This window comes from Rouxiella sp. WC2420 (assembly GCF_041200025.1).
GTDB lineage: Bacteria > Pseudomonadota > Gammaproteobacteria > Enterobacterales > Enterobacteriaceae > Rouxiella.
In genome coordinates this window covers 2760920-2818590 of record NZ_CP165628.1, presented here as the reverse complement: position 1 = coordinate 2818590, position 57671 = coordinate 2760920, and the positions used below count along the sequence as shown (strand labels likewise).

48 protein-coding genes (2 of these 48 running past the window's edge) are annotated in these 57671 nt (G+C 50.0%); 24 read left to right on the top strand and 24 right to left on the bottom strand.

What is annotated here, in order from left to right; genetic code table 11:
- The 3 genes in view from AB3G37_RS12805 to AB3G37_RS12795 are tightly spaced (at most 19 nt apart) and all read left to right on the top strand, a layout consistent with a single transcriptional unit that may run on beyond the window.
- Nucleotides 1–381 carry the 3' end of an ABC transporter permease gene (locus AB3G37_RS12805; protein WP_009638008.1) on the top strand. It extends 609 nt beyond the left edge of the window, so the window shows 381 of its 990 coding nt (coding positions 610–990); its start codon lies off the left edge, out of view; it ends in the stop codon at nucleotides 379–381.
- Nucleotides 382–400: 19 nt separating this feature from the next.
- Nucleotides 401–1219, top strand: a complete 819-nt coding sequence (locus tag AB3G37_RS12800) for an ABC transporter permease (protein ID WP_369788006.1) — start codon at nucleotides 401–403, stop codon at nucleotides 1217–1219.
- Nucleotides 1212–2819 (top strand): ABC transporter ATP-binding protein, encoded by a 1608-nt coding sequence (locus AB3G37_RS12795; RefSeq protein WP_369788005.1) that lies wholly within the window; start codon nucleotides 1212–1214, stop codon nucleotides 2817–2819. The genes AB3G37_RS12800 and AB3G37_RS12795 overlap by 8 nt, the downstream gene beginning before the upstream one ends.
- Before the next feature lie 96 nt (nucleotides 2820–2915).
- On the opposite strand, the gene ttcA is transcribed toward AB3G37_RS12795, so the two are convergent.
- Nucleotides 2916–3842: a tRNA 2-thiocytidine(32) synthetase TtcA gene (gene ttcA / locus AB3G37_RS12790; protein ID WP_369788004.1), complete on the bottom strand. Its 927-nt coding sequence runs from the start codon at nucleotides 3840–3842 to the stop codon at nucleotides 2916–2918.
- 310 nt (nucleotides 3843–4152) lie between these two features.
- The gene (locus AB3G37_RS12785) at nucleotides 4153–4752 is read right to left on the bottom strand and encodes a hypothetical protein (protein WP_369788003.1); all 600 of its coding nucleotides are present in this window, start codon (nucleotides 4750–4752) and stop codon (nucleotides 4153–4155) included.
- Nucleotides 4753–5149: 397 nt separating this feature from the next.
- Here AB3G37_RS12785 and AB3G37_RS12780 point away from each other — a divergent pair, with 397 nt between their 5' ends.
- On the top strand, nucleotides 5150–5473 hold the full coding sequence (locus AB3G37_RS12780) for a hypothetical protein (protein ID WP_369788002.1): 324 nt from the start codon (nucleotides 5150–5152) through the stop codon (nucleotides 5471–5473).
- A gap of 116 nt (nucleotides 5474–5589) precedes the next feature.
- A complete protein-coding gene (locus tag AB3G37_RS12775) occupies nucleotides 5590–6894 on the top strand; it encodes an alginate lyase family protein (RefSeq protein WP_369788001.1) in 1305 nt (434 codons plus the stop codon).
- Here the strand turns inward: AB3G37_RS12775 and AB3G37_RS12770 are convergent.
- Nucleotides 6891–7547, bottom strand: coding sequence for an MgtC/SapB family protein (locus tag AB3G37_RS12770; protein WP_009639404.1), 657 nt, complete (start codon nucleotides 7545–7547; stop codon nucleotides 6891–6893). The genes AB3G37_RS12775 and AB3G37_RS12770 overlap by 4 nt on opposite strands.
- 248 nt (nucleotides 7548–7795) lie before the next feature.
- Between AB3G37_RS12770 and AB3G37_RS12765 the strand changes: the two genes are divergently transcribed.
- Nucleotides 7796–8068 carry a DUF333 domain-containing protein gene (locus AB3G37_RS12765; RefSeq protein WP_009639405.1) on the top strand — a complete coding sequence of 91 codons (273 nt, stop codon included), beginning with the start codon at nucleotides 7796–7798 and terminating at the stop codon, nucleotides 8066–8068.
- Nucleotides 8069–8579: 511 nt separating this feature from the next.
- Here AB3G37_RS12765 and AB3G37_RS12760 read toward each other — a convergent pair.
- A complete protein-coding gene (locus tag AB3G37_RS12760; protein WP_369788000.1) occupies nucleotides 8580–9572 on the bottom strand; it encodes a 2-hydroxyacid dehydrogenase in 993 nt (330 codons plus the stop codon).
- A gap of 146 nt (nucleotides 9573–9718) precedes the next feature.
- Here AB3G37_RS12760 and AB3G37_RS12755 point away from each other — a divergent pair, with 146 nt between their 5' ends.
- From AB3G37_RS12755 to AB3G37_RS12745, 3 genes are read left to right on the top strand one after another with little or no spacing between them, the layout of a single operon-like run.
- On the top strand, nucleotides 9719–12409 hold the full coding sequence (locus AB3G37_RS12755; protein ID WP_369787999.1) for a YdbH family protein: 2691 nt from the start codon (nucleotides 9719–9721) through the stop codon (nucleotides 12407–12409).
- Nucleotides 12406–12600: a YnbE family lipoprotein gene (locus AB3G37_RS12750; protein WP_009636018.1), complete on the top strand. Its 195-nt coding sequence runs from the start codon at nucleotides 12406–12408 to the stop codon at nucleotides 12598–12600. Before AB3G37_RS12755 ends, AB3G37_RS12750 begins: the two co-directional genes overlap by 4 nt.
- 11 nt (nucleotides 12601–12611) lie before the next feature.
- Nucleotides 12612–12950 (top strand): YdbL family protein, encoded by a 339-nt coding sequence (locus AB3G37_RS12745; RefSeq protein WP_369787998.1) that lies wholly within the window; start codon nucleotides 12612–12614, stop codon nucleotides 12948–12950.
- A 45-nt stretch (nucleotides 12951–12995) separates the two neighbouring features.
- On the opposite strand, the gene AB3G37_RS12740 is transcribed toward AB3G37_RS12745, so the two are convergent.
- Both AB3G37_RS12740 and AB3G37_RS12735 read right to left on the bottom strand, forming a co-directional pair.
- A complete protein-coding gene (locus AB3G37_RS12740) occupies nucleotides 12996–14417 on the bottom strand; it encodes a hypothetical protein (RefSeq protein ID WP_369787997.1) in 1422 nt (473 codons plus the stop codon).
- Nucleotides 14418–14853: 436 nt separating this feature from the next.
- Nucleotides 14854–15471 carry an FMN-dependent NADH-azoreductase gene (locus AB3G37_RS12735; RefSeq protein WP_369787996.1) on the bottom strand — a complete coding sequence of 206 codons (618 nt, stop codon included), beginning with the start codon at nucleotides 15469–15471 and terminating at the stop codon, nucleotides 14854–14856.
- Between the two features lie 358 nt (nucleotides 15472–15829).
- Here AB3G37_RS12735 and hrpA point away from each other — a divergent pair, with 358 nt between their 5' ends.
- Nucleotides 15830–19705 carry an ATP-dependent RNA helicase HrpA gene (gene hrpA, locus AB3G37_RS12730; RefSeq protein ID WP_369787995.1) on the top strand — a complete coding sequence of 1292 codons (3876 nt, stop codon included), beginning with the start codon at nucleotides 15830–15832 and terminating at the stop codon, nucleotides 19703–19705.
- A 35-nt stretch (nucleotides 19706–19740) separates the two neighbouring features.
- On the opposite strand, the gene AB3G37_RS12725 is transcribed toward hrpA, so the two are convergent.
- The 6 genes from AB3G37_RS12725 to rstA all read right to left on the bottom strand — a co-directional run bounded on the left by AB3G37_RS12725 (nucleotide 19741) and on the right by rstA (nucleotide 26740).
- Nucleotides 19741–20622, bottom strand: coding sequence for a hypothetical protein (locus AB3G37_RS12725; RefSeq protein WP_369787994.1), 882 nt, complete (start codon nucleotides 20620–20622; stop codon nucleotides 19741–19743).
- Nucleotides 20623–20897: 275 nt separating this feature from the next.
- Nucleotides 20898–21749: a serine protease gene (locus AB3G37_RS12720; RefSeq protein ID WP_369787993.1), complete on the bottom strand. Its 852-nt coding sequence runs from the start codon at nucleotides 21747–21749 to the stop codon at nucleotides 20898–20900.
- Nucleotides 21750–22127: 378 nt separating this feature from the next.
- Nucleotides 22128–22781, bottom strand: a complete 654-nt coding sequence (gene asr / locus AB3G37_RS12715; protein ID WP_369787992.1) for an acid resistance repetitive basic protein Asr — start codon at nucleotides 22779–22781, stop codon at nucleotides 22128–22130.
- A gap of 380 nt (nucleotides 22782–23161) precedes the next feature.
- A complete protein-coding gene (locus AB3G37_RS12710; RefSeq protein WP_369787991.1) occupies nucleotides 23162–24643 on the bottom strand; it encodes a carboxypeptidase M32 in 1482 nt (493 codons plus the stop codon).
- Nucleotides 24644–24707: 64 nt separating this feature from the next.
- Entirely contained in the window at nucleotides 24708–26012 is a 1305-nt protein-coding gene (gene rstB, locus AB3G37_RS12705; protein WP_009636028.1) for a two-component system sensor histidine kinase RstB, read from the bottom strand.
- The gene (rstA, locus tag AB3G37_RS12700; protein WP_369787990.1) at nucleotides 26009–26740 is read right to left on the bottom strand and encodes a two-component system response regulator RstA; all 732 of its coding nucleotides are present in this window, start codon (nucleotides 26738–26740) and stop codon (nucleotides 26009–26011) included. Before rstA ends, rstB begins: the two co-directional genes overlap by 4 nt.
- 273 nt (nucleotides 26741–27013) lie before the next feature.
- Between rstA and AB3G37_RS12695 the strand changes: the two genes are divergently transcribed.
- On the top strand, nucleotides 27014–27433 hold the full coding sequence (locus tag AB3G37_RS12695; RefSeq protein WP_009636030.1) for a hypothetical protein: 420 nt from the start codon (nucleotides 27014–27016) through the stop codon (nucleotides 27431–27433).
- A 135-nt stretch (nucleotides 27434–27568) separates the two neighbouring features.
- Here AB3G37_RS12695 and ydgH read toward each other — a convergent pair whose 3' ends face one another.
- Nucleotides 27569–28543 carry a DUF1471 family protein YdgH gene (ydgH, locus tag AB3G37_RS12690; protein ID WP_369787989.1) on the bottom strand — a complete coding sequence of 325 codons (975 nt, stop codon included), beginning with the start codon at nucleotides 28541–28543 and terminating at the stop codon, nucleotides 27569–27571.
- Between the two features lie 537 nt (nucleotides 28544–29080).
- On the opposite strand from ydgH, the gene pntA reads away from it, so the two are divergent.
- Nucleotides 29081–30610 (top strand): Re/Si-specific NAD(P)(+) transhydrogenase subunit alpha, encoded by a 1530-nt coding sequence (gene pntA, locus AB3G37_RS12685; protein WP_369787988.1) that lies wholly within the window; start codon nucleotides 29081–29083, stop codon nucleotides 30608–30610.
- Nucleotides 30611–30620: 10 nt separating this feature from the next.
- Nucleotides 30621–32012 carry a Re/Si-specific NAD(P)(+) transhydrogenase subunit beta gene (pntB, locus tag AB3G37_RS12680; RefSeq protein ID WP_369787987.1) on the top strand — a complete coding sequence of 464 codons (1392 nt, stop codon included), beginning with the start codon at nucleotides 30621–30623 and terminating at the stop codon, nucleotides 32010–32012.
- An 84-nt stretch (nucleotides 32013–32096) separates the two neighbouring features.
- On the opposite strand, the gene uspE is transcribed toward pntB, so the two are convergent.
- The 4 genes from uspE to AB3G37_RS12660 all read right to left on the bottom strand — a co-directional run bounded on the left by uspE (nucleotide 32097) and on the right by AB3G37_RS12660 (nucleotide 36664).
- The gene (gene uspE / locus AB3G37_RS12675; RefSeq protein WP_009636034.1) at nucleotides 32097–33068 is read right to left on the bottom strand and encodes a universal stress protein UspE; all 972 of its coding nucleotides are present in this window, start codon (nucleotides 33066–33068) and stop codon (nucleotides 32097–32099) included.
- 155 nt (nucleotides 33069–33223) lie between these two features.
- Complete coding sequence (locus tag AB3G37_RS12670) at nucleotides 33224–33979, bottom strand: FNR family transcription factor (RefSeq protein WP_009636035.1); 756 nt, start codon at nucleotides 33977–33979, stop codon at nucleotides 33224–33226.
- A gap of 578 nt (nucleotides 33980–34557) precedes the next feature.
- A complete protein-coding gene (locus AB3G37_RS12665; RefSeq protein ID WP_009636036.1) occupies nucleotides 34558–35778 on the bottom strand; it encodes a glycosyl transferase in 1221 nt (406 codons plus the stop codon).
- 58 nt (nucleotides 35779–35836) lie between these two features.
- A complete protein-coding gene (locus AB3G37_RS12660) occupies nucleotides 35837–36664 on the bottom strand; it encodes a mannosyl-3-phosphoglycerate phosphatase-related protein (protein WP_369787986.1) in 828 nt (275 codons plus the stop codon).
- 291 nt (nucleotides 36665–36955) lie between these two features.
- On the opposite strand from AB3G37_RS12660, the gene smrA reads away from it, so the two are divergent.
- The 3 genes from smrA (at nucleotide 36956) to AB3G37_RS12645 (ending at nucleotide 39887) form a co-directional block, all read left to right on the top strand.
- Nucleotides 36956–37531 carry a DNA endonuclease SmrA gene (smrA, locus tag AB3G37_RS12655; protein ID WP_369787985.1) on the top strand — a complete coding sequence of 192 codons (576 nt, stop codon included), beginning with the start codon at nucleotides 36956–36958 and terminating at the stop codon, nucleotides 37529–37531.
- A gap of 210 nt (nucleotides 37532–37741) precedes the next feature.
- Nucleotides 37742–38797, top strand: coding sequence for an FAD:protein FMN transferase ApbE (gene apbE, locus AB3G37_RS12650; protein WP_369787984.1), 1056 nt, complete (start codon nucleotides 37742–37744; stop codon nucleotides 38795–38797).
- 244 nt (nucleotides 38798–39041) lie between these two features.
- Nucleotides 39042–39887 (top strand): serine hydrolase, encoded by an 846-nt coding sequence (locus AB3G37_RS12645; protein ID WP_369787983.1) that lies wholly within the window; start codon nucleotides 39042–39044, stop codon nucleotides 39885–39887.
- Nucleotides 39888–39950: 63 nt separating this feature from the next.
- Here the strand turns inward: AB3G37_RS12645 and glgX are convergent, their stop codons facing one another.
- Nucleotides 39951–42224, bottom strand: a complete 2274-nt coding sequence (gene glgX, locus AB3G37_RS12640; RefSeq protein ID WP_369787982.1) for a glycogen debranching protein GlgX — start codon at nucleotides 42222–42224, stop codon at nucleotides 39951–39953.
- 243 nt (nucleotides 42225–42467) lie between these two features.
- Between glgX and AB3G37_RS12635 the strand changes: the two genes are divergently transcribed.
- Nucleotides 42468–43415 carry a 2-hydroxyacid dehydrogenase gene (locus tag AB3G37_RS12635; RefSeq protein WP_369787981.1) on the top strand — a complete coding sequence of 316 codons (948 nt, stop codon included), beginning with the start codon at nucleotides 42468–42470 and terminating at the stop codon, nucleotides 43413–43415.
- Nucleotides 43416–43602: 187 nt separating this feature from the next.
- Nucleotides 43603–44565 (top strand): HTH-type transcriptional regulator Cbl, encoded by a 963-nt coding sequence (gene cbl / locus AB3G37_RS12630; RefSeq protein WP_369787980.1) that lies wholly within the window; start codon nucleotides 43603–43605, stop codon nucleotides 44563–44565.
- Nucleotides 44566–44722: 157 nt separating this feature from the next.
- Here cbl and AB3G37_RS12625 read toward each other — a convergent pair whose 3' ends face one another.
- The 3 genes from AB3G37_RS12625 to AB3G37_RS12615 all read right to left on the bottom strand — a co-directional run bounded on the left by AB3G37_RS12625 (nucleotide 44723) and on the right by AB3G37_RS12615 (nucleotide 47693).
- Nucleotides 44723–44995 (bottom strand): DUF3811 domain-containing protein, encoded by a 273-nt coding sequence (locus AB3G37_RS12625; RefSeq protein WP_009636044.1) that lies wholly within the window; start codon nucleotides 44993–44995, stop codon nucleotides 44723–44725.
- A gap of 77 nt (nucleotides 44996–45072) precedes the next feature.
- Entirely contained in the window at nucleotides 45073–46638 is a 1566-nt protein-coding gene (locus AB3G37_RS12620; protein WP_369787979.1) for an MFS transporter, read from the bottom strand.
- A 119-nt stretch (nucleotides 46639–46757) separates the two neighbouring features.
- Nucleotides 46758–47693 (bottom strand): LysR family transcriptional regulator, encoded by a 936-nt coding sequence (locus AB3G37_RS12615; RefSeq protein ID WP_369787978.1) that lies wholly within the window; start codon nucleotides 47691–47693, stop codon nucleotides 46758–46760.
- A gap of 101 nt (nucleotides 47694–47794) precedes the next feature.
- On the opposite strand from AB3G37_RS12615, the gene AB3G37_RS12610 reads away from it, so the two are divergent.
- Together AB3G37_RS12610 and AB3G37_RS12605 are read left to right on the top strand one after the other, a co-directional pair.
- Nucleotides 47795–48355 carry an N-acetyltransferase family protein gene (locus AB3G37_RS12610; RefSeq protein WP_369787977.1) on the top strand — a complete coding sequence of 187 codons (561 nt, stop codon included), beginning with the start codon at nucleotides 47795–47797 and terminating at the stop codon, nucleotides 48353–48355.
- Nucleotides 48356–48402: 47 nt separating this feature from the next.
- Nucleotides 48403–49527, top strand: a complete 1125-nt coding sequence (locus AB3G37_RS12605) for an ABC transporter substrate-binding protein (protein WP_369787976.1) — start codon at nucleotides 48403–48405, stop codon at nucleotides 49525–49527.
- A 63-nt stretch (nucleotides 49528–49590) separates the two neighbouring features.
- Here the strand turns inward: AB3G37_RS12605 and AB3G37_RS12600 are convergent, their stop codons facing one another.
- The 3 genes from AB3G37_RS12600 to AB3G37_RS12590 form a co-directional block, all read right to left on the bottom strand.
- Nucleotides 49591–51603 carry a TonB-dependent siderophore receptor gene (locus AB3G37_RS12600; protein WP_369790953.1) on the bottom strand — a complete coding sequence of 671 codons (2013 nt, stop codon included), beginning with the start codon at nucleotides 51601–51603 and terminating at the stop codon, nucleotides 49591–49593.
- Nucleotides 51604–51846: 243 nt separating this feature from the next.
- On the bottom strand, nucleotides 51847–52530 hold the full coding sequence (locus tag AB3G37_RS12595) for an NAD-dependent epimerase/dehydratase family protein (RefSeq protein WP_369790952.1): 684 nt from the start codon (nucleotides 52528–52530) through the stop codon (nucleotides 51847–51849).
- Nucleotides 52531–52587: 57 nt separating this feature from the next.
- Nucleotides 52588–52971, bottom strand: a complete 384-nt coding sequence (locus AB3G37_RS12590) for a YebF family protein (RefSeq protein WP_369787975.1) — start codon at nucleotides 52969–52971, stop codon at nucleotides 52588–52590.
- A 213-nt stretch (nucleotides 52972–53184) separates the two neighbouring features.
- Between AB3G37_RS12590 and AB3G37_RS12585 the strand changes: the two genes are divergently transcribed.
- From AB3G37_RS12585 to AB3G37_RS12570, 4 genes are all read left to right on the top strand, one after another.
- Complete coding sequence (locus tag AB3G37_RS12585) at nucleotides 53185–54066, top strand: NAD(P)-dependent oxidoreductase (protein WP_369787974.1); 882 nt, start codon at nucleotides 53185–53187, stop codon at nucleotides 54064–54066.
- Between the two features lie 271 nt (nucleotides 54067–54337).
- Entirely contained in the window at nucleotides 54338–55405 is a 1068-nt protein-coding gene (locus AB3G37_RS12580; RefSeq protein ID WP_369787973.1) for an ABC transporter ATP-binding protein, read from the top strand.
- 50 nt (nucleotides 55406–55455) lie between these two features.
- Nucleotides 55456–56457, top strand: a complete 1002-nt coding sequence (locus AB3G37_RS12575) for an ABC transporter substrate-binding protein (protein WP_369787972.1) — start codon at nucleotides 55456–55458, stop codon at nucleotides 56455–56457.
- 63 nt (nucleotides 56458–56520) lie between these two features.
- On the top strand, nucleotides 56521–57671 hold the 5' portion of the coding sequence (locus AB3G37_RS12570; protein WP_369787971.1) for an ABC transporter permease. 601 nt of this gene lie beyond the right edge of the window; only the first 1151 of its 1752 coding nucleotides appear in the window; the start codon lies at nucleotides 56521–56523; its stop codon lies off the right edge, out of view.

Below are 57671 nucleotides of genomic sequence, written 5' to 3'. Positions count from 1 at the left end.
CTGGCCATTGTCGGCCATATGAGCAATATGACCCGCGCGGCGCTGATTGCCGCACAGAGCGCGGCTTACGTTGACACCGCACTTCTGAAAGGCCTGACTCCGGCGCGGATCCTTTGGCGGCACGTCTTGCCGAACGCGCTCGGCCCGATTATCAACGTGGTGGCGATTAACCTGGCTTACCTGATGGTCGGCGTGGTGATTGTCGAAAACGTGTTTGTCTATCCGGGTCTGGGTCAATATATGGTTGATAGCATTAGTAAAAGGGATATCCCGGTGATGCAGGACTGCGCGTTATTGCTGGCGGGGATTTATATCCTGTTAAACCTGCTGGCCGATGTGCTGGCGCTGGTTGCCAATCCGCGTTTGCGCCACCAACGTTAGAAGCAAAAGGAATTTTTAGATGCCTGCACTAAAACCCACTGCAATTCTGGGACTGACAGGGCTGACCCTGTTTGTGCTGATTGCCATTTTTGCGCCGTGGCTGGCGCCTTACGCGCCGGACAAAGTGATCGGCATGGCCTGGCAGGCACCGGACGCAACGCTGCGTTTGGGGACTGATAATCTGGGGCGCGATCTGCTGTCGCGAATGATTTGGGGCACCCGTGTGTCGCTGGGGGTAACGGCGTTGGCCGCCGCGCTGGCCTTTGTGGTTGGCTGCACTCTTGGTTTTATCGCTGGGATACGCGGTGGCTGGCTGGACCAGACCATCTCTCGCATCAACGATATGATCATGGCGATCCCAACCTTGATTTTTGCCCTGATTGTGTTGGCAGTGTTGCCTAAAACTATCCTCACCCTGACCTTGGTATTGGGTCTGCTCGAGTCTACCCGCGTGCTGCGCGTTGCGAGAGCATTGGCGGTCGAAATTGGCGTGATGGAGTTTGTTGACGTTGCGCGACTGCGCGGCGAGAGTCTGGGCTGGATCCTCTGGCGCGTTGTTTTGCCTAACGCATTGCAGACGCTGATCGCTGAGTTTGGTCTGCGTTTTATCTTTATTTTGCTGTTTTTGTCGGCGCTGTCTTTCCTCGGATTAGGCATTCAGCCTCCGACTGCTGACTGGGGCGGGCTGGCGCGTGACAATAAAGACGGCATTCTGTTTGGTGTCTGGGCTGCGCTGGTGCCGGGAGGGGTGATTGCCATTTTAGCCCTGGCCATCAATGCCGTGGCCGACTGGTTGATGAGCGGCACCACGCGTTCGTGGGGAGGTCACCATGGCTGATTATTCCGAGATTAAACAACAGCCATTGCTGCGCGTTGAGCAGTTGGTGGTCGTAACAACGGACAAGTCAAAACGACGATTAGTTGATAACGTCTCCTTTGATTTACGGGGCGGAGAAGTGCTGGGACTGATCGGCGAATCGGGCGCGGGCAAATCGACGATTGGCCTGGCAATTCTCGGCCATTGTCGTCACGGTATGCGCATCGATTCAGGTAAAATTCTTTTTAAAGATACTGACTTGAGTCGCATGTCGCAACGCCGGCTGCGGGCGATACGCGGCAAGAGAATTGCCTACGTGGCACAGTCTTCCGGCGCGGCGTTTAACCCGGCAATCACCATCGGCGAGCAGGTGATAGAGGCGACGCTGAAGCATCGTATTTTGCCGCGCCAGCAGGCTCAGGCCAAGGCAATTGAACTGTTTACTCAGCTAGGATTGCCCGAGCCTGCTCAGTTTTATCAACGCTATCCGCATCAGGTTTCAGGCGGGCAGTTGCAGCGCGCGATGATTGCCATGGCACTGTGCGCGGGTCCGGAACTGCTGATATTCGATGAGCCAACTACTGCTCTTGATGTCACCACGCAGCTCGGCGTGCTCAAGGCGATCGCCGAAGTTATCCGCCTTTCCGGGGTGGCGGCAATCTATATTAGTCATGATCTGGCTGTGGTGGCACAAATCAGCGATCGCATCATGGTACTTCAACACGGTAAAACGGTGGAGCACGCCGCGACCGCCAGGCTGCTTGATTCTCCGGCTCAGGATTACACCCGCCGACTACTTACCGCGCAGGGCGAACACCGAGAAGCGATGCCGATGGACCAGCCCGAGCTGCTGCGCATTGAAAACATCAGCGCGCGTTACCATCAACAACCGGTGCTAAAAAATCTTTATCTTTCAATTCCTCGCGGCAGAACGCTGGCAGTGATCGGCGAGTCAGGTTCTGGCAAATCGACACTCGGTAAGGTGATTTGCGGGCTGCACCAACCGGAGAGCGGACTGGTGAGCATTGAGAACCAGCCGTTGTCTGCGGGCCTGCGCGCGCGCAGTCGTCAACAGTTGCGAGATATTCAGCTGATTCATCAGATACCAGATACTGCCTTGAATCCAAAAGAAATTATCGGCAAACAAATCTCAAGAGTGTTGGAGTGTTTTACTCCTCTTGACCGTTCGCAACGCGCCGCTCGCGTGCAACAGCTATTGGAACAGGTGGGGTTAAGCTCCGAACTGGCGACGCGTCTTCCGGCGGCGCTCTCTGGTGGCCAAAAACAGCGGGTGTGCATTGCCAGAGCCTTGGCCGCAGAACCTAAACTGATAATTTGTGATGAACCGACCTCGGCGCTTGACCCACTGGTGGCGCGCGACGTGCTGGCTTTACTCCGCGATATTCAGCGTCAGACGGGGATCTCGTACCTGTTTATTACCCATGATTTACAGGTGGTGCGTGAAGTGGCCGATGAGGTGGCGGTATTATTTAAAGGTGAGATTGTTCGTAACGGTTCGGTGAGTACCACACTGACTGAACCGCTGGATAATTACACTCGCCAGCTCCTGCGCTCGGTACCTGAAATGCGCATCGGTTGGCTACAGGAACAAACTGCCTGATAGCCAAGTGCAATAAAAAACGCGCTGTAAACTTAATGTTTCAGCGCGTTTTTAATTCTAGCGTGCGTGACTTGCAAGACTGTCACGTGATAGGAATTACTTTATCTGTAGGATATCCAGACGTTCAACAACCAAGTCGTCTTCAGCCTGCCAGCCCACCGGCTGCAACGGAATATCTTCACGATCGAACGCCAGGTCACCGCCGTCAATCACTTCGCTACCGTGGTGAATCGCTTTAAAATCAAAGAGTGCAGTATCATTAAGATGAGAAGGCACTACGTTTTGCATAGCGCTAAACATGGTTTCTATGCGACCCGGATAACGTTTATCCCAGTCTTTCAACATGTCACCAATCACCTGACGTTGCAGGTTTGGCTGCGAGCCGCAAAGGTTGCAAGGAATAATCGGATATTCGCGGGCAATGGCAAAACGCTCAATGTCCTTTTCGCGGCAATAGGCCAGCGGGCGGATAACGATGTGCTTGCCGTCGTCGCTCATCAGCTTAGGTGGCATGCCTTTTAACTTACCGCCGTAAAACATGTTCAGGAACAGCGTTTGCAGGATGTCATCACGATGGTGGCCCAAGGCAATCTTGGTACAGCCTAGCTCGGTCGCCGTGCGGTAAAGAATGCCGCGACGCAAGCGTGAGCAGAGAGAGCAAGTTGTTTTGCCTTCAGGGATCTTGTCTTTGACAATCGCGTAGGTATTTTCCTCAACAATCTTGTACTCAACACCTTGCTTTTCAAGATATTCCGGCAAGATATGTGCCGGGAAACCCGGTTGTTTTTGATCAAGATTTACTGCGATCAGCGAGAAATTAACCGGCGCACTTTGCTGCAAATTGCGCAAGATTTCCAGCATGGTATAGCTGTCTTTTCCGCCAGACAGGCAAACCATGATGCGGTCGCCTTCTTCAATCATGCCAAAATCTGCAATGGCTTTACCGACGTCACGACGTAACCGCTTTTGCAGCTTGTTGAGGTTGTACTGATCTTTTTTTGTAGCTTCTTGTTTTTCAAACATTATATCGATACTCGGGATCTAAGGGGGGCACCGGTAGGGCATAAACGCCGAGGGTGCCAGCCGACAAACGCAGCGTGTAGTTAATTGGCGTGTATGTTACGGATTACGCGGGTGAAAGCCAACACGTTTTATAGTGCTTATGGGGGAGAGCATGATAAACACATGCTGAAACCAAAGATATGCTGATATACAGCATTTGACTCTAAGAAAATCAGTATCATATGCCAAACTTCTTACACACTTGATTACGCAATCTGGCATATGTGATTAAGTTTAATCCGGTAACTTTATAAGGTGAGTCATACTGCGATTAATCTTTAAATAAAGTGAAAGAAGAAAAGGTGCCTGATTTTGTTTGGGTCATTTCGTCTACAGGAATTTCATACACTACAAATTCCCCGGGTTTTCTAGCCATGCCCGGCAGCATGTTTCTTTTCATATGCTGACTTTCAGATAGGTCAACTTCTCCATCTGGCATGATGGTAACCTGGCCTTGAGGGCCTCTATAATGCACAAAATTACTTCTTACCAGGTAATTACGGCCATCATCTCCTTTCATCGGTACTTCAACGGCAGAGCTGGTTTCTGTTAGCCTGGATTTTTCAGGATTTTTGTTACCGATTAAATGGCTAATAAGATCTGATTCAAAAGGAGAGTCTTTTGCCTTAATGGAACGTGTTTCTCCTGCAACATATTTTTTATTTAAGCCGAAAGGGTCCATGTAACTAAAGCAAACCTTTTCCCGAGATGGTAATGGAGTCGATGATGTTGCATGAACAGTGGTGGGTTGTATTAATGCATTGATAATTGTTTTTAAATTGTTGGTAAATTTGCAATTTTCTTTGTTTTCTGTCTCTGCGGGTGTTATTTGTGTTAATGAAATACCACCTGTTAAACCGACTGGATACATTAGGATTCTCCCTTGTATTACTGAAAGTTAAATTAACTGGCATCAGTAGATTATCTTAGAGAGGGGTGAAAATCTTGATTGAAGTCTCATCTGTAATAACTGAATGAGTTTATCAACGCCGGCATGTTTCCAATTCTCAAGGGCGACATTTGCGTGATCCGAATTTTTTCCTGGCGAATTTGGCTATGAAATGATAACTGGCCTACATCCAGATTCTCTTTTTCTCACTTGCTTGCGCTATATCAATAAGATTGAGAGCATAGTCAATTACAATACTCCCCGCTGTTTAAGAGTGCTAATGTACGGGGCTGACTTGATGTGATTATTATTTATCTATTAAGATAAAGGGGTTGCCACGAATCTAACAGTCTTTGCTTTAGATGTCTGGGTAATAATAATGTTAAAGCTGCTTTATTTATCCTGTGTGTTAACCGCAGAAGTCATTCTCAGTACTATTTCTAGAAGATATTACCGTAAGTATTTAAACTATTTTTTTAATTATAAATTTAGACTGCCATTTAAACCGAGTAAAACCATTTTCATTCCTCATGGTCATCGATGGGAAATGCTAAGTATTAAATATTTAGGGGCAATGGCTCCTTCCGGTAGAGCTTATCCTTCCACCTATGTTGTCGCCCGTTGCAAAGGCTGTGGTACCCGCAAGCATAAAGTGTTCTACAACAGCCATTTGAACAAGTCACAGTGCAGGCGCTGGCTGTAACCATTTTTTGAATAAAAATACTGATTATCCTAGATAGCTTTACAGACTCACCCATTAAAATCCTTATTTCAATAGTATAGTGTGGTGACTTACTATTTTTAATTGTGGGAGTGGGAATGAAAGGGCGTTTAGTGAAATCGCGAATCTCGATATTAATGCTTGCCTGCGTCACCTGTTGCTCGGCTTATGCCGTCGCGCCTAATCACCCTGCGTTGGCATTTATGCAGGCCAGTGAGTTGGCAAAAGTAAAACAGCAACTGGCTGAAGATAAAGCCGCACAGCCCACTCGGCAGGCATATGAATATTTACTGACAGCCGCCAACCGCGACCTTAAGTCGCCTCTTCTCAGTGTTACCGAAAAAGGCATGACACCGCCAAGCGGGAGCAAGCACGATTATCTCAGTCTCAGCGCGTACTGGTGGCCGGACCCAAACAAGGCTGATGGGTTGCCGTGGATCCGTCACGACGGGCAAATTGACCCGGCCAGCAAGAATGACCAAAGTGATGGCGTTCGTTTGGCAACTTTTACCGCCAGAGTTCAGGACCTGACATTGGCCTGGTATTTTTCCGGGCAACAGCGTTACGCCGATAAAGCCGCCGCTATGCTGCGTACCTGGTTCATTGATCCACAAACCCGTATGAATCCGAATCTGAATTTTGCCCAGGGCATACCGGGTAAGATGGCTGGAAGAAATGCCGGGGTGCTGGATGGGCGTTATTTCTCCATTCGTATTGTGGATTCACTGTTACTGCTGCGTGGAAACCCTGCCTGGACTGCCGCCGACGAACAGAAAATGCATCAATGGATGACTGAGTACCTGAATTGGTTGCAAAACAGTCCTATTGCTATCAAAGAAAGTAAAACCAAAAATAATCATGGTAACTGGTATGCGACACAGGTTGCAGGGATCGCCTGGTATCTCGACAAACCTGAACTCGTCAAAAAAATGGTTGCGCTGACTGAAAGCAAACTCGAGACGCAGTTAATGCCCGACGGAACGCAACCGCTGGAGCTGGCGCGTACCCGTTCTTTCCATTACAGCTATTTCAACTTGCAGGCAGTGAGTCTGTTAGCGGTGTTGGCGCATAAAACTGACGGGACAGATCTTTGGGCATATCAAACGGCTAGAGGGGCCAGTGTACTGAAAGCTCTGGATTTTATGGCTCAGTACACTGACGGCACTAAACCCTGGCCTTACAAGAGCCTGGATAGAAGCGGCATTCGGATTATCCCGCTGCTGTCCTGGGCCGACAGTGGAACCGGTAAGCCGAAATATGAAACATTTATTCGCTCAGCCTCGTTTGCTTTACCAGAGGCCTCAAAGGCCGCAGCCGTTAACCACATGAAACCGACTCACGGTGCGATTGTCGAGGCACAAAGAGACACTTGGCTGACTTCATTGCCAGCCTGGGTAAATTAATTCACGTCGATACGCTTAATGCCTTCGACCGACAATATTGCCTCATATAAAGCTTCAATCTTTTGACGAGGCGATAAAACAACATCAATAATCAGGTCACACTTATTTTCATCGTCATCTTTTTGACTAACCTTAATATGCCCGGGGCGGATACGCATTTTTTGCAGCTGGATTAAAACCTGTGGCACACTTTGTGGTTTAAGACGAACTTCAATCAAATGGTGATGACCAATAAAGCGGTTACTTATTTGGCGGAATACTTCAAGCACCAGCAGGGTTAATAGCGTCCCGTAAATACCAATCTGATAGAGACCGCTACCAATCACCAGGCCGATTGCCGCAGTGACCCAAAGACCTGCAGCCGTGGTCAGCCCTTTAACTATCTGCTTCTGAATGATAATGGTCCCTGCGCCAAGAAAACCCATCCCGCTAACAACCTGAGCCGCTACGCGACTGGGGTCGAAACTGACATGAGTCTGGCTAAGAATATCTTCAAAACCGTATTTAGAAACAATCATAAACATGGCACTGCCAATACCGACCAAAATATGAGTACGTAATCCGGCTTCTTTGGCTCGCAGCTGTCTTTCAATACCGATTAATCCACCCAAGATCCCGGCTAAGGCAATTCGCAATAAAAGATCTGTCAGCATAGTTATTTCCTCCTGCTGTTATTATTTCATTCTCCGACTGTATTTTATGTGACTTAAGAAGAAAATCGGGTTAATGAATGTCATTTTCATGACCATAATGGATAACAAAGAGAAATAATCTGTATCAAGATATAAATTTTTAAGAAAACTGGCTATTTACTTCTTTCCAGGGCTCGACGCTAGCAGAAAAGCTCGGCTATGATGACATTCGTTAATATTATCCAAACAATCATCCAGGAGCAGGGACGATGAGAACAGCGTTACGAATTCTACTGGCTGGCGCTACGCTAGTTTTAGCTGCGTGCAGCAGTCATAAAGAAACAGCAGATGTTCCTCAGCAAGCCAATAGTTTCAATATTGCTCGTAGCCTCAATAACGGTCCTGCTTCAGCGGCCTGTTCAATGGTCGGCGGCAGCCTTCAGCTTACTCGTCAGCTTGATGGCACTTCGGTAGGCATGTGTCAGATGTCGAACGGGCGTCGTTGCGCGCAAGAGGCTGTCATGAATGGCACCTGCTCCTAATTCCTCGTCTCCCTTGACGCCGTGACTGCGTTGGCTACATTCGTTCACCCGAATCACTGACGGGTGTCAGCTCATCGGGATTCACTCTTTTGCCGCCTTGTCACAACGCCAATGGCTTTAAGGAATGCTGGTTTCCCCTTGACGCCTTGACTGCGTTGGCTACATTCGTTCACCCGAATCACTGACGGGTGTCAGCTCATCGGGCTTCACGCTTTTGCCGCCTTGTCACAACGTTAATGGCTTTGAGGAATGCTGGTTTCTCTTGACGCCGTGACTGCGTTGGCTACATTCGTTCACCCGAATCACTGACGGGTGTCAGCTCATCGGGATTCACGCTTTTGCCGCCTTGTCACAACGCCAATGGCTTTGAGGAATGCTGGTTTACCTTGACGCCGTGACTGCGTTGGCTACATTCGTTCACCCGAATCACTGACGGGTGTCAGCTCATCGGGCTTCACGCTTTTACCGCCTTGTCACAACGTTAATGGATCTTTTAAAGCTGTGAATATTATTAGACTGTCACACTGTTTGGGCATAGCTCGCCGTTGGCTATTTGTGCAAGATTGCTGAGTGTCGTTTCTGAAATGCTTGTCAGGGCTTCGCTAGTCAGAAACGCCTGATGGCCAGTAAACAGCACATTGTGACAGGATGAAAGGCGGCGGAAAACGTCGTCGAGTACGACTTCATTGGAATTATCCTCGAAGAACAGGTCGCGTTCATTCTCGTAAACGTCCATTCCCAAAGCGCCAATCTTCTGCTGTTTCAAGGCGTCAATGGCCGCGCTGGCATCGAGCAAAGCACCGCGGCTGGTGTTGATGATCATCACGCCATCTTTCATCTGGCTAAATGATGCTTCATTGAGCAGATGATGATTATCGGCAGTTAACGGACAGTGAAGCGAAATAACGTCAGACTCGGCATAAAGAGTAGCGAGATCAACATATTCTGCTCCTAATTCCACTGCCAGCGGGTTAGGGTAGGGATCAAAAGCCAGCAGGCGCATGCCAAAACCTTTTAATATACGCAGTGCCGCCAGGCCAATCTTACCGGTACCAATAATCCCCACTGTCCGTTGATACATGTTAAAACCGGTTAGCCCTTCCAGGGAAAAGTTAGCCTCGCGAGTGCGTTGGTAAGCGCGGTGAATGTGCCGGTTAAGGCACAGCATCAGCCCCACTGCATGTTCCGCCACCGCTTCGGGAGAGTAAGCCGGGACGCGAACAACATCGATACCCAGCTCTTTAGCGGCAGTGAGATCAACGTTGTTAAAACCGGCACAGCGCAAGGCCAGTTTTTTGATACCCAGCGAGGCCAGCTCTTGCAAAACTTCTGGGCCACCGTCGTCATTAACAAAAATGCACACGGCATCACATCCGGCTGCCGTTTTTGCCGTCGGCAAAGTTAACATAAAATCAAAGAAAACTAATTCGTAGCCGTAGCGTTGATTCACCAGCTCAAAATACTTTTTGTCGTAATTTTTGGTTCCATAAACCGCTATCTTCATAATTTGTGCTCCGACAAGTTATTAGTCCATTAACGAGAAACCTGTATTAAAACTAGCATCCCGCTTTCGCTGAGACAAAGGGCAAGCGAATGTAAAGTGAGATTTTATGCTATCTTGCAAGCGTTAAGAAAATATCAGGATATTTCATGAGGAAAGGACGTAAACAACTCATCTTGACGCTGTTGGCGGTCGTCGTGAGTCTGGCACTAGTGTTGGCAATACTGTGGAAAACCTTGCCGCAGTGGCTGCCCATGGTTGCTAAACACTGGTTGCCTGCGGGAACAAAACTGGTTTTATCATCCCCTCCTCATTGGTCGCAGGGCGGTTGGCAGCTGCCAGATGCGCGTTATCTGGCCGATCAGTGCGTGCTGGCCGATGCGCAAAACGTCAGCTTGCAAAAACAGCCTGACGGTTGGCATCTCCAGCTTGAGCAATTGAGTCTTGATACGACTTGCCTGAGTAAATTACCGGCCAGTGAAGGGGCGGGTGATCCTGTTTCTCTGCCAGATATTCAAAAACAGCTGCCGCTTGGCCAACTGCAAATTGGTGAGTTCAATGTGATGCCCTGGCAGCAGTATGCCGGAAAGTTGCTGCTGATTAATGATGGGAAAACCCAGAAATTGCGCTATCAGGGGGCGGCTTTGAGTTTTGATGCCGATTTGGATAATCAGCGTCAACTCGCCATTCATTCACTCAGCCTGACGCCGCCCGGTGGCAGCGACCCGATTCAGCTTTCTGGTCAGCTTACCGTTCCTGCCGCATTGAACAGCTTGCCGTTGCAGGGCGAGTTGCGAGGCCAACTTCGTACTGCGGTGGTGCCTCATCCGTTGGATATCAGCCTGAATTGGCAGGATAAAAAGGGTGAATTAAAGCTCGTCGAGCAGGGCACTGTACAGCCGCTGGTCAGTATGCCGTGGACGTTGGGCGATAAACAGATTGAAATCACTCAAGGTCAGTGGCGTTGGCCTTATGCCGAACAGCCGCTTTCCGGCGGACTCAATCTGACTCTGAATAATTGGAGCGATAGTTTTAATCAGACTACCCTCAGCGGCCGCCTGAACGTGCTGACTCAGGGGCACAATGGTAAAGCCAATGCAGTATTAACACTGGGACCAGGCCAAGTTGGGTTGCTGGACAGCAATATAACTTTCCAGTTGACCGGGCAGGCTAACCTGGCGCAGATTTCTCTCAGCGCCTCTTTCCCTGGAACCTTAACCGGCTCGATATTAAATCCGCTTGTTGCCTTGCACAGTGGTGCGCTGCTGCGCGCGTGGGGCAAGCCAACGCCGTCTCTCAATTTGCAGGATGCGCGCTGGCCGTTGGCAGGGGTTAAACTTAGCGCCAATGGCGTTAGCGGGCCGCTGCAGGCGATTGTTAAGGCAAAAGACAATTACTGGGGCAGCTTCGACCTGCATCTCAATGGTAAATCACAAAATTTTTGGCTTGATAATGGTAATTGGGATTTCAACTATTGGGGCAACGGTTCATTGCCGCCTTTGGACGGAAGCTGGGATGTCACGGGGAAAGGCACCTGGCACGACAATCAGCTGACGCTGGGCAAACTTTCTGCCGGATTCAATCACCTGCAATACGGGCTGGTCAGTGTTGATGCGCCGCGCCTGACACTGACGCAGCCGGTGGTATGGCAGCGACCCGTTCCCGAGCGTTACCGCCAGGTGCTGCCAGTTTCGCAGCCGGATTTTAACGGCGAGCTGAGTTTAGTGGCGAAAAGGATCGCTTTTGAAAACGGTGGATATCTGCCTCCGGCCACACTGCAGCTGGCGTTTAAGGGCGATAATCCGACCAATATCACCCTGAAAGGCCAGCTCGAAGCCTTGCCAATCGGGCCGGTTCGTCTGGCTGGTCGCTGGGACGGCGAGCGATTGCGGGGTCAGGGCTGGTGGCCAAGGCAAGATCTTACCGCTTTTCAGACCTTGCTGACGCCAGACCTGAATATCAAACTCCGTGGGGGGCTTTTCTATGCCCAGTCGGCATTTTCTGCCGCGCGGGGCCAGGGATTTATTGCCGGTGGCCACTGGGTGGTTAAAGATGGCAGCATGTGGTTGAAAGACGGCGACCTCAGCGGGCTGGACTTTTCTTTATCTTATCGGCTAAAAAACCAGGTCTGGAACTTTGGCACCAAGTCGCCCGTTAGCCTGAAGATTGGCGAACTGAATAACTTATTCCCGATGCAAAACATCACTGCCAAGTTGCAGGGCAGTTACCCATGGAGTGAGAAGTCACCTTTGCGGTTGACCGATGTCGGCATGGATGCTTTGTTCGGCCATATCAGCCTCTCGGCTTTGCGCTTACCGCAGCACGACGCGGCCGTGCTCAAATTGCAAAAAATTGACCTTAGCGCGCTGTTCACCGCCCTGAAACCTAAACAGTTGGCGATGTCTGGCAAGGTTAACGGCGAATTGCCGCTGTACGTCGATAACCCGCGCTGGCTTATCCACGATGGCTGGATTGCCAACGATGGCGGCCTGACGCTGCGTCTGGACACGGATTTTGCCAAAGCCATGGCGGGCGGCAATATCGCTAACGGATTGGTTATTCAGCTGCTGCAATATCTCGAAATTCAACGTTCGTATGCCAAAGTCAGCCTGGATAATCTTGGCGAGTTAACCATGGCGGCACAGGTTTACGGTGTTAACAATACCGATCATCATAAAAAGGAAATTCACCTCAATTACACCCATCAGGAAAACGTTTATCAGCTGTGGCGCAGTCTGCGCTTTGGCGACAGTTTACAGGAATGGCTGCAACAACAGCTCACTGTGTCAAGACAGTCTGCTGCCGTTGGCAAAGACAACGAATTAAGGAATGAAAAATGAAGTCGATAATGGCCTGTATAACTGCCGTCTCGCTGCCGTTAATGCTCAGCGGGTGCGTTCCGCGCATCGAGATTGCAACCCCGACCGCGCCAATCACCATCAATATGAACGTCAAAATCGAGCATGAAATCCACATCAAGGTTGATAAAGACGTCGAAGATTTGTTGAAGAACAAGAGCGATCTTTTCTAAGGAACTGCGTTATGAAATTTCTGAAAAACAAAGGCTTGCTGATGTTGATGCTGCTCTGCGGCAGTTTATGGTGCAATGCGGCTTTGGCATTGACTGTCGAACAGGCCAAGCAGCAAGGGCTGGTGGGGGAAACGTTGTCGGGCTATCTGGCCCCGGTGAAACAGGGCGCGCAAACTCAGGCCTTGGTGACTCGTATTAATCAGGCGCGCGAACAGCAGTATCGGCAGTTGGCAGAGAATAATCAGGTCAGCACCGGCGATGTGGCGAAACTTGCCGGGCAAAAGCTGGTTCAGCGTGCGGGCAAGGGTGAATATGTGCGCGGCATCAACGGCCAGTGGTTGCAAAAGTAGGGCACGGCGCACCTTGCAAGGGTGAGGTGCGCACGGATTAACTCATTAATTAATTCTCTGATAGAAACGGGTAACCAGAGTTTTTATCTCGGCTCGTACCGGACTGCTGACGTGACTGATATTATGACCATTGTGCAGAATCACGTTTTGAATCCGCGTCTGGTCGAGCTCTGGGTCGGCAAAGTCGCGTAAAATCGCATGGAAGGGCACGGTAAAGTCGTAATAACCGCCAATGTTCAGCAGGCGTAACTTCTTGTTGTCACGCATCGCCTGTCGCCAGTAGGGCATGACGCTAGAAATGCTCTTCGGCACGCGCTTTAGCGTGATCTTTTCAGTAGGTGGTGACATTTTCTCGCACTGCTCCGGCCCATCCCAACAGGTAAATTTTACTCTGCTGGTGTAACCCAGCGACTGGGTAAAAAATTCTTCCAGACGGGTATACAGATTGCCGTTAAAGCCATGTGCCCCTGGCGCATCTTTTCTGCGGCGCATGTCATTGGGCTGGTACGGGCAATCCGGCGAAGTATCATTGTATGAAGCACATTTGAGATTGGCCGCGTCGATGTAAGTCATCTTTGGGTCTCTAAAGGTCCAAAAATAGGGGAACTCTTCGAGTGATTCACGGCTAAAACCGGTTATTGACAACAGTTTCAGCACAGTTTTTTCCGGCAGTTCTTTTTCTTCACGCAATGCCGCTAACTCTTGGGGAATATAAGTGTTATCGACAAAGTTATTAACGTCTGACATGAAGTGTTCAAACGTCATTCCTTTACCCGCGATGCCGTAATAATAACTGGTGGCGGCCAATGTAGGAATATAATCTGCGCAGTGGTGGCTAGGTTTGCGATCATTGGTAACATCATTAATGTTATCGTCGCAAGAAGCATTATAATTCATGGTGGATGGTGAGTGCAGAATAATGCCATCAAGAGAAATATGCGCCGCAAAGAGTTTATTCGCCAGAATGGCCGAACGCTCACCGCCTTGTGACCCACTATAAAGATATTTTGGTGAAGCCTGTTTACCGTTGAGGCGAATATATTCGCTAATAAAATCTCTCAGCACATCACTATCGCCCTCCATCGAGTCAAAATCACGGTTTTTTGCGGGAAGAATCGCCTGCGAATAGCCGACCATGGGTCTGTCGATATATATCAAATCTGATTGATCAAGAAGGGTGTCGGCAGCAGGAGCAAGAGGAAAAACTGGCGACTCCGCCGTGCCCGTATTGTTGAACAGCCGCATCGGGCCCCAATAGTTAAGCTGCATCGGTGTTCCGGGACCGTTCCAGCCGCCACCAAAGAAAAACGTCAGCGCACGGGTATTTGGCTTGTCTGTTTCTGCCGTATAGGCCGTATAAAACACCGATGCAGCAGGTCCATTGTCGGTGGGACGGGTAGTAATATGCCCGGTGGTGACTTTGTAATTCAGAGTTTTGCCGCTGTCCAATTTTATCGAATGATACATAACCGCAGCTGTATTCATTACTGGAGCATGGAGTGCGGCTTCGGGCTTGAGTGAGTAAAGTATTGGATCATAAAACGGTAAATCTGCCGTAGCAAAATTCGAAGAAGAGAACGTTGCAAAAACTAATAAAATGCCGTGGCTGAGGCTGATTTTTATATTTATTTTAAAGGAATCCCCTGAGTGATATTTTATATATTTCATGATAATCCTTTTTTAAAATGGCTCCATTTTTACTGGTACAATAAAGTCGAAGTCAAGGGTGTAGGCTATAATGGATTAATGAAATAGATAATTAGAGGTTTAAAAATATATCAAAAAAGGCAAAAGAAACGCGCCACAGTGGGCGCGTAATAGTTATTTATCAGAACAGATTATTGCATCACTACCGGCTGACACGAAATTCTAAAATTAATTAGCCGGTAATAAAATTGCCAAATTAAGCAGCAGCAACTTGTTTGATAGCCACGTCGATAGCAGCTTTGGCATCAGCCTGAGCTTTAGTCGCAACTTCTGGACCGTAAGCGATGCCTTCAGCGTAAACGAATTCCACGTCAGTCATACCCAGGAAGCCCAGGAACAGGCTCAGGTAAGGAGCAACCAGATCGCTTGGCGTATCTTTATGGATGCCGCCCCGGCTGGTCAGAACGATAACACGTTTGCCTTTGATCAGGCCTTCTGGACCTTTCTCGGTGTATTTGAAAGTCACACCGGCACGGGCTACCAGGTCAAAATAAGTTTTCAACTGAGTAGGGATGTTAAAGTTGTACATTGGTGCAGCGATAACGATCACGTCGTTAGCCTGCAGTTCGTCGATCAGAGTGTTGGACAGAGCCAACGCTTCTTCCTGACGAGCAGTCAGTGGAGCATCGGATGGACGCAGTGCGCCAACCAGCTCACCGTCAAGAACAGGGATTGGCTCGGCAGCCAGATCACGCACAGTGATCTGAGATGCGCCGTTAGCAGCCTGGAATTGAGCAGCAGCGTAGTCAGCCAGTTGGTTCGACTGAGAGAAGTTAGCCAGAATACTTGATTTCAGAATCAGTACTTTACTCATTTAAAATTCCTTCACAGAGTGTGGGTCATACAGGGACGAATTGTCCCGAGAATGTTCATTACTTTATTGATAAAATTCATTGAGTGATAGTGCAATATTTCGAGATCTACATCCAAATATTTTGAACAACCTTTTGGCTTCGCCCTAGACGCCGTACCTGCGTTGACTTCCTTCACTCGCCCGAATCACTGACTTTTGTCAGCTCATCGGGACTCATTTAGTTGCCGCCTTGTTACAGCGCCAATGGCTTTGCCAAAAAATTGCTTTATTAAAACAACATTTGTCCAAACATCGCTTGTGATAACATAGTGTTATTCAGGCAAGGCCAGCGCCTGCCGACCATCAAGGAATCTCGAACGTGAAATCACCGCTCGCGGCACTATCAGCACAACTTGACGGGCTGATGCTACGTGACCGACAACGCCTGCAACGCCGTATGCAGGGCGCTAAAAAAGTTAATGACCCCCAGGTATTGCAAGGTCTTACTCAAGAACTGGAAAACGCTGTCCAGCAGGGGCTGCAAAAAGTCAGCTCTCGTGAAGCGTCACGCCCAAAAATTACCTATCCCGACAACCTGCCGGTCAGCCAGAAGAAGCAGGACATCTTTGAGGCTATTCGCGACCACCAGGTGGTGATTGTTGCCGGTGAAACAGGGTCGGGTAAAACCACGCAGATCCCGAAAATTTGCATGGAGCTCGGCAGAGGTATTAAAGGCCTGATTGGTCATACCCAGCCGCGCAGGCTGGCGGCGCGTACCGTGGCCAACCGTATTGCCGACGAACTCGAAACCAGCCTCGGTAATACGGTCGGTTATAAAGTCCGCTTTAACGATCAGGTGAGTGAAAACACGCTGGTCAAGCTGATGACCGACGGCATTCTGCTGGCTGAAATCCAGCAGGACCGCATGCTGATGCAGTACGATACGCTGATCATCGATGAGGCCCATGAACGCAGTCTGAATATCGATTTCATTCTCGGTTATTTGCGCCAGCTGCTGCCAAAACGCCCCGATCTCAAAGTTATCATTACCTCGGCGACCATCGATCCTCAGCGTTTCTCCAGGCATTTCAACAACGCGCCGATAATTGAAGTTTCGGGCCGTACCTATCCGGTCGATGTGCGATACCGCCCGATCGTTGACGATGCCGACGACACCGATCGCGATCAGCTGCAGGCGATTTTTGACGCCGTTGATGAGCTGGGGCGTGAAAGTCGCGGCGATATTCTCATCTTTATGAGTGGTGAGCGGGAAATCCGCGACACCGCCGATGCGCTCAATCGTCTTGATCTGCCGCATACCGAAATCTTGCCGCTGTACGCGCGGTTGTCGAACAGTGAGCAAAATAGGGTATTCCAGTCGCATTCGGGGCGTCGAATTGTCTTGGCGACCAACGTGGCCGAAACCTCACTGACTGTGCCGGGGATCAAATACGTTATTGACCCGGGCACTGCGCGTATCAGCCGTTACAGTTTTCGCACCAAGGTACAGCGTTTGCCGATTGAGCCAGTCTCACAGGCTTCGGCAAACCAACGTAAAGGCCGCTGCGGCCGCGTATCAGAAGGGATTTGTATTCGTTTATACTCCGAGCAGGACTTCTTGTCGCGCCCGGAATTTACCGACCCTGAGATTCTGCGTACCAATCTGGCATCCGTTATTCTGCAAATGACCTCGCTGGGTCTTGGCGATATATCGGCTTTCCCGTTTGTCGAAGCTCCGGACAAGCGCAATATTCAGGACGGTGTGCGGCTGCTCGAAGAGCTGGGCGCGATTAATCACCCTGAAAATGGTCGTTATACCTTGACCGAACAGGGGCGTAGTCTGGCGCAACTGCCGGTGGACCCGCGTCTGGCGCGGATGGTGCTTGAGGCGCAGAAAAATGCCTGTCTGCGTGAGGTTATGATTATCACCGCCGCGCTGTCGATTCAGGACCCCCGCGAGCGACCTGCCGACAAACAGCAGGCGTCTGACGAAAAACATCGTCGTTTTGCCGACAAAGACTCCGACTTTTTGGCCTTCGTCAATCTCTGGGACTATCTGCAAGAGCAGCAGAAAGCGCTGTCTTCTGCGCAATTTCGCAAGCTGTGCCGCACTGATTTCCTGAACTATCTGCGCGTTCGTGAATGGCAGGATATTTATACTCAGCTGCGCCAGGTGGTGAAAGAGCTAGGCCTGCGCATCAACAGCGAGCCAGCGGATTTTCGCAGCGTGCATTGCTCATTGCTGACCGGTTTACTGTCGCATATTGGTCAAAAAGATGTCGAAAAGCAGGAGTTCACCGGAGCGCGCAACGCCCGTTTTGCGATTTTCCCTGGTTCGGGGCTATTCAAAAAGCCGCCGAAGTGGGCGATTGTCGCCGAACTGGTGGAAACCAGTAGGCTTTGGGGGCGTATTGCCGCCAAAATCGAACCTGAATGGATTGAGCCGTTAGCCCAGCATCTGGTGAAATACAGCTATAGCGAGCCGCATTGGGAAAAAGCCCAGGGCGCGGTGATGGCAACAGAAAAGGTCACGCTGTTTGGTCTGCCTATCGTTATGGCGCGCCGAGTGAATTACGGCAGTATTGATCCCGTGGTTTCACGCGAACTGTTTATCCGTCACGCGCTGGTCGAGGGCGATTGGCAAACGCGGCACGCGTTCTTCCGCGAAAATTTACGCCTGCGGGCCGAGGTCGAGGAGCTTGAACACAAGTCTCGTCGCCGTGATATTTTGGTTGATGAAGAGACTTTGTTCCAGTTTTATGACCAGCGTATTGGCCACGAGGTGGTTTCCGGCAAGCATTTCGATACCTGGTGGAAAAAACAGCCCGCTGACAGCCTGAACTTTGAAAAGAACATGCTGATAAAAGAAGGCGCGGGCAAAATCAGCGCCCATGATTATCCGAACTTCTGGCATCAGGGCAATATCAAGCTGCGAGTTACCTATCAGTTTGAGCCGGGTACGCAAGCGGATGGCGTTACGGTCCACATCCCGCTGCCGTTGCTTAATCAGATTGAAGAGCAGGGGTTTGACTGGCAAATTCCCGGCATTCGCCGCGAGCTGATTATGGCGTTGATCAAATCATTGCCAAAGCCGGTGCGCCGCAATTTTGTTCCAGCGCCTAACTATGCCGATGCTTTTCTGGGCCGCGCTACGCCGTTTGAATTGCCTCTTTTGGAGTCTATGGAGCGTGAGCTGCGCAGGATGACCGGCGTGACGGTGTCACGAGAAGACTGGCAGCTGGATCAAGTGCCCGATCATCTTAAAATAACCTTCCGCGTTGTCGATGAGAAAAATAAAACTCTGCGTGAGGGCAAAAGCCTGACCGCGTTGAAATCGACCTTGAAAGAGCAGGTGCAGCAAACACTGTCAGCGGTCGCCGATGACGGTATTGAGCAAAACAATCTGCACGTGTGGAGTTTTGGAACACTGCCAGACTGCTATGAGCAGAAGCGTGGCGGCTACGAGGTTAAGGCTTATCCGGCGCTGGTGGATGAAAAAGACAGTATCGCCATCAAGCTGTTCGACAGCGAACTCGAACAGTCGCAGGCCATGTGGCGCGGTACTCGCCGGCTTCTGCTGCTGAATATTCCTTCGCCAATCAAATATCTGCATGAAAAGTTGCCCAACAAAGCCAAGCTGGGGCTGTATTTTAACCCTTACGGTAAAGTCCTGGACTTGATTGACGACTGTATTTCATGCGGTATCGACAAGCTGATTGCAGAGTCCGGTGGTCCGGTGTGGAATGAAGACCGTTTTGCCAGGCTGCACGAGCACGTTCGTGCGCATCTTAATGATACTGTTGTCAGCATTGCAACACAGGTGGAGCAGATTCTTACCACGGTGTTCAATATCAATAAACGGCTGAAAGGGCGAATTGATATCACCATGGCATTGGCGCTTTCAGATATCAAAGCGCAGATGTCGGGGCTGATTTATCGCGGTTTTGTGACTCAGAATGGCTGGAAACGTTTGCCGGATACCTTGCGATATTTGCAGGCGATTGAAAGGCGAATGGATAAACTAGCGGTTGATGCCCATCGTGATCGTGCGCAGATGCTTAAAGTCGAGAGTGTGCAGCAGAAGTGGCAGCAGTGGTTCAATAAATTGCCGCCTGTGCGTCAGGCCAGCGAGGAAGTGCAGGAAGTTCGCTGGATGATTGAGGAGCTGCGCGTGAGTTACTTCGCGCAGCAGCTTGGAACACCTTATCCTATTTCAGACAAGCGTATCTTGCAGACAATGGAACAGCTGGCCTAATAAAGGTTTTTAAAAATAACTCTCGCTTAAAGGTATTAAGTAAGATCTTCCATAGAGCGAGAGAAAATTTTGGCACTCAATGGGTTTACCGCATTAGTCGAAACGCTGTGAATTGTTTTATCTTTACGAGATGAGGATATAGCAGCAAGAAGCGAAAGTGAGGTGCCTAATCCTTTGGCGTCATACTTTCCAATAGTAACGCCGAATTGCTGTTTTATTTCCTCGCGCTTAGTTGAATCTAACCGGGCGAGAAGTGCTGTTGGATGGACTGATACACCTCTAACAGTCATGACACCGTTAAAATGTGACAGTACGGCAATCGCAAAAGAATCATTATCTTTTTTCTTTTTCAGCTTGTAAAAATGCGCAGTTTCCTTTTCATGATTAGGCACCGTGAAAATGTCAGCTATGCCCTTAATGTATGCATTTATATCTATGGATTGTTCAAGATTATCGCTAATCGCTTCATCGTTTAGCATTCCACCAAGTTTACTTTTATAATCGATGGCCAACTTAGCATAAGCAACGCTCAGTTCGCCTGCTTCGGCAGCGGAAATACTTTTTATTTTAAAATCGCCGGATGAACGATAACGATTTTGATTAGGAACTTTGGGACGGAATTGCAGTTTAGTGAAATGTTTAACCAAGCGATTATTCATTAGCTGCATGGGTAAATGTTTGCGGAAAAACCCCCGCAGGCCTGAGTTCGGAAGGGGAGCAGAATGTGTCATGACGTCGTTTATACTCCCCGCCGAGGAACTCGTTTGACTAAGGCGCGAAGAAGGGGGCGTGGAGTGTAAGCTTAGCGTTTCATTTGAATCACGCAGCGCAGGGCCTGAGAGTTGATTCAGTAATTCTCTGGTACGTTGTTCAGCAAGTTCTTGTGCAGTTGGCGCATATAATGTGCCAGCCAGCAAGCGTCTATTCCACTCAACTTGGGTTAACAGCCCTGGGCTAGAGTGATCTGATGAGTTCGAAGTACGTGAGGACCTTGAAGACCGCCTGGAAGGCATATTTAATGGAGCAGCATAAGAAGGCATAAATATCCTTTGGGTGACTTAGGTTATTTTGCAAGCTTATGGCATCAATGCCAGGCTAGATAGGCGGCTCGATTCCGTACTATAAGATGATGATATTAATTGAGGATTAAACGCCAGTGTCTACACTTATAGCCCCAGACACTGGCAAAGGCCTAATGGGCCAGCTGGTTACCGCTTAATTCAACTAACGCGTCCCGGATTGCAGGAACAGCCAGGGCGCGGTTATCGGCCAGATAGCGGTCTTGCGCCGCTGGGGCCGAGCTCTGAATGCCAATCAGTGTCCATTTGCCATTCTGTTTAAGCAGCAACGGTGAACCGCTGTCGCCCGGCAGTGTGTCACAACGGTGTGACATCACCCCTGGCTGTGCCCATCCCGTAATTAAACAATCCTGATGACTGTACAAGTCATCGAGATGATCTTCCGGATAGCCAGCCTGAGTAACCTTGCGACCATTGGCCTTGAGCGCTGCGGTCAACTCATCGCGGGTTCCTTGCCATAAAGGCAAAGGCTTGATCGGCAATTTATGTTTAGTGTCGGTAATACGCACCAGCGCGAAATCATAAGGTGCGGCTTTTGGCGGCACAATCCAGCCATCGCCATCGGCTTTAAGTTTTTTACCCAGTGTCGGGTCAACCAGCGTCTCTAATGAGGTAATTTTGTAGCGCCATTTTTCGTGCTGAGAAACAAAGCGCAGGGCGATCACTTTATCGAGATTACCTGGAGGGGCCATAACGCAGTGTCCGGCAGTTAACACTAAATGCTCTGAAATCAGCGTGGCGGTACACAAGTTGCCACTGGCTGTTTCTATCTGACCAATTGCCTGCCAGGGCCAGGTTTTAACTTCACTAACGTGAGTACGGTGATCCTGGCCAAAAAATAGGGCAGTTTTCTCTTTAAGGCTGATCGCGGGAGCATCTGAATCGCTATCCGAATCGGAAGAGTCGGCATGAGCAGGGAGAGCGAAGCAGAAAAAGCACAAGACAAGCGGTAAAGCTATGCGCATATCGTTTTGACCTTGAGTGCGGGGGATGACTGGTGTCGATGAGTAAGATATTGATTATAGCTGGTTATAGCTTTCAGGAAACAGGAGGTCGTGTTAACTCGTTTTAAAACTGTTTCTGATTATGCTGACAGGTGAATGACGTTTCCATTAGAAATAAAAGAATAACGTGATCAGGCCGCAAAGAATCAGTGAACTTAGGGTAATTTCGAACAGGTAGCGTCGCAGCATCGTCCATCAATACCTCAAGATTGCCTAAAGTGATAACCCCGTTTTTAAATCGGACTAAGGGGTATAAGGCCGGAGAAAAAAACACCCGGCGAACCGGGTGTCAAATAATCAGTCTTGATAATGGTGAGACGATTTGCTCACAAAGACTTATTACTTAGCTGCTGGTGCAGCTTTTTTAACGTGTTTCTTGGTAGTGTGCTTTTTAGCAGCCTGAGCTTTCTGAGCTACTGGCTTCTTGGCAACGTGTTTCTTGGTAGTGTGCTTTTTAGCAGCCTGAGCTTTCTGAGCTACTGGCTTCTTGGCAACGTGTTTCTTGGTAGTATGCTTTTTAGCAGCCTGAGCTTTCTGAGCTACTGGCTTCTTGGCAACGTGTTTCTTGGTAGTATGCTTTTTAGCAGCCTGAGCTTTCTGAGCTACTGGCTTCTTGGCAGCGTGTTTCTTGGTAGTGTGCTTTTTAGCAGCCTGAGCTTTCTGAGCTACTGGCTTCTTGGCAGCGTGTTTTTTAGCAACGTGCTTTTTAGCAGCTTGAGCTTTCTGAGCTACAGGCTTCTTGGCAGCATGTTTCTTGGTGGTTTTCTTTTTAGCAGCCTGTGCTTTTTGAGCAGCTGGCTTCTTGGCAGCGTGTTTCTTGGTAGTTTTCTTTTTAGCCGTGTGCTTTTTAGCAACTGGAGCTTTAGCAGCCGGAGCAGCAGTAGTGGTGGTGGTTGCAGCAGCAGCTGGAGCAGCAGTTGTAGTTTCAGCTGCGAAAGCTGCAGAAGACAGGCCCATTGCAGCGGCAATAACCAGAGCTAATACCTTTTTCATCGTTAATTCCTCAGAATTTTAATTTGTGTATCCACCCCACTGCGGGGCCGGTGAATGAATACTAGGCCTGTTACTGTCTGGTGTCCGTTAGTGATTGGTTTCGGCGTGTAACGCTATGTACAAAGTATTAAATCTATAATTATCAATATTTTATTCTTGTTGCGACGTTGATTTCTACATCTAAAAACCCTATTTAGTTACAACATACTGATTATTGCGGTTACTTGTGATATCTGAAGGTGCATAAATGTCTGTAAATCAGGGGGATCTGTAGAGATTAATTAAGATAATTCTGGGCGGCGGCGGGGCTTTTACCCGGCCCTGAAATTTCAGAACCGGGTGGGGGATTTCAATTAATGTTATTACAGAATTTAACGATATTACAGATAACGGCTTTCGAGATGCTTACGGAAATAGTCAGTGTTTAGCGTTTCACCGGTAGCATTGACCATGAGCTGATCGGTCGAGAAACGGCTGCCGTGCTGCCAGATGTTTTGATTCAGCCATTGGAACAGTGCAGTGAGGTCGCCGCGGCTAATATCATCTTGCAGGGTGGGAATGGCTTTATTTGCGGTCTGGAATAATTGTGCAGCGTACATCGCTCCCAGCGTGTAAGTCGGGAAATAACCAAAGCCGCCATCGGTCCAGTGAATATCCTGCATACAACCGTTGGTATAATTACCTATCGTGTCGATGCCCAGATATTGCTGCATTTTGCTGCTCCACAGCGCCGGAATATCCTCTACTTCAATTTCACCCTCAATCAGCGCCTGCTCGATTTCATAGCGCAGGATGATATGTGCCGGATAACTGACTTCGTCGGCATCGACACGAATATGTCCTGGCTGCACGCGCTGGTTAAGATTGATAAAGTTGTTTAGATCTAATCCGTCGCGCTGGCCGAACTGCTCAGTGACCAATGGATGAATAGATTTCAGGAAAATTGGGCTAGCGCCAAGCTGCATTTCAAATAACAGACTTTGTGATTCGTGAACCCCCATCGAACGCGCATTGGCTACCGGTTGTCCGAGCCACTCTTTAGGTAAATTCTGTTCATAGCGGGCATGTCCGGTTTCGTGGATAACGCCCATCATGGCGGTAATAAACTCATCCTGATTATAGCGGGTGGTAATACGCACATCCTGAGGGACGCCGCCGCAGAAAGGGTGGGCGCTAATATCAAGACGGCCAGCATCGAAGTTGAAACCCAAACGTTTCATGACTTTCAGCCCGAGCTGTTTCTGCTGTTCGATGTCAAACGGCCCCTGCGGCTGAATAAACTGTATTGATTGCTGTTTATCGACCACTTTTTGCAGCAACTGCGGTAACCAGGTTTTCAAATCGCCAAAGATCACGTCGAGCTTGGCGGCGGTCATACCAGGTTCGTACAGGTCAAGCAGGGAATCATAGCGGCTAATGCCAGCAGCCTGCGAACGCAAAGTCGCTTCTTCACGGCTGAGTTTGACCACTTCACGCAGGTTATCGACGAAGCCTTCCCAGTCGTTGGCCGGACGCTGACGACGCCACGCGTGCTCACAGCGCGCACCGGCCAGCGATTTGGCCTCCACCAGGCTTTCGGGCAACAAGGCTGCGTGCTGGTAATGGCGCGCCATTTCACGCAGGTTGGATTGCTCAAGATCGTTGAGGTCTTCTTGTTTGGCCTGTTCCAGCCACTCACCGACTTTACCCGCGGTCAGTATCTGATGCTGGAGTACACTGAGTTCGGCCAAGGCTTCCGAACGCGCCTTGCTGCCCTCCGGTGGCATCATGGTTTGCATGTCCCATCCAGCAATGGATGAAAGGTGGCTAAAACGTGATAACCGGGTGAATGTTGCGCGTAACTGTGAATAAGCTGTCGCCATGATCTACTCCATGCTTTAAAAAAATATGAATACCCGCGCTGCAAGCCAGCGGGGTCATGCCCGATTACTGCGGTTCGATTGCCAGGTTAAAAGAGGGTTTTATCGGCCAGCTAAAACGTATGCTGGCTCCTCCAAGCGGGCTGGCATCGACCATCACCCGACCCTGATAGGCCACGGCAATTGAATGTACAATCGCCAGGCCTAAACCACAGCCGCCAGTCGCTCTGTCACGGCTTGGGTCAAGACGAACAAAAGGCTCGAAAATACGTAGACGCTCTTCTGGTGGAATTCCGGGGCCATCGTCCTCAACCTGCAGGTTGGCTTCTTCTCCCTCGAGCCACAGGCTAATACGCAGCGTGTTGGAGGCGTAGCGCTGGGCGTTGTTCACCAGGTTGTCCAGCACGCGCTCCATCAGGCGCAAATCGACACCACCAAAATCAGCGGGTTTGGGAACGTGAAGCTCGATTTCATGTTCTGTATTTACCAGACGGAAGTCATCGGCTTTATCTTCAATCCATTCGGGTAGATTAATTTTCGTTAAATGTAGTGCCACCTGAGGGCGATCCAGACGTGCATAAGTGAGTAACTCATCAATTAGCGATTCCAGCTGACCGATGTCGCGGTTAATCGCCTGCTGTTCAGAATCAGGAAGATTTTCGCTGATTGCCAGACGATAGCGCAGTCGTACCAGCGGAGTTCGCAGTTCATGGGCTATGCCGTCGATAAGCTGCTTCTTGCTGGCAATCAATGTATTAATATTATCGGCCATCTGGTTGAAGGCAATGCCCAGCCGGTTAAGGCTTGAGGTCGAGTCAAAATTGGTGCGTTCATCAAGATGCCCGTTGCCCAGACGCAGGGCCGAGTTTTCGAGCTTTAGCAAGTCTTGCCAGTGGGGCCGCATCCATAGGAATACCGGCAGAGCCAGCGACAGGCCGATGAAAATAAGCAGGCCTAAATCAAGCAGCCGCATTTCATGCATATAAAACAGATAGGGTATTGGCCCGACGACCAGCACATAATTACTGCGAGGAACGCGCTGGATAAAGGTGTATTCGCTGTCAAGGGCGATAATTTCGCCATCACGAAGCTGGGCGTCCAGCGCCGGGCTGAGTTTGCGTTTACCCAAAGGCTCGATATGCAGTTTGAACGATAGGTTCAGTTCAAGGGTGCTAATGGTTTTATTCCAGTCACGAATGGGGATTTCTCGCAGCTCACTGCGCATCAGATAAAGTGAGCTTTTCATCAAGTCATTCATCGACTGGCGACCGGTTCGTTCGGCGGTAACCTTATAAACCAAACCAACCAGCATCGCCATGACCAGAAAACATACCAGCAGCAGCAGGAAAAACTGCACAAAAAGCTTTCTCATCCCTGCACCGACTCCCAGGCATTAGGGGCAAACAGATAACCTTTATTACGCACTGTTTTAATGCGGAAAGGCTCGAGGGCATTGTCATAAAGTTTGCGACGCAGGCGGGAAATGGCGACGTCGATGCTGCGATCGAGTCCGTCATAGCTTACGCCGCGAAGATTAAGCAGCAGGGCTTCGCGATCCATAATGCGGCCAGCGTGAGTGGCGAGCTCCCACAGCAGATCGAAGTCAGAAGTTGAAAGAGTAATCGTTTCCTCGCCCAGCGTGACTTCTCGGTTTACCGGGTCAATACACAGTTGGCCAAAGTGCAGGGCATTGCCTTTTTGAATCGGTTTGCCGGTTTTTTCCGGTTCGCTGCCCGCTGTCGTTCGCTGGCGCAGATGCAAACGCAGGCGCGCCAGCAGCACCGCGGGCGGTGTAGTTTTCAGAATATAGTCGTTGGCGCCCATTTCCAGCGATAATATGTGGTTCATATCGCTATCGAGGGACGTCAACAGCACAATAGGGCCATCATAGGCCGGGCGCAGATCGCGGCAAAGGGTCATGCCGTCTTTTCCGGGCAGCATAATATCCAGCAACACTAAATCAGGCTGTTCGAGAGCAATTCTTGCCTGAGCCGTATCACCGCGTGGTTCTATCAGAACTTCAATGTCATGCTTACCCAGATAAGCAGCGATCAGCTTGCCTACCTCGGCGTCATCTTCTACAAAAACGATTCTATTCATTGGTTTGCTGTTAACATAAAAATCGGCTTCCAGAATAGCGCGAGCAGGGCATCAACGCTATGACCCAGTCTACATTAACGCAGTTTTTGGCCATGGTTAAAAGCGGAAAGCACTTTAACTCACTGGCAAAGTAGCCATAAACTATGTCATTATATAAAGCTATGCCATTATATAGATGATTGTGTTTATCGTTTCAAAACATTATCTTCAAAATAGTAAGGTCTTTTCTAACTCACGTTAGATTAGTTAGCACTGGCCGCGAGAGGAATGGAGATGGCTGATAGTCGCCTGGTACCCGATGTGCGAAGTGAAACAGCTTCCTTTGATTATATGGAATACCTGTCCGCATCGTGCAAGAAGCAATGGAGTTTTCTCGATGCCATCTACGGCGTATTACCTTTTTTCGGCATGGTGTTGAGATCTCGCACTACCCACGAAAAATCTAAACAAGACACGCTTAACGCGTTGGCATTGCAGGTGGTTTCTACCCAGGTCAGCGATGAAATCAATATCGTACGTTTAATTGAGCTTGCACAGCAGCAAAATATTTACAGCGTAGATATTCATCTTCCTTATGGATTAACCGAAGAACAAATTGCCGCTATCCATCGGGAATGCAAACATCCGCTCGCGCTGACCCAGAGTGATGAGCATTTAGCGGTGCAGATACTGATAGATTCCTCAAAGCATTAAACAGTCATTCAGCGAGTTATTCTTCTCGACTCCCCATTTTCGAAAAAAGCGGCATTTCGCACACGGTGGGTGATGTCGATTACTACAACCAAAGACTTGGCGTCCTTGGTTGTAGCCAACCTAAACATATTTCAATTACTTAAACAGGTCTGCTGTAACAGTCAGGTTGCCACCGCTTTGGTTCTGCCACTGGCGAGTCACGTGGTAGAATTTAGCGCCTGCGGCATCGGCACGCTTCGCAACTTCTTGCGAGACATCAGTGATGCTGTTGAAGTGGCCCGTAAAGGTCACAGTTTTAAACGGCGTCATCTGTGCGGCAGTAACATTGTTAACTTCTTCAACTTTATTGCCGCTTGGCAATGTCACCGAGTAGCGTTTACCGGTTGAAGACTGTGTCTGGAAGAACAGACCAACATTGCTGCTTGGTGTGCTGGAAGAGGCCACGCCAGGAATTTCGACTTTCTTGGCTTCAGCACCACCGGCTGCCAGCGCGGCACGACCCGCTTCAGAGTTGTAAGGAATAGCATCCGGGCTCTGGGTCACGCGCTTGGGCGCATCTTTCTTGTACACGAAGGCAGTAATGTACTGATTGCCGCCGTTGTTGGCATCAATTTGGCGAACGATAAAGAACGAGTATGCGCCTTTAGCTTTCGCCGCCTCTGCTACTGCCTCTAAAACGTCTGGCTGGCTGTGGAAAAGGCCATTAACGCTGACGGTGTCAAAAGGTTCGAGCTGGAAAGCGACTTCTTTCGGCAGCTGCTTAACGCCGCTCACTCCATTGACGCTGTTCAGAACCGGTTTAGGGCTGGCCTTGGGGGCATCTTTACGATACAGATCAGCCACTACGCGCCAGTTACCGCTTTCACTAACGCTGTTGGTATCCAGAATATAGAAATATGCCGCGCCTTCTTTATCAGCACGTTTCGATGCTTCGTCAGAGGCATCGCCCAGATTATTAAAATGACCAGTAAATGCAATGCGATCAAAGGGTTTTAGGGCAGCTGCTTTCTCGGGACTGATTTCTTCTGCAGCCTTGGCTACAGACAAAACAGAGAGTTGCGAGATTAATAAAACAACGGCCGATGCGATGATCGTTTTCGTCTGCTTCATAAAAAATCCTTTCACCTTGCGCAGTAATGTTGAAACATGCTGAATTATTGATGTGTAACAGATTAGCTCCCGATTATTGCATGTAATAATGGCGAACGCTTGAGTAATTTTTTAAAAATCGCAACCCCTAAATCTTAACTCAGGTCACTTTAATTTCTATTGATAACTTATATAAGTAGGGTGACTCAATGAATAAGTGAAATAAATGTTAATTTTTTACATTTTACTCACTTTTTCCTGCGCGGAGTGAGGATTTGATGATGCCTTGCAGAGTGAATCATCTCGTTTAATTACCATTATTAAGTGAATTAAATAGGTAATTTGGCCCGTTAGCAGAGGGATTGTGGCTTATGCCGCTTTTAGGTGATTTAACCCTCATAACTGCGCTTTCAATGTAGCTTATTAATCTGATATTCAGTAGGTTATAGCCGGCCTGAAAAATGCGTCAGTAATTCGGCGAAACAAGCCGACAGGTTTTTAATTTTCTATCTACATCGATGACTAGCATTATCAAATAAAAGGGTGAAGGGAATAATTATGCGTATTGGTATACCAAGAGAACGGTTGACCAATGAAGCCCGCGTTGCAGCAACACCAAAAACGGTGGAACAACTGCTGAAACTCGGCTTTACAGTCGCCATCGAGCAGGGCGCAGGTAAACTGGCCAGTTTTGATGATGCTGCGTATGCAGCAGTTGGTGCAACGGTCGAAGCGGGTGATGCCGTTTGGCAGTCTGATATCGTGATGAAGGTCAATGCGCCTCTCGATGACGAAATCAATAAATTACAGGCAGGATCTACTCTGGTCAGCTTTATCTGGCCTGCACAGAATCCTGAACTGATTCAAAAGCTTGCCGAGCGTAATGTTACTGCGCTGGCCATGGATTCTGTTCCGCGTATTTCACGCGCACAATCTATGGATGCTCTGAGCTCGATGGCTAACATCGCCGGTTATCGTGCAATCGTCGAAGCCGCTCACGAGTTTGGCCGCTTCTTTACGGGGCAGATAACCGCCGCAGGTAAAGTTCCACCGGCAAAAGTAATGATTATCGGGGCCGGTGTTGCCGGTTTGGCGGCCATCGGTGCAGCGGGCAGTCTGGGTGCTATCGTTCGCGCCTTTGATACCCGTCCGGAAGTAAAAGAGCAAGTTCAAAGTATGGGCGCGGAATTCCTCGAGCTCGACTTTGAAGAAGAAGCCGGCAACGGCGACGGCTACGCGAAAGTGATGTCCGAAGCTTTTATTAAGGCCGAAATGGCGCTCTTTGCCGCGCAGGCTGAAGAAGTCGACATCATTGTCACTACCGCGCTTATTCCTGGCCGTCCGGCACCTAAACTGATCACCCGTGAAATGGTTGAATCAATGAAGCCGGGCAGTGTGATCGTTGACCTTGCTGCACAAACTGGCGGTAACTGCGAACTGACCGTGGCAGATACCATCACCGTGACGCCAAACGGCGTGAAAATCATTGGCTATACCGATTTGCCAAGCCGCCTGCCGACACAGTCGTCTCAGCTTTACGGCACTAACCTGCTTAACTTGCTGAAACTGTTGTGCAAAGAGAAAAACGGCGAAATCGTTATCGACTTTGATGACACCGTCGTTCGCGGCGTCACGGTTGTTAAATCAGGTGAAATCACCTGGCCAGCTCCGCCAATTCAGGTTTCTGCTCAGCCACAGGCTGCCAAAGTCGAGGCACCGAGTGCCAAAGCCGCAGCCAAGCCTTCGTCGCCGTGGACCAAATACATCATTATGGCGATTGCTGTGGTGTTGTTTGGCTGGTTGGCAGACGTCGCGCCAAAAGAGTTCCTGTCGCACTTTACCGTATTCGCGCTTTCTTGCGTGGTGGGTTACTACGTGGTCTGGAACGTCAGCCACGCGCTGCATACTCCTTTGATGGCGGTAACCAACGCAATTTCAGGCATTATCGTTGTCGGTGCATTGCTGCAAATCGGTCACGGTGGCTGGGTCAGTTTCCTGTCTTTTGTCGCGGTGCTGATTGCCAGTATCAATATTTTTGGCGGATTTACCGTCACTCAGCGCATGCTGAAAATGTTTCGCAAGAATTAAGGGGTAGCATATGTCTGGGGGTTTAGTTACAGCTGCATACATTGTTGCCGCTATTCTATTTATTTTCAGCCTTGCGGGATTGTCGAAGCACGAGACGTCCAGGCAGGGGAATATTTTTGGCATCACCGGAATGGCGATCGCGTTAATCGTGACCATTCTCGGACCTGACTCCGGCCACACTGGCTGGATTATTCTGGCGATGGTTGTCGGCGGTGCGATCGGCGTTTATCTGGCGCGTAAAGTCGAAATGACTCAAATGCCAGAGCTGGTCGCGATTCTGCACAGTTTTGTCGGATTGGCGGCTGTACTGGTTGGCTTTAACAGTTACCTCGACCGTGGCGCAGTGCCGATGGAAGGGGTGATGGAAAATATCCATCTGGTCGAAGTGTTCCTCGGCATCTTTATCGGCGCAGTGACTTTTACCGGTTCAATTGTAGCGTTTGGCAAGCTGCGCGGGATTTTCTCCTCCAAGCCGCTGGCTCTGCCACATCGCCACAGGCTGAATCTGGCGGCGCTGGTCGTTTCCTTTATGTTGCTGATTATCTTTGTGCGCACCGAAAGTGTGTCCACTCAGGTACTGGCTCTGCTGGTCATGACCGTGATCGCTCTGGCTTTCGGCTGGCATCTGGTGTCATCCATTGGTGGAGCAGACATGCCGGTGGTGGTTTCAATGCTTAACTCTTATTCGGGTTGGGCGGCGGCGGCGGCGGGCTTTATGCTCGGCAATGACCTGCTGATTGTCACCGGCGCGCTGGTGGGTTCTTCAGGTGCGATCCTGTCTTATATAATGTGCAAGGCGATGAACCGCTCGTTTATCAGCGTGATTGCCGGCGGTTTCGGCACCGAAAGCTCCTCGACCGGTGACGATCAGGAGATGGGCGAGTACCGTGAAGCCAGCGCGGAAGACGTGGCTGAAATGCTGAAAAGCGCCAGCTCGGTGATCATCACTCCTGGCTACGGCATGGCGGTGGCACAGGCGCAGTATCCGGTGCAGGATATCACCGCTCGACTTCGCGCCAAGGGTATCAAGGTTCGCTTTGGTATTCATCCGGTTGCCGGTCGTTTGCCCGGGCACATGAATGTGTTGCTGGCTGAAGCCAAAGTGCCTTACGATATCGTGCTTGAAATGGATGAAATCAACGACGATTTCAGCGATACCGACGTGGTGCTGGTGATTGGCGCCAACGATACCGTTAACCCGGCGGCACAGGAAGATCCGCGCAGTCCAATCGCGGGTATGCCGGTGCTGGAAGTGTGGAAAGCGCAGAATGTTATCGTGTTTAAGCGTTCAATGAGCACCGGTTATGCTGGCGTTCAAAACCCGCTGTTCTTTAAAGAGAACACTCACATGCTGTTTGGCGATGCAAAAGATAGTGTTGAAGGGATCCTGCGCGCGCTTTAATTGATCGCCAGTTTCTAGATAAAGAAAAAGCCAGTCATCGTGACTGGCTTTTTTTATCACAAAACGATGTCGAATTTCGTGGGTTTATTCGGCATCTGCCGCTTTAAGGTTTTGGCTAGTTTCATCCAGTGTAATCGGACAAACGAAGTCATCAGGCTTGATTGCCAGCAAATCACATTTCAGGTGATCAATAACCTGTTCAGTGGTGTTACCGAGAAACGCAGCGGAAAGTCCGGTGCGGCCAATAGACCCAAGAACCACGACACCAGCCTGCAAATGCTCGGCCAGATCCGGGATAACCTCTTCAGGCAGCCCTTTCTCGACGTGGGTATATTTTTCATCGAGCTGAAATTTTTGTCTTAAGGCCTTCATGGCAATTAGATGCTGACCACGGATGGCATCGTTATACACACTAGGGTCGAAATCTGGCAGCTCAATCGCAATATTGATTGGCGTAACCGGGTAAGCGCCGACTAGGTGAACTTCAGTCTGATTGACGTGGGAAGCCAGCTCAATGCTTTCTTTAACCAGTTTGATGTTGAGCGGGTCGTGATAAGGCTCTTCACTGGACAGGTTGACCGCCACCACCGCTTTGCCGCCCTCGGGCCAGGGTTGGTCTTTCACCATCCAGACCGGGCAAGGACATTTGCGTAAAAGATTCCAGTCGGTAGGTGTGAAGATAACCGACTCGAGGCGGTCGTGCTGATGGGCCATCTTGAGCAGCAGATCGTGCTTGCCGACCAGAACTTCATTAATGATGGCTTCAAAAGGTTTGTTATTCCACACCACTTTAATATCAATGGGAATACCCGCTTCGACATAATAGTGGCACTGCTCGGCTATCCATGCGGTACGTTCGCTGATCACACCCTGACGCATTGCGCTGCGCTCTTCAGGGGAAAGCATGGTGGTCATTTCATAGGAAAAATCATAGATGGACAGGAAGGCTTTAATCTTCCCGCCGTTGCGTTGAACCAGATACACCGCACGGCGTAACGCCGGTTGGTCGTCCTGATTGGGGTCAATAGCGACCAGAAGGTTCTGATACTTGGCCAAGGTAGCCTCCTAAACATCTGTGATTGAAACCGCACAGTTATAGAGTAAACCAGGAAGAGGAAACAGAACAGAGGATAAATTGAACCGGATCAATAAACTAAAGTTAATTTTGATCCGGTATTAACCGCTGCCAGAGGTAACAGCGGAGAGTTTATTTAAGAAGCGACCGGCAGAGGGTGCCCGGCAAGCACGGAAAGCGCGCTATAGTCTTCAATTGTAATGTATTTGCCTTTCACGCTGAGCATGCCGGATTTCTGGAAACGGCCCAGCAGGCGGCTGATGGTTTCAACCGTTAAGCCAAGATAATTACCAATGTCCCCGCGCGTCATAGTCAGGCGAAACTCACGCTGCGAGAATCCACGTTGCGAGAAGCGGCGGGCAAGATTGTAGATAAAGGCCGAAAGGCGCTCTTCAGCGTTTTTCTTGGACAGCAGCAATATCATGTCCTGGTCGCCTTTTATCTCGCCGCTCATCAGACGCATCATCTGCTGGCGCAGTTTTGGCATTTTTCCAGAAAGGTCATCCACGGTTTCAAACGGGATTTCGCAGACCATTGAGGTTTCCAATGCCTGGGCAAAACTTGGGTGCTGTAGCCCGGCAATTGCGTCGAAACCTACCAGATCACCGGCAAGATGGAAGCCGGTTATCTGCTCATCGCCTTGCTCGGTAATGGTATAGCTTTTAATGGTCCCGGAGCGAATAGCATAAAGAGACTTGAGTTCGTCCCCTGCTTTAAACAACGTTTGCCCTTTCTGAATCGGTTTTTTTCGCTCAATGATGTTATCAAGCTGGTCGAGTTCATGCTCGTTTAAGGTGAATGGAATGCATAGTTGACTAATACTGCAATCTTGGCAGTGAATTGCACAGCCACCAGATTGGATACGTCGAATAATACGTTTTTCCGGGATCATAGGTTTCGCTCTCGCAATATTGATATGAGTCAATTTTAACATCATTTGCAATAAGTGATAAGTGCAATATTTGTTTTAAATAGGGTATTTACTTAAAAGCCACGATTTATAAAGGGTTTTTTCTTAAATAAATATTGATCTGACAACCGATTATTACCTCATTAGAGTTAGAGATTAATGTTTAAATATAAAATTTAAAATTATCAATGAGATATGATTGCCATGAAATATGGATATTTTTAACTTGCGCGGTGAAAGCCACCAGAAAATTTTGAGGTTAATATTCCAATTGTTGCCGTAATGTTATTTTTAACCTAATGGATACTTTTAGTAGATTATTTTAAGTAAGAGTTTAAGTACCCCGAGGGAGTTATTGACTAAGGTTTATTAAGGGAGATTCACGCTATTAAATCGTCTGGCATTAATATTTAATGTTATTGAGTAGGGTTGCGGTCGAAATTTCAACAACTTAGAACGAAACCTGGCCAATCAATCAGCCAGGCATCGGATATTTATTACTTCAACTCGAAAAACATGACCTTGTCCTGAGTCGTGCTTAAACGAGAAATGGGAGCAGGTTAAACATTACCTTTATTGTCTTCCTCCACTGCATCATGCAAACGTTCAAGCATATCCGGGAAGGCAGACTGCACGCGGCTCCAGCTTGGAATGAACGGTTTTTCACTCGGCGTATCAATAAACGCCGAGCCTGCTTCCATAATCGCGCCGGAGAACAGTTCTACCGCCGACTCCTCGCTGTGTCGATCAAACTTCAGACCATTCATGCGAGCATCGTGTTCAAAGCCATCAATCATATCCAGCGCATTACGATAATAAGTGGCTTTAAGGATACGGAAAGATTCTGAGGTGATAGGAACCCCCAAAATTGCCATTTTGCGATACAGCGCCTTGGTAATATCAATACTCATGCGCTGTAGCCCATTGCTGGCGTCGTCTTCAGACATCGGTTGATGCTTGTGATCGTAATTATCCGCGATATCCACCTGGCAAATACGCTTGGTCGCCGTGGTGCGATGCAGCTCGGAAAGTACGCCAATCTCCAGGCCCCAGTCGCTGGGAATACGCAAATCATTCAGCACGTGAGTACGCATCGCAAATTCGCCGGAAAGCGGGTAGCGGAAGCTGCGCAGGTACTCGAGAAACTCAGTGGTGCCATAGACTATCTGCAACGATTTCAGCAATGGGAACACCAGCAAACGACCCACGCGACCATTAAATTTGCCGTCGGCGACCCGGGCATAGTAACCCTTGCAAAAATCATAATGGAAATTAGGGTTTGCCACCGGATACATCAGGCGTGCAAGCATGTCACGACTATAGGTGACAATGTCACAATCATGTAACCCAACGACCGTGGTGCGGCGTGAAGCCAGCGTGTATCCGACACAGAACCACACATTGCGGCCTTTTCCCGGTTCCATTGGCGAGAGATTTTCTTTCTTCAACTCTTCATCCAATGCCTTGAGTCGCGGACCGTCGTTCCACAAAATACGGTGTCTTTGCGGCAGCCTGGAGAAGAATTCGCGGGCGAAAAGAAACTGATCGCGGTCGGCGCGATCGAGTCCAATAACAATTTCTTCAAGGTAGGGAACCTTGGTCAGTTCATCGACAATCTTGGATAATGCAGGTCCTTCAAGCTCCGAGAATAGGGAAGGGAGAATCAAACCCATTGAGCGGCGACCAGAAAATACCTGTAAATCGTATTCCAATTCTTCTAATTTTCGTTTTGTCAGATTGTGAAAATTAGTAATGATGCCGTCCTGATAAAAGTCGCTCATAGGAACCTCTCTAAAAGTACCCGCGGATCTGTCGCTTTAGCTCCAGTTTTCCAGGGCCTTATTGTAGTGGAGTAGATGGCGGGCTGATGATGTGGTCGAGCCCCTGCTTCCAACCTTCAGGTCCGTGCTGGCTGGTACGAAAAACGTGCTTCTCCTTGTCGAGCTGCATGGGGCGGTCATGATGACCGAGAATAATAACTGAATAATCAGTGGCATTAAGCATGCCAATATCGTTGGGACCATCACCCAAACCGATGCTAACCACCGGCCTTGCGGTGCGCTGGTGGTATTGTTGGCTGAGCCAGTGCACCGCCGGACCTTTACCGGCCTCGACGCCCATGACATGCCAGAAGCGGCCACCGCGAGTTAGAGCAAGTTTCTCGGCCTGTAAAAATTTCTCGAAACGAGCGAAATCCAGATCATTACCAAACCAGACGATAGGTTCAGAGGCTTCACGCTGCATCGCCAGTTTTGCCCCTTCTTGCGGCAGACCGGTCCAGTCAATTACCTGTTGGACACTGACATCGCCAAAACCGCGAAATTCAAAATCATAACGTTGACGCAGGCTGACCAGAGTATGGCGAATTTCTGAATATGCCAAACCGATAACATGGCTGATTGACGAGTTCTCGCGCGAGGGCCAGCCAGCAGGAAGGCCAATCAACGCACCGTTTTCAGCAATAAAAGGGTGCTGCGTAAGTTGCAGCTGTTGCTGAAGTTCGGCAACTTCGGCGGAGGTTTTGCTGGTAGTCAAAATAACCGGCACCTGCGCCGTACGCAGTCTATCTAGCCATTCCTGAGCCGGCTGCCAGCTGTAACTGTTATGGTCCAGTAGCGATCCGTCGAGGTCAGTAAATACAACCAGATTGTCATCAAGGTACGGCATCTTTTCTCCTCACTTTTAATGGAAACAGTAAAGCCGCGTATTGATGGTTTTCTGTTCCAGCTTTTAAGTATATACCGAAATTTATAACCTATTTTTTAAGCAATTCAATAACACGCCATGTTACAGGGAGTTATCTGAGTATCACCGGGCTAATAGCCACTAAATTAATCCAGGAAGATTGCAGCCAGAGCATTTTTCTATACACTCAAAATTTGGGGTTGATTGGCCAGCATAGACAGCCGTCATCCTCGAAAAGTGCATAAAACGTTCAGCTACGTCGGGAGGCAAGCGATGAAAAATGATGATGAGAATGAGGATTTTCTTTTCTTTCAGGAAATGGCCGACGTACAGAAATTATCAGAAAATAATCAGGTGGTTTACTTAAAAATCCATCATAAAACCCTCAAGTCTTGCCCAGAGGAGCTACAAGAGCCCGAGAACATTCTCACCACAGGATTTCTCGAGGTGATCGACTGTGCCGAACCGCTGGAATACAAGCAGGATGGCGTGCAGCAGGGCGTACTGGACAAGTTGCGCCACGGTAAATATCCACTTGAAGCGAGCCTTAACCTGTTACGCAAACCGGTTGAAACCTGTCGCCAGGAGCTATTTAGCTTTTTCTTGCAGGCGCAGGCACAAAATCTACGCACCTTGCTTATCGTACACGGTCGCGGCCGTCATGATGAAAGTCACCCCAATATTGTTCGTAGCTATCTGGCGAAATGGCTTAAACAACTCGATGAGGTGCAGGCTTTCAGCGTCGCCTTGGGTAAAGACGGCGGGGCGGGAGCCTGTTATGTCGCGCTGAAAAAATCTGCCGCCGCCAAGCAGGAAAACTGGGAACGCCACGCTAAACGCAGTAAATAAATCACGTTTAAACGACAGGAAAACAGGTAACTCTGTGTTGGCATTGTTAACGCGAGGTTTAATAAGATCTGTATACTCTCAGGCCCACGGTTTTGATATCTCGCAAGTTTATTGTCTTTCGATGTATGGGTATCAATACCTTGGACCTCTAGGCTGTTAGTTTGAAAGTCTGAGTATCAACTTTTTATGCGTTTCGCTAAGCGAGTTTTCATGCTGTCCAATCGTCATCTTATTGCTACTTCTCTGGTTATCGGCTGTGGGGCGCTGCTCGGTGCCTGCGGGCCGACAAATGAAAACCAGCCTGCCGTCGTTATATCTGGTACAACCATGGGCACCTATTATCGCGTTAGCATGGTAGGTCTGGATAAAAGCCGTGAACCAGAGCTGCGCCAGCAAATTGAAGCCCAGTTGAAAGAAGACGATCATGAGCTGTCGACCTACAAAAACGATTCGGTGCTTTCCCGGTTCAATCAATATCAGGGCACTGACCCGCAGCCAATCAGCAATGGGATGGCCGATGCCATTATCACTTCACTGCGCATTGGTCATAAAACCGATAATGAGATGGATATCACCGTCGGTCCGCTGGTGAATCTTTGGGGCTTTGGCCCGACCAAAGAGCCGGTAAAAATGCCGACCCAACAGCAAATCGATGCTGCCCGTGCGGAAATTGGCCTGCAACATCTCAAGGTGATTCAGCAAGTTAATGGCGATTTTCTGCAAAAAGATATGCCCAATATGTACGTCGATTTATCTACCGTGGGCGAAGGTTATGCCACCGATCACCTTGCTCGTTTAGTTGAAGGAAACGGGATAAGTAATTATCTGGTGTCAGTGGGCGGAGCCGTTGTCTCACGCGGCCATAACCCTGAGGGCAAACCTTGGCAGGTCGCTATTCAAAAACCCACCGATAAAGAAAACGCCGTGGAAGCGATTGTTGATTTGCAAGGCATGGGGATCAGTACTTCCGGCAGTTATCGAAACTACTATGAGCTGGACGGTAAACGCCTTTCGCACATTATCGACCCAGCAACCGGGCGTCCAATCACCCACAAATTAGTTTCTGCTACCGTGATTGCTCCAACGGCGCTGGAAGCCGATGGCTGGGATACCGGCCTGATGGTGCTAGGCACCCAAAAAGCGTTGGCTTTGGCCGAGAAAGAGCATTTGGCGGTGTATTTGATTACTAAAGAGCCGAACGGCTTCAAAATTACGATGACGCCGCAGTTTAAGGCCTATTTGCGAAAAGCCGATAAATCACGCTGACTCTGGCTAAGAAATTTCTCAAAACGGTTTCGCCGATCCCTACTGCGCGGGGCCGTTTTGTTCTGCAACGATTTTTTTACAATTTACTTTTTGGTCGCCCGGTGCAAGTTGGGCAGTATTTGTCTTAGGGGGAGCTTTTGTCTGGCAGAAAAAGCGCGATCCCCTGCACTGTCTTCAGGAAAGCGGCTGGATTGTCACTATGTTGTTGAAGTCATACATTCATTTTTAAAGTCTTATGGTCGTCATGTCATTTTTTTCCCGCAATCTTGCTTCTAAAACTATCCGTTTCGCGCTGCTGGCTACTGCGCTATTCGCTTCACTGGTTTCAACCAGCGCGCTGGCTAAAACTTATCCCCGCATGCTGTCACGATCGGTTTTGGTGATGAACGCCACCAATGGCCGGGTGCTTTACCAGAAAAACACCACACGGGCTTACCCCATAGCCTCATTAACCAAGCTAATGACCGCGATGGTGGTGCTCGACAGCAAACAGTCATTACAGCAAAAAATCACGGTAACCTCGGCGGATCGCGATTTGCTGAAGCATACCCATTCCCGCCTGACGATTGGCTCGGTGCTGTCACGCAAAGATATGTTGCACATTGCACTTATGTCTTCCGAAAACCGCGCCGCTGCAGCGTTGAGCCGTTATTATCCCGGCGGTCGCAAGGCGTTTGTGCGCCAGATGAATCGCAAGGCGCGAGCTTTTGGTATGCGGAACACTCATTTTTATGATCCGACCGGCTTAACGCCGCGAAATACCGCCTCGGCGCATGATTTGGCAATAATGGCCAAGCATGCTTATCGCTACGCGTTAATTCGTCAGCTTTCAACAGACAAACGCTACGTGGTGCATCCGGGACACGGACAACTGGTGTATCGCAGCTCTGACGGGCTTATCAACAATAAAACCTGGAATATCGTGCTGCAAAAAACCGGCTTTACCGATCAGGCCGGGCACTGTCTGATTATCTACAGCAAGATCAAAGGGCAGGACGTATTGATGGTGATTGCTGGCGGGCCTCGCGGTTACTCCCACTATCACGATGCATTGGGGCTGAAAGCCTGGCTGATGCACGGTAATCTGTAGGCTGCGTTGCACAGACAACAGGGCAGGCGTAGGCGAAAGATTATCGCCGCCGCCTGCCTGAGTTTATTTCGGCAAGCTCATTAACTCGAACAGCACCACGGTGCGCGAAGTACATTTATACTCTCGGCCAAAGTCGAAGCTGTGCTCATAAATATCATCCGGTTGGAAAGTATCCAGAATGTGGCGCCAGCTTTGACCATGTGCCACCGACGGCAGTGTAAACACCACATCTTCATGGGCGGCATTAAACAGCAGCAATACGGTGCTCAACGAACCGTAACGCATCAGGCCGGTGGGCTGTGCGCGACCGTCCAGCAGCATACCGATACATTTAGCGTGCGCGTCACCCCAGGCCTCATCGGTCATTTCCTCTCCGTTAGGCTGAAACCAGCTAACATCTTTTACATCAAGCTTTTCATGCAATTCACCCGTCAGGAAGCGACCCCGGTGCAGAATTGGAAAACGCTTGCGCAGGGCTATCAGTCGATAAGTAAACAGAATTAACGCCTTGCCTTTGTCGCCGATTTCCCAGTTAACCCAGGCGATAGGGGTATCTTGGCAGTAGCCGTTGTTGTTGCCGTTTTGCGAACGGGCAAACTCGTCACCCGCCAGCAGCATCGGCGTGCCCTGCGAGAAGAACAGCGTGGCCAGCATGTTGCGCATTTGCCTGACGCGCAGCTCGTTGATTGCCGGATCGTCGGTTTCGCCCTCTAAGCCATAGTTGGCTGAAATATTGTTATCGGTGCCATCCTGACCCCCTTCGCCATTCTCATCATTGTGTTTATCCTGATAAGAGACCAGATCGTTAAGGGTGAAGCCATCGTGCGCGGTGATAAAGTTGACCGAGGCGTAAGGCTTGCGGCCACGATGGTTAAAGATGTCGGCAGAGCCGGACAGGCGCGTGGTGAACTGCGCCAGCTGGCCCTCGTCACCCCGCCAGAATTGACGGACGGTATCGCGGAAACGGTCGTTCCATTCCACCCAGCCGGGAGGGAAACCGCCAACCTGATAGCCGCCGGGGCCGCAGTCCCAAGGTTCGGCAATCAGCTTGCACTGACTTAAAATCGGGTCCTGACGGCAGGTATCGAGGAAGCCGCAGCCCTCATCAAAACCGTAACTTTCGCGCCCAAGAATGGTGGCCAGGTCAAAGCGAAAACCGTCGACCTGCATTTCGGTCGCCCAATAGCGCAGCGAGTCAGTCACCATCTGCAACACGCGCGGATGACTGAGGTTTAAGGTATTACCGGTCCCGGTATCGTTGATGTAGTAGCGTTTATTTTCCGGCATCAGGCGATAATAGCTCGCGTTATCAATGCCTTTAAACGACAGCGTCGGGCCAAGTTCATTGCCTTCGGCGGTATGGTTATACACCACATCCAAGATCACTTCGATTTCGGCCGCATGCAGCGCGGCGATCATCTGCTTGAACTCACTGATAGTGTGCGTCGCCATATATTGAGGATGCGGCGCAAAGAAACTCAGTGTGTTATAGCCCCAATAGTTGTGCAGGCCGTTATCCTGCAAATGACGGTCATCGGTAAAGGCGTGGATAGGCATCAGCTCGATTGAGGTGATGCCCAGCGATTTAATGTAATCGACAATTTGCGGAGTGCTCATGCCAGAGAAGGTGCCGCGCAGATGTTCGGGTACCGCCGGGTGGCGCATGGTGTAGCCGCGAACGTGAGTTTCATAGATGATGGTATGTTCCCACGGCACGGGATTTTTACGCGATCTGGACCATGAAAAAGCAGGGTCTATAACTCGACACTTAGGCAGAAACTGTGCGCTGTCGCGATCGTCAATGTGCAGGTCTTTCTTATCGCTTTCCATATCGTAGGCAAAAAGTGCATCGTCCCATTTCAAATCACCGACGATTTGCTTGGCGTAAGGGTCGAGCAGCAGTTTGGCCGGGTTAAAACGATGGCCGTCATGCGGAGCATAGGGACCGTGTACGCGATAACCATAAAGCAGGCCGGGGCGCGCATCGGGAAGGTAGCCGTGCCAGACTTCATCGGTGTATTCTGGCAAATCGATGCGGTCATATTCTTCGCCATCGTCATTAAACAGGCAAAGCTCAACTTTGGTGGCATTGGCCGAGAAAATAGCAAAGTTGACGCCTAATCCATCCCAGGTTGCGCCTAATGGCACAGGCAAACCTTCGCGAACGCGAGTCTTGTGGCCGCTATCAAAGTTTTTAACCAGTTCTCCATCGCTGTAGGGATGGATCAGACGCACTCCTTGCTCGTTAACTTCAACATCTACTTGGGCCTGAGGTTTAATTTGGGTGTCGAGTGAAGCCGTAGGTTTAACGGGTTTTTTAGGTGGGGCTTTGGCCATCGTTAGACAATCTCCGGGAAAGTAAACAATCAAAGTTGTGCAAAGCGCATATCTGGAGTGTAGACGAGTTTACAAAACGCACCTTGAAACAGATGATTTGGCCGAAATACTGTACAACTTGAAGTTGTTACCGGATAGTAAATAGCAGGCTAGTTATTTTTTTTCGAGCGCGTTTAAAGCGCCATATGACGTCATGCAAGGCCATTTTTTACGCCTGACGATGATTTTTTTGGGGGATTAGCGATGAATATTCCACTGTTATGCCATTTTGAAATGGACCCTGGCTTCCCGGCGCATTATGCCGCGGCGGGTTATGAAGTCCATTATGCTCGAACGCCGCAGGAGCGTGACAACCTTGACCCAAAACTGGCCGTAGAAATTCGCGCGGTCTTAACCGTGGGGTCTATCGGCCTTTCAGCGCAGCAGATGGCATCGATGCCGAAGCTGGAGATAATTTGTGCGCAGGGAGTTGGCTTTGAATTAATCGATACTCAGGCAGCCAAAGCGCGAAATATTCAGGTTACCCACGGGCCAGGAACCAATAATTCTGCCGTTGCAGACCATACTTTGGCCCTGATGCTGGCCATAACGCGTAATATCCCCGATTTTGACCACCGAGTTCGTACCGGCCAGTGGGCACGCTCCCGCGTGGTAACGCCGGGCATGTTTGGTAAGAAACTCGGTATTATCGGCCTTGGGAATATTGGTATGCAGATAGCCAAACGCTGCGCCGGAGGTTTTGACATGCCGGTGGGATATTTCAATCGCCGACCGATTATAGATAGCCCATACCAATATTTTGATAGCCGTGAAGCCTTGGCGCGCTGGGCTGATTATTTGGTGGTTGCCACACCGGGCGGTAAAGACACACGCCAATTGATAGACGCCGACGTATTACGTGAATTAGGCCCAAGCGGTTTTCTGATTAATATCGCTCGCGGAACCGTGGTTGATACCACCGCGTTAATTGAAAGTCTCAACAATCATAGCATTGCTGGCGCAGCGCTTGACGTGCTCGACGGCGAGCCTGACGTCCCCGAAGCGCTGATTGGCATTACCGGTAATTTGGTCATGACTCCGCACGTTGCTGGTCGCTCGCCACAGGCCATGAATAATATGATGCAACTGGTGCTCGGCAACCTCAACGCCCATTTCTCCGGCAAGCCGGTATTAACGCCTGTTCCGGCATAATAAAGGTGTTTATCCGAGCTGATTACATTCAGTAAAGTCGGCCAATAAACATTGAAATACTGCATCAAACGGATATAAAGCATCACCCCTTATTAGGAAAAAGCATAAGTAACGATTTTTTCGTATTTGTCCTCCTGCTGACTTGAACGTAACAATAGCTCACAAGTAAAACTAACAGGGGTGCACGGTGAATTTCCAACAGCTAAAAATTATTCGGGAATCAGCGCGATGCAATTACAACCTGACCGAAGTGTCGAACATGCTTTTCACTTCACAGTCAGGGGTAAGTCGACACATTCGTGAGCTTGAAGACGAGCTTGGGGTTGAGATATTTATTCGTCGCGGCAAACGTTTGCTGGGGCTGACTGAGCCTGGCAAAGAGCTGCTGGCTGTCGCTGAACGTATTCTCAACGAGGCACAAAACATCCGTCGTCTGGCTGACATCTTCTCCAAGGAAGACGCCGGAGTATTGACCATTGCCACGACTCACACGCAGGCGCGTTACAGTCTTCCTCGGGTGATCAAGGCGTTTCGCGCGGTCTATCCTGCGGTGCGGCTGGAGCTGCATCAAGGATCGCCGCAGGAAGTGTTGGCGATGTTGCTGAGCGGGCAGGCGGACGTGGCGATTGCCAGCGAGAAGCTGATAAGCGACCCTTCGGTAGCCTCGTTCCCTTACTATCGCTGGCATCATGCGATTCTGGTCCCGGACGGCCACCCATTGCTGGAACAGCAACCGCTGACACTGGAACATCTCAATCAGTATTCTTTGGTGACTTATCGTCAGGGGATAACCGGGCGTTCAAGAGTTGACAGCGCTTTCGAGCAGCAAGGTTTAAATCCGGATATCGTACTCAGTGCCCAGGATTCTGACGTGATTAAAACTTACGTCGAGTTAGGATTGGGCGTTGGGATACTGGCCGATAAAGCCTTTGACCCAGAACGCGATCGTGGGCTGCAACTGATTAACGCAGAACACCTTTTTGAGTCCAACACCGTATGGTTAGGCCTCAAGCGCGCTCAGTTACAACGTAACTATGTTTGGCGCTTTATCGAACTGTGCAATCAAAGTCTGTCGATTAATGAGATCAAGGAAAAGGTTTTCAAGCAGCCACAAACGGGTACCGATGCGGTCATTGATTACCAGATTTAGTTTTTTGATGGCATAAACTTTTCTGCTGCTGAACTTAGGTCCTAAAACGATTTCTCAGGCATAAGCGCTTATTGATGAAAGGGCTGCAATGGGTTGCCAATTCAGGCCATAAAAATGGGCAGCCTAGGCTGCCCATAACGTCAGTGCTTAATATTTTCTAGCGACGGCCGCGCGGATGGGTTCTTGCGGTCCAATCATAAGTTGCCGAAGTGCTTGGCGTGGCATTGGCTTTGGCACGGCGTTTTTCTGCGCGCGCCTTGCTGGCGACTTTCTCTTTTTCAGCCATCAATGCATCAATATAATCGTCTTTAATACGGTTGTTCTCGGAGTTTGTCAGCTCTCGTCCCTGGGCCTTTCTCGCCCTGTCTAGCTGAGTCTTCAACTCACGTTGCTCGCTTTCCGTCATGTCTTGCTGTGTCATTCTTTTCATTACTTTTGCGTCCCTCTGAGGAAAGTGACAACCAGTGTAGCCGTTAAACGTTAAAAAACTCAGACATTACGCTTATTTTACTCAAGAATTTCGTGGTTTTCCTTTGGCTGCTGTTTAACACCGGGAAATTGAATCAGCGGCAGTCTTGTCGATTGCCAAAACGCCAGCAAAGCCAGCAGCGCAGAAACCGCCAGGCCGATATCAATCGCGTTGACGATTGCACTGCGCGCCAGCGGATAGTACTGTGCAAACTGCTGCGCGACGGGCTGCAACAGCACCTGAGGATCGGCAAAGTACTGGCTAACCGCCTCGGGAACTTGCCTGTCACCGGCTTCAAGCAGTTTACCGCCGACGTGTACGCCGTACCATTTGGTGACCGCAGCACCGGTTAGCGCGGTGCCAAGCAGCCCGCCAACCAGACGCAGCGACTGGGTCAGCGCGGTCGCGATGCCCAGATATTCGCGCGGGGCGAGGGTCTGAATAAAAATGGTCACGTTAAGCAGAATGAATCCAATGCCGATCCCGGCCATCATCATCAACCCCATCAGCACGCCGTAATGGCCGTTGCCGCCAATCAGGGCGAGTATTGCGCAGGCGGTGGCGGTCACCAGCAGACCCATCTGTGGCAGGCGCATCGGGTTACGCATGCGCGTGACGATACGGCCATTAATAATGGCGCTGACGGTAATGCTGACCCCCATCGGCGTTATCAGCCATGCCGCCTGTTTCGGCGAATAACCATAGCCCCCCTGAAATAAAAGCGGCATAAAATACAGCAGAGTAAACAGCACCGCGCCAATCAGAATCGAAATCATAAACAACTGTCTGATCGGTCCGATGGCAAACAACGGCGGCGGCAGGATAGGCGAATGCGCACGCCGCTGCTGGAATACCAGCACCGCGCCGCTTATCCCGCAGGCCAGCATCAGGGCTATCAGGGTAAAGGCCGAACCGTTGCTGGGCAGGAATTCTGCCAAAAGCTGCATGCTGCCCAGCACGCACATAATAAGCAGCGCTCCCAGCCAATCGAGGCGGATCGCAGCCTTCTTCGACGGCCTGATATAGGGCAGATAAATCCACGACACCACCAGCGCCACCAGCCCCAGCGGCAAATTAAGGTAAAACACGGAGCGCCAGCCGTACTGTTCGGTCAGGATCCCGCCAAGCGTCGGCCCCAAGGCATTAACGATGCTAAAGGCAGTACTGAACAATATTTGCCAACGCAGGCGCTGTCGAGTATCGGGAAACAGTTCAGGAATACAGGCAAACGCGGTGCCAACCAGCATCCCGCCGCCAATACCTTGCACCGCACGCCAGAGGATCAGCATCTGCATGCTGCCGGCAAACGAGCACAGCGCGGAGGAGAGGGTGAACAGCACGGTCGCGGCAATCACAAAATATTTACGGCCATAGTAGTCACCCAGGCGACCAAAAATCGGCACGGTGATAATCGAGGTCAGCAAATAGCTGGTGGCTACCCAGGAATAGAGGTTGAAATTACCTAAATCGGCGACAATGTACGGCATGGCGTTGCCAATTACCGTTTGATCTAAAGCAGAAAGCATCAATACCAGCGCCAGTCCAAGCACGGCTAATAAAGAACGGCGAAAAGTTAAGGTTGAGGCAACAACTGAATCGGTCATAAAACGTGCTCTGCGGCAGAATATAAATAAGTACAGCCTCAACCCGGTCTTCCCTGGCCTTAGCCTGTCAAGATAATGGGCCGTTAATCGCCTGGAAGCAAAGAGGAGTTTCACATCACCTAATCAGTTTTACTTATAGCTGGCAACATGCTAGGAGCGCCCAGAGCCAAAAGCCCGTCCACCACTTTCTTAAGTGCTTTATTCAGCGGTTTATCCTGTCGCAGCACTACGGCAAGCTGACGATTTAAAGGCGGATTCAGCGGGTGCGAGCAGAGGCGGCTGGAATTTTGAGGCTGACTCATCGCCAACTGCGGCACAATGCTCACGCCTAAACCGGCCATCACCATCTGCTTAATCGCCTCGACGCTGCCAAGTTCCATGATAGGGTGCGGCCTCAAACCCTGCTGCTGAAACCAGTCATCGATCAACTGCCGCGTACTGCTGCCGTTTTCAAACAATATTAATGGCAGATTGACCAGCCGTTCAGGCGTTATTTCATCAAGTAAAAGCCGAGGCTGTGCCTGTTGAATAACAACGAAACTTTCTTCATACACTGGCGTAATCGACAGGTTGTTGCCCGCTGCCGGCAAGGTTACCAGTGCCAAATCAAGACGGTTTTCCGTGACCGCTTTCAGCATTTCATCGGTATTACCTATTTTGACGTTGACGTCTAACTCTGGCCATTGCTGCTTTAAGTGACCAAGCAGCGGCGGCAGTAAATGGATGCAGGCGGTGGCGCCAGTGCCCAGAGTGACTTGCCCACTGATTTCGTGAGCGTGGACTGCCATCGACTGTAAAGCCCCATCAATGGCGTTATTTATCAATATATTGTGTTCCAGCAGGGTGAATCCAGCCGAGGTGGGTTTCATCTTTTTGGCAATGCGTTCCAGCAACTTGAGGTTGAAGAATTTTTCCAGCTGACGAATTTGCAGGCTGACAGCCGGTTGAGTCAGACCCAGCTGCTCGGCCGCGGCAGAAAAGCTGCCGTGCAGTACCACCAGTTCGAAAGTCGCCAACTGCTCAAGATTCAGTTTTTGCGGGATGATTCGTTTCATGGCAAAGTTTTTCTTATGATGATGATAAGTTTGCAAAGCTACATTAAGTTATCTGTTTACTTTACTCTTAATTCAAATCAATCAGCGAGTGAAAAATAGCTATGTTTGCAGCGCGTTACGACGAACAGGAGATTGAACTGGCAGACGCCAGCGAGTCCGATATGGCCGAGGTTCAGGCGATTTATGCCCATCACGTTATCCACGGGTTATCCAGCTTTGAAACTGAAGCGCCCTCGGTGGAAGAAATGCAGCAGCGTCGCAAAACGGTGTTGGAAAAAGGTCTGCCGTATCTGGTTGCGCGCCAGCAGGGCAAAGTGCTGGGGTATTGTTATCTTTCGCCCTATAGACCGCGTTACGCTTACCGTTTTACCGTTGAAGGTTCGGTGTATATTGCCGTGGGTCAGCAGGGTAAAGGGCTGGGCAAGAGGCTAATGGCCAAGGCTATCGAACGCGCCGAACGTGGCGGCTGGCGGCAGATGATGGCAGTGATTGGAAACAGCGAAAACATTGCTTCACTGAGGCTGCATCAGTCGTTGGGCTTTCACACGATCGGCCAGCTAACCGGAGTCGGATTCAAGCACGGCCGCTGGGTGAACACCATCATGATGCAGCGCACTTTGGGTGAAGGTGATACCACGCCACCTGCTGATTGCGAAAAATAATAATAATCATTATCATCCAGGGCTTTGAAGATGAATTTTGAGGCCTTATGCGTTTTTCAAGTTGGGCAATAGCCATCACTATTGCAATAGGCGGCGGGGCGCTGTCGTCTGGCGTAGAGGCCAAAACGGTGGTAGATATCTATCAGCGTAAAGTTGAGGTGCCAGACAACCCGCAGCGTATTATTCTCGGTGAAAGCCGCATGTTGTACAGTTTGGCACTGATTGAAAACGGTGATCCCTCGGCGCACGTTGTCGGTTGGCCGGGCGATATGTTGCATTACGATCCACAAAGCTGGCAGCTCTACGTTAAGGCTTTCCCTCATATTGCCACCATTCCTCAGCTCGGCACGGTGAGTTACGACCAGATGAGCGTCGAGAAAATCCTGGCGCTCAAACCTGATTTAGTCATTTTGCCGCGCTATGCAAAACGCCCTTCCAGCGAAGCAACGGTTGAAGCGCAGCTCACCAAGGCTGGAGTCCCTTTTATTTATGTCGATTTCCGTGTTGACCCGCTGCATAACACCGTACCCAGTCTCAGGCTGCTGGGCGAGGTGCTAAATACGCAGCAGAAAGCGGGTCGATTTATTAAATTTTATCAGCAGCATATGCAATATATCGGCCGCACGCTGGCGACATATAAAGGACCCAAACCCAAGGTGATGCTGCAACTGCATCTGGGCCGCAAAGAGAGCTGCTGTACCACGGTGGGCAAGGGTAATCTGGCTGATTTACTGGAGTTTGCCGGTGGTCAGAACATTGCCAAAAATATGTTCAAAGGCGTTTACGGCGAGATGAACCCAGAATCAGTTATCGTCGCCAACCCGGATATCTATATGACGACCGGCATGTCGGGCGCTGAAAAACCGGATGATTTACAGCTAGGTCCTTTGGTCAGTCGTGAACAGGCCGAGGAGAGTTTTAGAAATCTGATGTCGAAGCAGCCAATTTTATCGAGCCTGCGCGCGGTGAAAGACGGCAAAGCCTACAGCCTGTGGCATAACTTTTATCTAAGTCCGTATCATTTGCTCGACGTAGAAATGTTTGCCAAGGCGTTTTATCCACAACTGTTTGCCTCGCTGGACCCACAGCAAACGCTGCAACAGATGTATCAGCAATTTTTACCGATACCGCTTACCGGCACCTATTGGACACAGCTTCCCGCTGTGAAATAAATGACGCACTGCCGGAACTTCCCGTCAGTGCGTTGGTTGCCTCAAACTTGGTCAGAATACTGCCTAGAAATCTACACTGGCCGACAGCACCACATTGCGCGTCTCACCTTCCTCGACGCGCAAGTTACCGGCGCTGGAGGTGTAGTATTCTTTGTTGAAGATATTATTGATGTTCAGCTGTAGCTGGGTGTGTTTGCCTAAAAGCTGGTTGTCCCACGAGATAAAGGCATCCGCCACTGTGTAAGCCGGCATGGTGAAGCTGTTTTCCGGATCGCCTGCGCGTTTACCGACATAACGCGCTCCGCCGCCGAGGCGAATATCGCCCTGAACCGGCACCCAGCGCAGTGTGTGACTGAGATACAGACTGCCCATATTCGTGGGGGCATTGACCAGACGATTGCCAACGTTGTCTGGCGTAACATTATCTTTCACGATCTCGGTTTTGTCATAGGCGTAGTTGGCGCTGAGGTTCCAGTCTTTGGCAACCTCGCCGTTCATTTCCAGCTCTATTCCACTGGATCGCGCCTTTGGAATATTTCGCGTTACCCCATTGATGTAAACTGACATGTCTTTCTCATCAATACGATACAGTGCCAAAGTGGCATCAAGGCGCGGGGTTATCTGCCACTTACTGCCCACTTCATAGGTTGTGCCCAGCTCGGGCTGCGCGGTAGTTCCGTTGTCATCAACGTCGGTGGACGGGGTAAACGACTTGCTGACATTGCCATAGAACGACAGCGATTCATTGAGCTTGTACACCAGTCCAACCTGAGGCAGGAACTTGTTCACGGTATAGTTCTGCGTTTCTAGCGGTGTGACAAAACCTTGCGAACCTTTCTGATTGACGTGCTGATAACGCCCGCCAATGACCCCAATCCAGTGCTCGGTGAAATGAATGCTGTCTTTGGCATAAATCGAGTGATTATAAATTGTCGATCGCAAATTGCTGTTGCTGTCTGAATACGTCGAACTGTTGGTGATGGGCGCGACCTGATAAACCGGATCGTACATATTGAAGTCAGAGTTAACTTTGCCGCGATAGGAATACTGCTTGTAGGTCTCGACTTTTTCGTAATCTGCGCCAATCAACAGGTCATGAGTCATGGCGAACACCTGCGGTTCGCCAATCCAGTCCCACGAGGTCAGGCTGGTTTGGTGATTGAAGCCTCGGTTGGCGTCGGCGCGGCGCGTGACCGCTCCGGTGGTGGTGTTGATAGCAGTGGCGCGGACCTCATTGCTGTCATAGCGGCGCTGCATCCAGGCATAGGACAAACGGGTTTTCCAGTCAGGGCCAAGCTCGTATTCCCAAGTGGTGTTCAGGCGTTTATTTTTCCCCCAGGCGTGGTTGGCCGCTTCGTCGATTCGCTCTTTGTAGGGGATGTCTAACGGTTTGCCGTTGATAAACGCCGTGCCGCGGTCGTAAGGCACGTCGTATTTAAACTCTTCATAACTGATATTAAAACTGGCTTTCTCGCCAAACCAGCTCAGTGAAGGGGCTAGCAGGGTATGCTGATTTTTACCAAAATTTCGCCAATAGTCTTCCGATTGTCGTTCGGCTATCAACCTAAAGGCAAAGCCGTTGCCCAACGGCCCAGTCACATCGAGGGTTCCCGAGCCGCCGCCGGATCCGCCGGTGCGTCCGCTGACGCGAGTATTCCATTGGTATTGTGGCTTTTTACTGATCATGTTGATCACGCCACCGGGATTCTGGATGCCGTAAAGCAGCGATGCAGAACCTTTCAATACTTCTACATGATCAATGGTTGAATCGAACGCCAGACCCTGATTACTGCGCACGCCGTCGAGCAGGATGGAGCCGTCGCTGTTGGCTCCGAAGCCGCGTTTTACGAAGCCATCTTCAGTACCGCCCAGCGTGTTGCCCTGGGTGACGCCACTGACAAACTTCATCGCATCGTCCAGCGAAGTCACTTGATAATCTTCGATCATCGAGCGGGTGACAACGCTGACAGACTGCGGGGTTTCGTTGAGCGGAGTGTTATTTTTGTTGGCGGTCGATGCCTGCGTTGCGCCGTACTCTACAGCGGCATCATCGTCTGCGTTGGCGGTGATGGTCATCAGCGAGGCAGAATTATCGGCATCGCTGGTGGCCGCCAGCAGCGGGGAGCAGTGCAGGATCGCCAGTGCGATCAGGCTAGGTTTAAAATATTTGGGGGTAAAACGTTGGCCAGCGGCACTGCGTGTTGCGTTTTTTTTATAATTGGATAGACAGTTCAAAATAGTAATCCCTGAAAATGCAAATGATAACGCTTTGCATTCTAATTACCATTTCAAAACTTTTAAACGATTATTTACATTTATTTATCTTCTACTAAGTTGATAGATATCTTTGGATTCCATGATCTTATCGCCTTCACACAGTCTGGCGGCGTTGAGCATCGCTAAAGCAACATTTTCGGTAGTCAAGATAACGCCGGGCATCAATGGCTTCAAGACGGTAATAAATGGCCACATAAGCGGGTATAGCAGGCGATAGGCTTTGGTTTTCGATTTCACACCGTGCAGCGGTTGCATAACGCCGGGCCGGAACAAATAAGTCGCCTTGAACGGCATATCCAACAGCGCATTTTCGGTCTTTCCCTTGACTCGCGCCCACATGCTTTTCCCTTGCTCAGTGCTATCGGTGCCAGCGCCCGAGACGTAAACGAAAGTCATCATTGGGTTATGCGGCAACAGCATTTTCGCAACCGATAGAGTCAAGTCGTAGGTAATGTGCGAGTAATCGGCTTCGCTCATCCCCAGCGACGACAAGCCCAGGCAGAAGAAACAGGCATCAAGATTGGTTAATTGAGGAATAAAGCTGTCGAGGTCGAAGAGGTCGCGGTGTACAAGCTGGGTAAGTTTGTGAGCGGGGTCGCCAGGCGGTAACGGCTCGACCGGCGATCTTGCCAATGAGATAACCTCACTGACGTCTTTGGCCAGCAGAGTTTCGCGCAAAACTCCCTGACCCACCATTCCCGTGGCACCTAAAATCAGAATTCGCATCATGAACCTCTACAAGCTGGAGGGCGGCGTACACGCCGTCGTCTGACGGCGTGACTGTTAATCGACAGTATCGTATTTGATGTATTTATTTGTACAGTTCAGATGAGCCAGATATTTCAGTGTGCCGTCAGGGCCCTTGGCGCTGAATGGAATAATGTAAGTGCCTTTATCATCTTTTACGGTATCGGCAATAAATGCCAGACTAGGAACTTCTGTACCAAGGTTGTCTTTATCGTTGCCCCAGTTAGGCAGTTTGTTTTGCATATAATCACGGGTGATCAAGTCCATTGCGTTTTGCGGCGTTAAGCTGGCGCAGGCCTGTGGCGTAGTGCGTTGCATGTAAGTTGGATAGATATAAGTCATACCCAGCGTCAATACCACCATCACAAAAACCACACAAACCATGGTGCCTAAAACCATTTTACCCGTCTTTCCAATCACATTAACTCCTGAGTCTTACTGACAAATAACAAAAATTTACCCGCCAAGAGTACGATAAAGAAAGAGGGAGTGAAACGGCAGGAGGATTTTTTAATGCCTGATTCGCATTTACAAACAAATTCAACGTTAAATATCCTGCCCTACGTGCTAGCCTTTTAGTTAGATTAATCCATCAATTTAGATCGACATTGCCGTATTAATAAGGAGTTGGATATGAGTCAGCAACCTAGCGTTGCAGTATTGGGATTGGGTGCCATGGGGCACGCATTCGCCGCTAACCTGATTAAAAAGGGTTTTACAACCCGCGTCTGGAACCGCACTGCTTCCAAGGGCGACGATTTGGTCAAGGCCGGAGCCGTGGCGGGTAAAACGCCGCGTGAAACCGTTGAAGGCGTTGATGTGGTGATCGCCATGTTGGCCGACGGTAAAACCACTCAGTCTGTTCTCAACGGGGAAGATGGCATCCTCGCTGGCCTGAAACAGGGCGGGATCGTGGTACAAATGGGGACCATCGGAGTCGAAGCGACCGATGAACTGATCGCTCAGCTGAAAAAACAACGCCCTGACGTTGTGTTCTTTGACGCGCCAGTTTCTGGCACCAAAGCGCCTGCCGAGCAGGCGCAAATCGTGGTGCTGGCCAGCGGCGATCGCGAAAAAGGCGCGGCGGTCGAGCCGGTATTTGCGGCTATCTCCAAGGGTGTAAAATGGCTCGGCGAAGCGGGTAGAGCGTCGAAAATGAAGCTGGTCGTTAATGCCTGGCTGATTTCAATGGTGGAAGGGATTGCCGAAAGTTCGCAGCTGGCGCAAGAACTGGGCTTTACCACGGATGAGCTTTGGAACGTGCTCGACGGCGGTCCACTGGCCGTGCCTTATATCAAGGGCAAAATGGAAATGTTCAAAACCGATGACTACACGCCGCAGATGCAGCTGACCTGGGCGCTTAAAGACATCAATCTGGCACTGAAAGCCAGTGGTTCGCGCACCTTGCCGCTGATGCAAAACATCAGTAATACCTGGCAAAAAGCGGTCGATGCCGGATACGGTGACAGCGACCTGTCGGTGGTTTACCGCTATCTGGGTAGCCAGAACAAGTAAAAAATTTTAGCGCCGCCTTATTCTGCCGGCGGCGCAGCAACGAGCCTTATCATCACAACTTTTTCAGGTTTTCCTCAGATCTTCCTCAGCTTCCCTTACGGCATTATCAGATCTCATACATGACTCAGGCCTCACTCAGGCGTTCCTCTGGTTGCAATTGGAACTGTCACCTCGCATTAATAAAACTGTCATTTAAGCTCGTTAGCTTAATCCCGTTGCTTTAACTTTCTCTGCCCCTTCAAGGGCCGATTCTGTGCGGGATGCATTATTGATGTCTTCAATAGAAATTAATCAGTTAACCAAGTCTTTCGACGGCAAAAAAGTGCTCGATAACGTGTCGTTGCAGATTTATCACGGTGAGTTTGTCGTGGTATTGGGCCCCTCGGGCTGTGGCAAAACCACGCTGCTACGCACGATTGCCGGATTTGAACCGATCGACGAAGGTAATATTAAAATCGGTGGCAACACGGTCTCAACCCCGGAGCGGCATCTTCCTCCAGAGCAACGCCAGCTTGCGATCGTGTTCCAAAACTATGCCTTGTGGCCACACATGTCGGTGGAAGAAAACGTCGCCTATAGCCTTAAAGTTAATGGCGTTAATGCGTTTGAACGTGCCCAGCGCACGGCTTGCGCCCTGGAACAGGTTGGGCTGAGCGAGTTTGGCAATCGCCGTCCGGCCGATCTTTCCGGAGGCCAGCGGCAAAGGGTAGCACTGGCGCGATGCCTGGTCGCACAGCCTTCCGTGGTATTGCTCGATGAGCCGCTGGCGAATCTTGACGTACATTTGCGAGCCGCCATGGAAGAAGAGTTTGCTCAATTCCATCGTCATACTGCCGCGACGTTGCTTTATATCACTCACGATCAGCATGAAGCGATGGCAATTGCCGATCGGGTGGTGGTTATGAATGCCGGAAAAATCATGCAGTTTGCCACCCCGCAAACTCTGTACCTCGAACCGGCCAATGAGATGGTCGCTCGATTTATCGATGATGGCCGCATCATCGAAGTGGAAAATATCCGCCCGCGTGGCCACGGCATGGCAGATGTCATGCTGTTTGGCACTGAGTATCGGCTGCGCGCCAGCCCTGAGCAGCAGGCCGCGGGTCGAGGAAAAGTCTGTGTTCACGCCTCCTCATTGCGGGTGGCGCGAAACGATGAGCAGGGCTTTGGCGCAAGAATCAAACGTATTATCTACCGAGGCGGTTATAGCCAACTGGACGTAGAACCAGATGGCAACGCCTCACAGCCGTTGGCGTTACATCTTGCCAATGTCAGTGGCTTGGCGGTAGGCGATAGCCTGTGGCTAACCCTTAATGACGGATGGGTTATTCCTGATTAAATCGTGAGTTAATCATTACTTTTCTTTTATTTTATTTTAAGGACAGGGTTATGCGCAAAATTAAAAACACCGCCAAGATTGCACTGCTGATTTCCACTGGGCTATTGACCCCTTTACTCGCCCGTGCCGACGAAGCAGTGAGCGGGAAACTGGTCATTTACACCTCGCAGGCACCGGAAATCGCCCAGCAAACCATCGACGCTTTTAAAGCAGCCTATCCCTCGCTACAGGTCGAGTGGTCGCGCAATGGCACAACGCAGCTGATGAACGTGCTGCAAACAGAGATGATGGCCGGGGAAGTAAAGCCTGATGTTCTGCTGGTGGCTGACTCGATAAACCTCGGCGCGCTAAAGAAAGAAGGCAAACTGATGGCTTACCCGCAGGCACCGGTTGGCAATATTAGTCCGAGCTTCTATGACAAGGACAAAACTTGGTTCGGCACCAAAATTATCGCCACCGTGATTGGCTACAACACTAAAAATGCCAAGCCGATAGATTCATGGATGGCGCTGACCGATCCCGCCAATAAAGGGCAAGTGGCAGTTCCCAGCCCGCTGTATTCCGGGGCGGCCTTGTATAATTTGCACACCGCGATTAACACCCCGGACATCGGCTGGGAGTTTTACCAAAAACTCGCCAACAATGGCATAAATCCCGAAGGCGGCAACGGCCCGGCGCTGAAAGCCGTCGCCAGCGGTGTAGATAAATACGGCGTGATAACCGACGCCGACATTATTCTCGCCAGGCAGAAAGGCTCGCCGATTGACCTGATTTATCCCAAAGAGGGCGTGTCTATTGTCACTGAACCCGTGGCTATTTTATCGTCTGCACATAATATTCCTGCGGCCAAAGCCTTCGTGAATTTCCTGCTTTCAAAACAGGGTCAACAACTGGTGGTGAAACAGGGTAATCGGCCGATTGATGCCAGTGTTGCCGCGCCAGCCGGATTTACACCGCTCGATAAAATCAAGCTGCTGACACTGGATGCCGATAAAGCGGTAAATGATGATCGGCAGGTCAGAAATAAATTCACCGAGATTTTTGGTGGCTAAGCGGAATTGTTAAAGGTTTTTGGAAGATATCAGCGTTAACTTTATGAGATTATAGAGAAAGTTATGAGTGTAATAGGTGAGATTACCCGCTCAGTTGCCTTTCGTCGTCTTTCACGATGGCGCAGCGATCGGGCGGTATTATGGTTACTGGCGTTGATGATTGGTATTTTATCGATAGCACCGTTATCTCGACTTATTTGGGCCGCTATCGCGCCAGCAGGAACGCTGGACCTGAATCGCTTATTACGGCTTATTGCGACGCAAAAAGTGTTGCAGGCGACGCTGAATACCGTGGGCATTGCCCTCGCAGCAACACTTTTGGCGATACTTACCGGGACGCTGGCGGCATTGCTGGTCGCGCTGACCCACCTCCGCGCCAAACAGCTATGGGTTTTTGCCTTTATCTTGCCGTTGATGATCCCGCCGCAGGTGATTGCCTTGGCGTGGGTTCAGGCGCTGTCACCCTCAGGCCTGCTGCTGATGGGGCTTGAAGCTCTGTGCCGCAGTCTGGGATGGAAAATTGCGATCGGCAATCATCAGCCACTCTATTCTGCCGGTGGAATCGTTTTGTTGCTGGGATTGCACAATGCGCCACTGGTCTTTCTCACCGTTGGCGCGGGTTTGCGCCAACTGCCTGCCGACTTGGTCGAAGCTGCACGCATTACCGGTGCTTCGCCACTGCGAGTGCTTTTTACCGTCATCCTGCCGTTGGCACGACCCGCTATCTTTGCCGGAGCGGCGCTGTCGTTCGTGGCCGCAGCCGGTAATTTCGGGATTCAGGCCATGCTCGGCATACCGGGCCGCGTTCCCACGTTGATTACGTTAATCTACCAGCGGCTCAACAGTGTCGGTCCTTCCGCGCTGTCAGATATGGCCGTGCTGTCATTATTAATTGCGATAATCACTTTCGGCGGATTGGCGTTGAGTCGCTATCTTGGCGGTCGCCGTGATGTGCGCGTGAACGGCTCGCCAAAACCACTGCGCCAGCCGTTGGGGGCATGGCGTTTGCCGGTGGAAAGCCTTGCCTGGCTATGGGTGGTCATCACGCTGTTATTGCCACTTTCGGCTCTGGTGAGCACTTCTCTGACGCAGGGGTTTGGGCAGGTATTAAACTGGCAAACTCTGACCTTCGCCAACTACAGCAGCGCATTGTGGGGGTATCCGGCAATCCATCAGGCGTTTTTTACCAGTCTTGGGCTGACACTGATGGCGGT

Bases quoted from the DNA above. Each gene is read 5' to 3' on its own strand.
- AB3G37_RS12800 (WP_369788006.1), top strand. From the start codon at position 401: ATGCCTGCACTAAAACCCACTGCAATTCTGGGACTGACAGGGCTGACC.
- AB3G37_RS12795 (WP_369788005.1), top strand. From the start codon at position 1,212: ATGGCTGATTATTCCGAGATTAAACAACAGCCATTGCTGCGCGTTGAG.
- ttcA (WP_369788004.1), bottom strand. From the start codon at position 3,842: ATGTTTGAAAAACAAGAAGCTACAAAAAAAGATCAGTACAACCTCAAC.
- AB3G37_RS12785 (WP_369788003.1), bottom strand. From the start codon at position 4,752: ATGTATCCAGTCGGTTTAACAGGTGGTATTTCATTAACACAAATAACA.
- AB3G37_RS12780 (WP_369788002.1), top strand. From the start codon at position 5,150: ATGTTAAAGCTGCTTTATTTATCCTGTGTGTTAACCGCAGAAGTCATT.
- AB3G37_RS12775 (WP_369788001.1), top strand. From the start codon at position 5,590: ATGAAAGGGCGTTTAGTGAAATCGCGAATCTCGATATTAATGCTTGCC.
- AB3G37_RS12770 (WP_009639404.1), bottom strand. From the start codon at position 7,547: ATGCTGACAGATCTTTTATTGCGAATTGCCTTAGCCGGGATCTTGGGT.
- AB3G37_RS12765 (WP_009639405.1), top strand. From the start codon at position 7,796: ATGAGAACAGCGTTACGAATTCTACTGGCTGGCGCTACGCTAGTTTTA.
- AB3G37_RS12760 (WP_369788000.1), bottom strand. From the start codon at position 9,572: ATGAAGATAGCGGTTTATGGAACCAAAAATTACGACAAAAAGTATTTT.
- AB3G37_RS12755 (WP_369787999.1), top strand. From the start codon at position 9,719: ATGAGGAAAGGACGTAAACAACTCATCTTGACGCTGTTGGCGGTCGTC.
- AB3G37_RS12750 (WP_009636018.1), top strand. From the start codon at position 12,406: ATGAAGTCGATAATGGCCTGTATAACTGCCGTCTCGCTGCCGTTAATG.
- AB3G37_RS12745 (WP_369787998.1), top strand. From the start codon at position 12,612: ATGAAATTTCTGAAAAACAAAGGCTTGCTGATGTTGATGCTGCTCTGC.
- AB3G37_RS12740 (WP_369787997.1), bottom strand. From the start codon at position 14,417: ATGTATCATTCGATAAAATTGGACAGCGGCAAAACTCTGAATTACAAA.
- AB3G37_RS12735 (WP_369787996.1), bottom strand. From the start codon at position 15,471: ATGAGTAAAGTACTGATTCTGAAATCAAGTATTCTGGCTAACTTCTCT.
- AB3G37_RS12720 (WP_369787993.1), bottom strand. From the start codon at position 21,749: ATGCGCATAGCTTTACCGCTTGTCTTGTGCTTTTTCTGCTTCGCTCTC.
- asr (WP_369787992.1), bottom strand. From the start codon at position 22,781: ATGAAAAAGGTATTAGCTCTGGTTATTGCCGCTGCAATGGGCCTGTCT.
- AB3G37_RS12710 (WP_369787991.1), bottom strand. From the start codon at position 24,643: ATGGCGACAGCTTATTCACAGTTACGCGCAACATTCACCCGGTTATCA.
- rstB (WP_009636028.1), bottom strand. From the start codon at position 26,012: ATGAGAAAGCTTTTTGTGCAGTTTTTCCTGCTGCTGCTGGTATGTTTT.
- rstA (WP_369787990.1), bottom strand. From the start codon at position 26,740: ATGAATAGAATCGTTTTTGTAGAAGATGACGCCGAGGTAGGCAAGCTG.
- AB3G37_RS12695 (WP_009636030.1), top strand. From the start codon at position 27,014: ATGGCTGATAGTCGCCTGGTACCCGATGTGCGAAGTGAAACAGCTTCC.
- ydgH (WP_369787989.1), bottom strand. From the start codon at position 28,543: ATGAAGCAGACGAAAACGATCATCGCATCGGCCGTTGTTTTATTAATC.
- pntA (WP_369787988.1), top strand. From the start codon at position 29,081: ATGCGTATTGGTATACCAAGAGAACGGTTGACCAATGAAGCCCGCGTT.
- pntB (WP_369787987.1), top strand. From the start codon at position 30,621: ATGTCTGGGGGTTTAGTTACAGCTGCATACATTGTTGCCGCTATTCTA.
- AB3G37_RS12670 (WP_009636035.1), bottom strand. From the start codon at position 33,979: ATGATCCCGGAAAAACGTATTATTCGACGTATCCAATCTGGTGGCTGT.
- AB3G37_RS12665 (WP_009636036.1), bottom strand. From the start codon at position 35,778: ATGAGCGACTTTTATCAGGACGGCATCATTACTAATTTTCACAATCTG.
- AB3G37_RS12660 (WP_369787986.1), bottom strand. From the start codon at position 36,664: ATGCCGTACCTTGATGACAATCTGGTTGTATTTACTGACCTCGACGGA.
- smrA (WP_369787985.1), top strand. From the start codon at position 36,956: ATGAAAAATGATGATGAGAATGAGGATTTTCTTTTCTTTCAGGAAATG.
- apbE (WP_369787984.1), top strand. From the start codon at position 37,742: ATGCTGTCCAATCGTCATCTTATTGCTACTTCTCTGGTTATCGGCTGT.
- AB3G37_RS12645 (WP_369787983.1), top strand. From the start codon at position 39,042: ATGTCATTTTTTTCCCGCAATCTTGCTTCTAAAACTATCCGTTTCGCG.
- glgX (WP_369787982.1), bottom strand. From the start codon at position 42,224: ATGGCCAAAGCCCCACCTAAAAAACCCGTTAAACCTACGGCTTCACTC.
- AB3G37_RS12635 (WP_369787981.1), top strand. From the start codon at position 42,468: ATGAATATTCCACTGTTATGCCATTTTGAAATGGACCCTGGCTTCCCG.
- AB3G37_RS12625 (WP_009636044.1), bottom strand. From the start codon at position 44,995: ATGAAAAGAATGACACAGCAAGACATGACGGAAAGCGAGCAACGTGAG.
- AB3G37_RS12620 (WP_369787979.1), bottom strand. From the start codon at position 46,638: ATGACCGATTCAGTTGTTGCCTCAACCTTAACTTTTCGCCGTTCTTTA.
- AB3G37_RS12615 (WP_369787978.1), bottom strand. From the start codon at position 47,693: ATGAAACGAATCATCCCGCAAAAACTGAATCTTGAGCAGTTGGCGACT.
- AB3G37_RS12610 (WP_369787977.1), top strand. From the start codon at position 47,795: ATGTTTGCAGCGCGTTACGACGAACAGGAGATTGAACTGGCAGACGCC.
- AB3G37_RS12605 (WP_369787976.1), top strand. From the start codon at position 48,403: ATGCGTTTTTCAAGTTGGGCAATAGCCATCACTATTGCAATAGGCGGC.
- AB3G37_RS12600 (WP_369790953.1), bottom strand. From the start codon at position 51,603: ATGACCATCACCGCCAACGCAGACGATGATGCCGCTGTAGAGTACGGC.
- AB3G37_RS12595 (WP_369790952.1), bottom strand. From the start codon at position 52,530: ATGCGAATTCTGATTTTAGGTGCCACGGGAATGGTGGGTCAGGGAGTT.
- AB3G37_RS12585 (WP_369787974.1), top strand. From the start codon at position 53,185: ATGAGTCAGCAACCTAGCGTTGCAGTATTGGGATTGGGTGCCATGGGG.
- AB3G37_RS12580 (WP_369787973.1), top strand. From the start codon at position 54,338: ATGTCTTCAATAGAAATTAATCAGTTAACCAAGTCTTTCGACGGCAAA.
- AB3G37_RS12575 (WP_369787972.1), top strand. From the start codon at position 55,456: ATGCGCAAAATTAAAAACACCGCCAAGATTGCACTGCTGATTTCCACT.